Consider the following 57,671-nt stretch of genomic DNA (forward strand, 5'->3'; position numbering starts at 1 on the left):
TCAGAGCCGAGGGCATGCGCCTGCTTCGGGCCCGCTTGTCTCGCGGTTGCGCCGCCGCTGGGTCCATCACAGGCGGACAGGGCCGCCGCGGCGGCGAGGGCGAGCGCGGGAAGGGTCTGCTTCCTCATCGTTGTCCTCCCTCGCGGTCAGGCCCGGGAACGGATACAAGTCGGCGATGTGGTGAGCATTGTAGGTGTGGATCCAGGACCCGCTGGGGTTGCCGGTCGGTGCGCAGGAGTCGTCCATGGGCGGGGAGCAAAGCGGTGTACCGGTCGCGTCCCCCATCCGGGCCGCCTGCCACGAAACTCAGGTGCGGCGTCGCGTGGACACCTTTAGGCTGTGCCGGCGGAGCCGGTCTTGTATCAAGCTTGGCGAATAGGGGATGCGTGAGGTATGACGAGTCAATTGTTCGCGATCTGCTTCAATGCGATCCGTCCCTCGGACCTGGCGCGGTTCTGGTCGGGGGTACTGGGCTGGGAGATGGCCGACGGCCCTGACGACGACGTCGCGATCCTGCCGCCCAACCCTGCCGGCTTCCGCGTCCGTTTCCTGCCGAGCCTGGAACCGAAGATCGGCCAGAACAGGGCGCACTTCGACCTGACGAGCACCTCCCCGGACGATCAGCAGCAGACGGTGGCCAGAGCGCTGAGACTCGGCGGGAAGCACATCGACGTGGGCCAACTCCCGGAAGAGGGACACGTGGTGCTCGCCGATCCGGAGGGCAACGAGTTCTGCGTCATCGAGGCGGGCAACAAGTTCCTCGCCGACACCGGCGTCATCGGTGCGCTGGCCTGCGACGGCACCCAGGAGGTCGGCTACTTCTGGAGCGAGGCGCTGCGGTGGCCACTGGTCTGGGACCAGGACCAGGAGACCGCGATCCAGTCGCCGAGCGGCGGTACGAAGATCACGTGGGGTGGTCCTCCGGTGGCGCCGAAGACGGGCACGAACAGGTTGTGCTTCGAGCTGGTGACGCCCGCCGACGCCGACTGGGAGGCGGAGGTCGATCGCCTGCTCTCGCTCGGGGCGACGCGTACCGGCGAGGGCGATGGCGGCCAGGTCCTGATGTTCGACCCGGACGGCAACGAATTCTCCGTACGCAGCCCCCGGTAGCGCAGCTCTGCCCGTCCGGTCCGTGTTTCCGGCATGTCAGTTGCCAGCCTGCGGTCGTACGGACCGTGCTGCGCCAACGCGGCACCGCGGGAGTCGGCACTCGTCGAGCCGGATGCCGGCGATGATCAGGTGATGCAGGCGTGGAGTTCCTCGTTCCTCTGCGATTGACCGGGTAGTACGGGAGCCCTCGCCCAGCTTGAGCCGGATGCCGCACATCGAAAAGTGTTCATCGCCCACCCCTTATGCTCTCCGAAAGTTCAGAACGCTGGATCGCTTGCGCGCAAGGCACAACCCCGCAATCGCCCTACGATCGGTCACATATTGGGGGCCTTACTCTGATGCGACTCTTGACCGGAACGGGGAGCAAATGATTTTAAGAGCATGTAGCCGGGTGTTGATGGGGATTGGGCTTGTGGTCCTTGTTCCCAGCATCCTCATGCAGTTGGGGGTGCAGGACAAGTGGATGCGTGCGAGGGTGGTCGAGCCGTCGGAAGCGAATGCATCGTTCCTGACACCGCTGGTGATCTCATGGATTGGTATCGCCCTGGGGATCGCGTGGATACTGGCGGCCATAACCTGTTACCTCATACCGAGATCCATGGCCTATCTGCAGCGACCAAAGGGCCGCTCAGGCGGTTCGGGTGCGGTCGTTTAACCTTCTCGCCACCTGATCACCCCCGAGCCGAAGTGCCCCCACCGGAGGCGCGGGCTCAACGCTCACCAGCGCTGGAGTCGAGCCTGCGCTTCAGTCCTCGCTCCAGTTGTCGAGAACGATGACGGATGCCTCCTCCAACACATCCAGCCACTCGCTTTCGATGCCCATGCCAGTGGACGCCTCGATGAAGGCGAACGCCGCGCTGCGCTTGCCTCGATAGTCCTCGGGATCGAGGCTGTCGAGCATGCCGCGGAACTCGGCCAGGATGCCTGGATCGCCCTCCTGGACGGCGTGCTCGGCGAAGATGAAGTCGCGCATCCGTGCCCTGATCCTGCCGTTGGCCGCGTAGAGAATCGTGTATCCCCCGTTGAAGTGCCAGGTCGTCATCCACACGCGTGACTCTTTGCTGAGTTCAGTGAGAATGTGATCGGGCGGGGCGAAGCCATGGGAGAACTCGAGGAAACCCCAGGCTCCTTCACCCTGGTAGACGAAGAGCACGGGCATGTCCTCCTCCCCGGCCTCCTCTGTGGGGTACTCCATGATGCGTTTCTCGGGATCACGGCCCCCGTTCAGCCGCCGCAGGAGATCGTCCACTGTGATCTCTTCATCGCGGGGTTGCACTACGGTCCAGCAGAGGGCCTCCTCAAAGTACTGCTGTTGGCTGAAAAGATTGCGGTAGTGATCGATCACGTGATGATTGTCGCGGAAGCTGACAGGAGCGAAGCAGCCCTCGTCTCCTCCAGAAACGCAGAAGAGGCCCGAATAGCCTCTGAGCTGCACTTACTGCTGATGGAAGATACAAGGTTCGACGTTATCCCTCGGCCCTGCAATGTCGGTCCATCCCGCGTGCATCCCGGAGCATGCTCCGGCGTCACGCGTTCTTCGTCCGCTCTTGTAGGCGTCTGAGATGCCGGAAATACTGGCCAACTCGCGATCGGACTGCCCGGTCGATCAGTCGGACCTGTGGATCTGACGCATGCTCGTAGAGCTCGATCTCGAATGGATCGCCGTCGCGGCTCGGCTTCGACGATCACCCCACCACCGTGTACGAGCGGTCGAGCGAGGAATCGGTGGAGCAGGTCGCAGTCATGCTCGCGCGGACGGTCAGCCCGGAGCGACCGCACGACCTCGCGGTCTCCCGCCCGTCGGACGCGCTGGCCGCCCGCGCGGCCGCTGCGGGCACCTTCACCACCCTGCTGCTGTCGGCGCTCGGCGGAGTGGCTGGGCTGGCGCTCGGCGGGCTGGTGACCGCCGGGTACGCGCTGTGGCAGGGCTGGCCGCCCACGGTGCCCGCGTGGGTGCCGGCCGGCGCCTTCGCCGCCACGCTGGCCGTCGGCGCGATCGCCGGGATCTACCCGGCTATCAGGGCCTCCCACCTGCCTCCCACAGTGGCCCTGGCCTCCAGCTGACCCCGGGGCGAGCTTCCAGGGCGGCGGCGGGAGGCCGCCACCCGGGCTGGAACAGCGTCCTACTTGGTCAGGGATTCGGCGACGAGTCGCCAGATGTCCGCGGCCAGGTCCATGTTGCCGCTCTGCTGGGCCTGCTCGGCGAGCTTGCGCAGCCCGGCGAGCGCCGTGTCCTGCTCGCCCTCCAGGAGCAGGACGCGGTTGCGCAGGACGTCGAGCCGCATCCGCTCCTGGTAGGGGAGCAGGTCGTCGAAGCCGGTCAGCCGGTCGAGGACCGTGCGGGCCTCGACGAGGTCGCCGGCGAGGACGGCGATCCGGGCGCGCACGGCCAGCAGTTGCTGCTCGATGGCGGGGGCGCCCGCGAACGGCATCGCGGCCTGGACTTCGGTGACACGCCGCCGGGCGGACTCCGTTCTGGGCGGATCGGCCCTGAGGTCGAGCCGGGCCGCGCCGAGGCGCAGGCGCATCCAGAGCGTCAGGTCGTCACGGCCGTCGAAGCCGTCGATGGCCTGGTCCATCAGCTGCGCGCCGGTGTCGAGGTCGCCCTGGCGGACCCGGATGTTGGCCACGGTCCACACGGCTTGCGCCCGCAGCGCTCCCGAGACCTGGTCCGCCAGCGTGAGCAGCTCGTCGGCATGCCGCGCGGCGTCGGGCAGCCGCCCGGCCTCGGCCAGCGCCGACACCAGGGCCAGCAGCGTGGAGGCCCGGACGCGGGCGGGCAGCGCTTCGCGTTCGGCCAGCTCGTAGGCGTGTGTTGCGGCGTCGACGGCGCCGGCGATCTCTCCGGTGCTGCGCATGCAGCGCGACAGTGCGGCCAGCACTCTGGACTGCAGCTCGGGCAGCCCGATCTGCGCGCTGAGCGCGGCCAGCTCGTCGAGGCAGGTGCGCTGCTCGGCGTACTCCTGACGCCACTGACGCCATTCGGCGACCTGCCAGAGGGCCTGCCAGCGCAGCAGGGGGTCCTCCCCGCGGGAGGTTTTCAGGGCGTCGCTGAGGGTCTGGCCGCCTTCGTCCTGGCTCAGGCCGGTGGCCAGGGTCAGGCTCTCGGCCAGGGAGGTGGCGGTGGACTGGGTGAGGGCGGCGGGGCTGACGCCGAGCTGGGTGGCCAGGTGCGTGATGGCCCGTTCGGTGGGCTGACGCGCCCCCGACTCCAGCCGGGACAGGTATCCGGTGGACATGCCCTCGCCCGCGAGGGCTGCGAGCGTCAGGCCGCGTTCCGTCCTCAGTTGCCTCAGTCGGCGGCCGAAGAGTGGTTGTTCGAGCATGTCCGAACTCCCGGGTAGCGGTTGACGTCGTCCGACGTCCGGAGGGTAGCTCACTTGCCTCACTCTAGACAAGTTCTTGCCTCAGTCCGATGTCAGTGCGGTGCAGCTTTGGCAATTCGCCTTGGCAACTACTTGCCAAACCTGTGGCAACAGTCGTAGCGTTCCTGTCGTCGCCAACGGACCTCGTCACCGACAAGCCAGAAGAAACCCGAAGGAGCACCGCCATGTCCCTCGCCCTCACCGACCAGGACCAGCTCACCCTGCGCACCGCCGCCTGGGGCGCCGTCTCGCTGATGTCCGCCGCCGGTGCCGCCGGCTCGGCCCACAAGGCCGCCGCCGAGGGCTCCGTCGCCCTGACCTCCGCGACCGGCCTGGTCGGGCACGTGCTGGCCAAGGCGCCCAAGGGCGTGAAGTACGGCAGGACCGTGGCCGAACTCGCCGACCAGGTGCTGCCTGCCCTGAACGCCTCCATGAGCCTGCTCGCGAAGTCGGCACCGGCCGAGGCCGACAACTTCCGCCGCACCGTCCTGGTCGCCGTCGAAGCGGCCGCCCACGGGACGCCCAGCCCCACCATGACCGAGATGGCCCGCAAGATCAGCGCAGCCCTCGACACCGCTCCGGTCACGTCCGAGGTGAGCGCGGCGAGCACCGTGGCCGGGCAGGATCGCCCGGAACTGCAGGAGGCCATGCAGGCGTACGTCGATTCCGGGGTGGCCACCGGAATGCAACTGCGGGTGAACGACGAGCGCGGCGAGTGGGTCGGCACCGCCGGGGTGCGCGAGCTGGGCTCGCCGGAGAAGCCGCCGGCGGACGGACGGTTCCGGGTCGGCAGCTCCACCAAGACGTTCGTCGCGACCGTGGTGCTGCAGCTCGTGGCCGAGGGCAGGATCGGGCTGGACAGCCCGGTGGACGGCTACCTGCCCGAGTTCGCGCTGGACGGGCGGATCACCGTACGGATGCTGCTGCAGCACACCAGCGGGATCTTCAACCACACCGGCGAGTACTACGAGGACGGGACGTTCGCGCCGGGAATCCCGTGGTCGGGCAAGGAATGGGTGGACGGCCGGTTCGACACCCACCAGCCCGAGGAGCTGGTCCGGCTGGCGCTGTCCAAGCCGGCGCGCTTCGAGCCGGGCACGGACTGGAGCTACTCCAACACCAACTACGTGCTGGCCAGGCTACTGATCGAGCGGGTCACGGGCCGCTCGTTCGCCGAGGAACTGCAGCGGCTGATCCTGGACCCGCTGGGACTGACGGGCACCGAGGCGCCGGGCACCTCGACGGAGATCACCGGACCGCACGCCCACAGCTACTACCGGTACGAGGACGGCGGCCAGGAGCACACGGTGGACGTCACCAGCCAGAATCCCTCGTGGATCTCCGCCGGCGGCGACCTGATCTCGACCACCCAGGACCTGCACACGTTCTTCTCCGCGCTGAACGGCGGCCGGCTGCTGCCCGCCGAACTGCTGACCGAGATGCGCAAGCCGGACCCGAAGATCGGCTACGGCCTGGGGATCTTCGAGCAGGACCTGGGCGAGAACGGCGGCACGGTCCACCACCACAACGGCGGCATGGCCGGCTCCGCGGCGCTGATGTACAGCACGCCCGACGGCCGCAAGACGATGACGGCCTCCATGACCTACGTGGACGACGCCGCCCTGTCCAAGGCGGCAGCCTTCCAGCAGGCGACACAGCGGCTCATCGACGAGGTGTTCGGCGACGGCCGCACCACGAGCTGAGAACACCGACCAAGACCCCGGAGACGAGGACATCATGAACACGACGATCAGCCGGCGCACGGCCGTCGCGGCGCTCGCAACGGCGGTGCTGGCGGGGGCCGCCACCCCCGCCATGGCCGCCTCCACCGCGCAGGATCGCCCGGAGCTGCGCAAGGCGATGAACGCCTTCGTCGACGCCGGTTTCACCGGGATCCAGCTACGCGTGCGCGATCAGCAGGGCGACTGGGCCGCGGGCGCCGGGGTGCGCAAGCTGGGATCGGCCGCCAAGCCCCCGGCCGACGGGAGCTTCTGGGCGGGCAGCATCACCAAGACCTTCACCGCGACCATGGTGCTGCAACTGGTGGCCGAGGGCAGGATCGAGCTGGACAGCCCCGCCGCCGACTACCTGCCCGGCTACGGGCTGGACGAGCGCATCACCGTACGGATGCTGCTGCGGCACACCAGCGGGATCTTCAACTACACCGGCGAGTACAACCCCGACGGGACGATGGACGAGCCGGGCATCCCCGCCAACGGAGACGAATGGGTGCCCAACCGGTTCAACAGCTACGAGCCCGAGGACCTGGCACGTCTGGCGCTGTCCAAGAAGCCGCGCTTCGAACCAGGGACGCAGTGGAGCTACTCCAACACCAACTACACGGTGGCGCTGCTGCTGATCGAGAACGTCACCGGCCACTCCTACGCCACCGAGCTGAAGCGGCGCATCACCGGCCCGCTCGGACTGCGGGGCACCCTCGCGGCGGGCAACCGCACGACGGCACTGCCCGGCCCGCACGCCCACGGCTACTACCAGTACAAGGACCGCGTGATCGACCTCTCCCACCAGAACCTGTCCCTGCTGACCGGCGCCGGTGACCTGATCTCCACCACCCAGGACCTGGCCACGTTCTTCTCCGCACTGAACGGCGGCAAGCTCCTGCCCGCCCCACTGCTGGCCGAGATGCGCACGGCGATCCCCACGTCCATCCCCAAGCAGGACTACGGCCTCGGCATCTGGGCGCAGGACCTGGGCCCCGGCTGCGGCACCGTCTACCAGCACAACGGCAGCCCGCCGCACGGCTACGGAGCCCTGATGTACAGCTCGCCCGACGGCAGCAAGACCCTGACCGCCTCGGTGACCTGGCTGGACTCGGCCACCAGAGGTTCGGCGAAGGACTTCCTGACGCTCGTGGACGCCCTCGTCAAGCAGGAGTTCTGCGACACACCGACCGGCCAGGCACGGCCGGACAGGCCCGGTTCTGCCTTCTGAGGAGCCAGTGGCGATCACCGTAGACATCCGCACACGACGCAAGAGGCCCATCACCGCGTTCCCACTGGTGACGGGCCTCTTCCCGCTGGTGTGGCACAGGGCGGCCGAACACGGCGGCCGGCCTTGTACACGTGCTCTACGCTGCGTCCACTCCTGGAGAGCTCGCGGCCTTCGACAAGAGCAGAGCACAGAGCAGGGCCGTGAGCGTGAAGCCGGTCACCGCAGGGACCGCGATGAAGAGGTACAGCGAGAGATGCCCATCAGGCACCCAGGAGTCATAGTCCGGCTGGATGAAGACGACCGCCAGCATGGCGAAGGGTGCCAGCAGCCCAACGGCCGGCCAGGCAGGCAGGCGAGCAAGCAGCGCGGCCACCATGCTGAGCGGGAAGGGCGCCAGCGCGAATGCCACTGCCAGCTTGGCCTCGGAATCCGAATCGGGAGCCGGCCAGTGGAGGAGGAGCAGCAGTAAGAACCCTACCGCCGACCCCGCCAAGGCAGACTTCAACAAGAGACGCACAGAGTGATTGTCACGGATCGGGACGAACAGGTCGATGTCCAGGAGCCGGATTCGTGTGCAGGTTCGTTCAATCCAGCCCGCCGAAAAGGCGTGATCCTGATGAGATCTGCCGCTGCGAAGATCCCTGGCTCATGAGGCGACGAATGGCCCTGGTGGTTCTCCTGGTGACCGCATCCACGGTGACTGCAGGGCCGGTCGTGCGGGCCGATGCCGTGTCGGATCCGGCCGACGCCATTCAGCGCCAGCTCGTACCGGGCCATGGAGTGAAGATCGTCCAGCGTACCCGGTCGAACTGGTTCGGCAGTTGGTCCACCCACAAGCCGGTGCGCGGCGTCGTGGGGTTCGGCAAGGGCAAGATCGTGGCCACAGACCTGACGAACTACAACGTGGGACGCCACGGGACCCGCAACATCTGCATCGGAAAGCGCGGCTACCAGCTGTACGCCGAGCCCGACCGGCCGCTGCCGCCGGGCAAGAATTGGGTCACGTACGAGTGGCCGTGCCGGCTCGTTCTGAAGTCCGGCCACCATGTCAGCCTCAGCGACCCGGCCACCCTCAGAGCAGTGTTGGCCACCACCGCGCGCAAGCGGCCCGCCGGAGTCTACGACGGTGTGCGCACCACCCTCCACGAGGGCACCATCACCTTCGCGCAACTCCACAAGGTGAACCCGGCCATGCGCATCGGCTTCCGCAGCAAGCCCACCGGCGAGTACGCCTCCTGGAAGGTGTCCTGGCGGTTGTGGATCGGCCGTGACCAACTCGTCCGCAGAGCGTGGAGCGCGTGGCACGACCCGAACGACAGCCGCGACAAGTCCGCCACAGAGAACCCGTACTACGCCTTCGAAGAGGATCTCCGGTTGTCGAACTGGGGGATGAAGGCGGACATACAGCCCCCGCCCGCGGATGAGACGGTTTCGTCGGAGGAGTCGGACGACTGACCCGAAGGTCACGCCGGCCGCTTGGCCGCTTCCGACGTCGGCGCTGTGAACACCCCAGAACGAGAGCCACTGAAGATAAAAGCCGAGGCCGGTGACCTGGGCTTTGTATGAGTGGACCCCAGGAGATTCGCACTTCATCCTGCATTGCGAAGCCGCACACCGATCTCGCTCGCCCAGCGAAGACGCGCGTCAACGGTACTGATCGCGTTCCCCGTCGCTCCCCGCTGTCCCCCCTCGCCCCCGCCCCATCGGGCACGCGACGGGGTACAGGTGTCAAACTCACCACGTGATCACCGATGCGCTCGTCTTCCTCCAGTCTTGGTACGCCTCCTGCTGCAATGACGCCTGGGAACACAGTTACGGAGTGACTATCGACACCTTGGACAATCCGGGATGGCACGTGAAGATCGACCTCGTCGACACACCTCTTACGGGGGCTTTGCTAGACCTCTCAAAGGTGGAACGCACCGCGGATGACTGGGTACATGTCTGGAGCGACGGGATCCGCTTCGAAGGAGCATGTGGGCCCCTGAACCTCGGTGAGCTGTTGGAAGCATTTCGCGACTTCGTCGACAATGCCGTCTCCGTCACTGACTGACGCTCTCACCAGGCGGCCTCAGGCTGGCTGGCCCGGGGGAGCCCGACGGCAGCTTCCGGCAGAGCCCACGGCTTCACACCAGGCTGACGTTCCTGCTTGCACCAGGCCCCTGACTCTGGGGACGGCTCCCAGATATTCCCGCTACGCGGCGCCTCCGGCCTCCTTCTGGTCAGCGCCGCCCACTTCGCTCTCCGATGACCGGCTAACAGATTTGTGCCACGCCCGGTGCCGCGTCCGACCGGCAAATGCACACAGCAGCCCAAGCATTTGAAGGCTGACGTAGACGAACAGGAATCTGTAAGCATTCGGCCACACGCGCCCGTCGTTGACAGCGAACACGAAGAAGAAGCCAGCAGCACCCCAGCCCAAGCTGATCAGAATAAGCGCCCGACCGGCTCTGTACCAGCCAGATCGGCGATACGCGTCCACACCGCGAACTGTCCCACGAACACATCACCCAAACAAGACCGCCCCCGGCGGGCACTTCTCGCTCTGAAGCCTGTACGGAGTGTGAATCTCCGGGCTGGCCGAAGGCTTCGGATCCATGGGACGCCCCCGCGTAGGTACAGGCCGGTCAGATAACTGTCGGGTGTCTTGTCGAACCGGAAAGCCAGCCCACGCCACTGTTTGATCCGTTTGATGCAGCGTTGGGCCGTGTTGAGCACCTTGCAAAGATGGGATCACGGGTGACCGGCCGGCCGCCGGCAGATCCGCGCTTCTTGCGGTTGGCCGCCTGGCCCCGCAAGCAGGACGAGTGGAAGATCAAAAAGTGAGCTGTGGCCACCCGCTGACGGGACTTTTCGTTCGGATACTCGTCGTGCTCCGTCACCGTCCGAGGTTGACCAGCCTTGGGTTAGGTTGGTCGGGATGAGGACGTATGAGGATCTTCCTGCGGAGCTGGTGACCGAGCGGCTGCAGTTGCGACGATGGGTGCCGTCGGATGCAGAGCAGTTCCGCGGGTTGTGGTTCGAGCGGGACCCGCGAGTGCCGGCGGGCCGGCGGATCGACGCCGAGGGACGGCCGACGATCGAGGACGTCCGCGGCTGGCTCGTTGACAATCCGCTGACGGCGGCTCCTGGGCTCGGGTTGCTAGCCATAGAGCTGCGCGACACCAGTGAGTTCATCGGGTATTGCGGACTGACCGTCGGCCAGGGATCGTTCGACGAACCTGAGATCGCGTACGAGCTGGCACAACGAGCTCACGGCCATGGTTATGCGACAGAAGCCGCCCGTGCGGTCTTGGAAGCCGCGATTCGAACCGGGCGTCGCCGCCTCTGGGCCACTGTGCGGGAGTGGAACACACCCTCGTTCCGCGTGCTTGAGAAACTCGGCTTCCACCGAAGCGACCGCATCGACGAGGACATCGAACACGGTAACTCGATCTGGATGACGCGCGTACTCGACCCGCGATAGAGACGCGAGCATCAGCCACCAGATCACGCAGCTCGCGCAGGTGGCCGCCACCGAAGGCCTCGACGGGACGCAAGGGCTGGGAGTTGCCGGACGGCCATTCGGTGCGGACGCGCATCATCTCGACCAGCCATGCACGATCGGCGACCGCCTTCACCGCCACGACAGGGTCGGCTATGTCCTGCCTACCGGCCTCCAACGTTTCCGGGCTCGTCCGCGCGAGCAGTTGGTGCCGGTCGATGACCTCGAACCGGAAAACTCTTCGGGTTCCGTGGCGGCGTAGTGGCCTTGGGGGGGGTGAACGCGGCTGTGCTGGCCTCATGGCCGTGTTGGCCTCATCGCCCCAGGGTGAGGGTTGGGGGCAATGAGGCCGCCTGAGGGCCGTGCGACGTTCGGGGCCGGGATGCGGGCGTCCAGGCGGTCCTGTTCGGCGCTGAGCCGGGCCGTGCCGAACCGGCCAGGTCCCGGGCCCTCTGTACCAGCTCGGCGCGGCAGGCGGCGTTGGCCGCGTTGGCCCCGTCGTTGGCCTCCAGCCACGCCTGGCGGCGGCGGCCGTCGTCGTCAACCACCAGGGCGGGCTGCGCGGTGATGCCTGCGCAGCTCCTGGCCGATGCGCCAGCGCAGCAGCCCGCACAACTTCCAGGCGGAGCCGACCTGGGCCGTCAGCAGCTCGCGCACCTCCGATTCGGGCAGGTAGCGCAGCAGTAAGCATGACCAGATGGGCGATGCGGCCGAGGTCCCGCTGAACGGTCAGCTCGTGCTCGCAGTAGCGCGTGTCTCTCAGTTCCAGCTCGTCGATCAGGTTGCCGTCCAGGGTCAGGGGTGCGCAGCCACGGCATCCGGAGCACCTCTGCGGGGAACGCCTGGAGTTTGCGCCCGGTCAGGTCGAGGTGCTCTGCCCGGTCGGCCAGAGCCCGGGACACGTGATCACTCTCCGACTCGGCCGCCGTCCAAGGCTTCGGGCCACAGGACCGGCAGCCCGGCCCGCAGTCGGTCCAGGAACTCGTCGACGCTCAGGCAGCGGTCCTCCGCGTCGACGACCTCGGGCACGAACGCCTCGACGACGCTGTCCCCGACGGCGAAGTCGGCGTCGTCATCGTCGTCGTAATTGTTCACCCAGCGCCCGCCGGGGGCGTACACGTCCATGGCGTGGTCGTAGTCGATCACCCAAGGGGTATCGACGATCCCGGTCCGCAAAGAGCCGTGCTTGTACCAGCCGTAGACCAGGTGGGTGAAGGCGCCGTCGTGGATGTAGATCTCCGCTTCGCCGCCCTCCAGCCTCCCCGCCTAGGCGTGACCGCCGACGTACAGGCCGGGCCGGTCCTCATAGAGCGCGATCGGGCCGTTGACCGTATCGCCGGAGCGTCTCCATGGACCGGCCAGAACCCCGCCGTCCGAGCAGGAATGCGAGCCACCGCAACGTGTCGTCGGTCGCGCAGCCGGTAATGCAGCTCGCCGTCGCAGAGCACGTACTGGATTGAGGCGAACAGATCGATACCAACCAGTCACGAGTTCCAGCCAGGCGGAGGCTAAGCGTCACGGTTCCGGCCCAAGTTTGGCCGCGTATTGGCCGTAAGAGGCCGTAGGACGTCGGAGCCCACCGTAGACGGCCGGACACAAAGCGAGAGGCCCGTCACCGCGTTTCCGCTGGTGACGGGCCTCTCGCCGCTGGTGTGGCAGGTGCAAGGTTCGAACTTGCGTAGGCTGAGCCGACGGTTTTACAGCGGGTCGACGTTCCTGGACGCATCAGGCGACTGACCTCGGGGGACGGCTCTCGCTTGTCCGCATTCGAGGAAGATCATCCCGCGCATATCCCGCGAGGCGAAGCTAGGCGCGATCACTCGCCACGCCACCAACCCCGACGCCGCCACGCGTAATTTCAAGATCCAGTAGACACCTTGAGCATCTTCACCTGCTCGTCTTACCGTCGTGACCATGCGACAGATCGACGACCCGGACATGCTCGAGGTCATGACCAGCCGGTTTCGGATAAAGCTTTTCAGCCTCCTCTTCCGGATCGGCCCGGTCACCGTGAGTGAGCTCGCCAGACAAATGGACGCCGATCCCGGCCAGGTCAGCTATCACCTACGGCAGATGCAGAAACATGACCTGATCGAGGACGTGCCGGAGCTCGCCCGCGACAGCCGGGAACGGTGGGTGCGGACAGCCATGGGCGGGTGGGCAGTGGCGGGCCTGGAAACCCCGGAAGAGCGAGCTGCGGTGCAGGCATGGACTTCACAGTGGGTGATCGACCAGTTCGAGCGGCTGCGCGACTGGGAACGCACTCACATGACGTTTCCCGAGGACTGGCAGAACGCGGCCTTCGGAGGCAGCCACCACCTACGGCTTACCAGCGACGAGCTCGCACAGCTCCGCGACCAGCTCTATGCCGTATTGGAGCCGTGGCGCGAGCTGACCAAATCACGCGTCGAATCGAGCGAGGCTACGCCGGACAGCCGCCCGGTCTTCCTCTTCTACCACGCATTCCCCGAGGACCCCTGAGGAGCCTTCCATTCATCACCTGTATGAAGAACTTGTCCGTGCCGACCTGGCTGAGCAGCGAGCCGAGGCCGCATGGCTAGGCATGATCCCGCAGCGCCCGCGCCAGCCTGTTCTTCCCCGCCTACGCGGCAAGGTCGCGATCACGCTCCGCCGCCTCGCCGACCACCTCGAACCTGCCTGACATCCCGCAACTAAAGGCTCCGTTCCAGGCGGTACAAGGCAGGGGTGGTCAACCGCGCTCCCCGGTGAGCCAGGGTGAGGAACGAACCCTGGATCGTCGATCGCCCCCAAGCACGTACGGCGTCCAGCCATGCAGTGGCGATCGTAGGGCTGCATCTGTGCGGCGGCGCGGCAACCCCCGGTCGGTGCGTTCGGTCGGTACGGCGAGGCCGGCGTGCGGTGCCCGGCCCGGTGTCCCGCCGCCGTCCGGGACCGGCCCCCAGGCCGCACGCCCGGGCGGCGGGCGGGCGGAGGGCCGGGGGTACGGCGGCGCGCCGCGCCGCCGCTTGATACCTACAAGAGCTATTCGGCAATGCCCCGGTTGAGCCCACTGCCTCCAGGTGAAGTGAGAAAAATAGACAGGCGTCCAGCCAGTGACCGTCCGCCTTTCAGGCAGAGCAACCACCCTGCTCGGACGATCGAGACCGTGGTCGGGTGCGTGTGGACGGTGGCGCTGATGCGTCGGCGTGTGGGGACGTTGCTGTCAGTGCTGCTGTCACCTCAGCCAGGGTCACCCGGTGCCGGAGCCCGACGTAGGAGCGCCTCGGCACCGATCGCCCCAGCTACGGCCGGCGAGTGGCGAAGTGAGCGATCGTCACGGCCTCAAACGGCGACGGCTGGTCAGTCGTTCGTTCTCCGCATGGGAAAGATCAGTATGGGTCTTCTGGCCAACTCAGGTAAGCCAAGCCACAGGCTGATGTATGTTCAGATGATTCACCCAGTTGACGTTCGAACTCGACCCATGAGGCACAGATGGCCGAAACTCAAGAGCTGTCACCCCCGGATGACTGGAGCCTAGCAGAACAACGCCTGTGGACGGCATTTCGCCAGGGCGCGATGCTAGATCTAGAAGGTCCGAATCCTTTGACTAGCCCCTCTGGTAGCGAGTATTGGGGGCCAGAGAGAACCGTACGTGCAGATGTAGTTTCCCACTTGCTTGTGCACGGGCCTGTTCAATTCCCCGGTAAACCCGCCAGGTTGAGATTGAAGGGTGCTCGCATATCTGGCCTGCTTGACGTCGGATGCGCGGAACTGGCGGCTTTCCACTTCGACGAGTGCGTCTTTGACCAACGACCCTTCCTAAACGACGCTGAGGCTAAGTTCGTCGGCTTCACTGACTGTACGCTGCAAGGACTGGATGCGCAACGGCTCAGATGCACGGGCCCCGTATGGATGGTCGGCAGTCGCATTCTTGGCCCCGTTCGAATGCAAGACAGCAATATAAGCGGAGACCTTCTACTCACTGCGTCGAAAATTGAAGTGGCGCAGGCAGAGGTAGCCATCGAAATCCAGGGCGCACATATTGCCAACGACCTTGATATCCGAGATGTCCACATCACTGGCGGACTAAGCATGAGCACGGCCCAGATCGATGGCAACTTCTTGCTCAACGACGCCAGGCTCGTGAGGCCGGACTCCATAGCCCTTTATGCACCCGACCTCGTCATTGGTGGTTCAATCTTCGGCCGCTCAGGCGTACAAGTAAGCGGCAGCGTTCTTCTGGAAAACTCTACGGTCGGCGGAACCGTGGAGCTGAATCGGATAGAGATATCGCGGCCGTTGCAAATTGCGCTCGATCTCGACCATTGCCGATTTTCGATGGGCTTTCGCTGCGAAGATGCTCGCATCCGTGGCACGATACGCCTTCATCACATGGTGGCAGGCTGCCAGGTCACGCTGGCACGTACTAAAGTTGACGAGATAGAAAAAGACATGGACGCCGTCCATGCTAACCACCTAGAAGTCGATGGAGCAGCTCACTTCAGTGACGTCCATCTGGCTGGTCCTCTCACCCTGCACGGCGCGAAGATAACCTGCGATCTCCACATCTCAGGCGCCAAGGTGTCCTCCGTCAAAACGGCACCAGCTTTCCAGGCCAACGGAGCACAGATTGGCAACGATTTGCTTGCAAGAAACTGTATCATCGATGGCGAAGCCTTCATGAGCGCAATACAGATTGACGGCAACGCCATTTTTGCTGGTGCCAGCATAACCAATGGATCAGCTGATGCCCTCGACCTAAGTCGCGCTATCGTAAAAGGTTCCCTGATAGCAACTGGCTCCTTCAGCGCCATCGGTTCTGTGAAGCTGACCAATGCCTTCGTCGGAGTCAACCTCATGCTCACGGAAGCGGCGCTCAAGAATCCGCGCGGTATAGCCTTGGCTGCGTCTGGTGTGCGTGTTACCGGCGACATGATCGCCGACCGTTGCACCATGGATGGCTTAGTCGATCTGGCTAGTAGCCTACTCGACGGAGACCTCCGCTTTGTCGACGCTACGTTGTTGGGTCTCAGCGCTGACGAGTCATCTCTTGGTGCTGCAGTCGATGCGAAAGGGGAATGGCGTGGTCTGGCTATGCGATGTACGGGAGCACGGATAGCTGGCAACGTGGACTTACGCGGAGCCAAACTGAAGCGAGAGCTGATGCTAAACAGTGCGACGATCGGACGCTCTGTGCACCTCGCGAGCATCCATCTAGCTACCGAAGGGCCGTATGCGCTGCGCGCTGATGGACTCACGGCCGATACACTCGTACTGAAACCCGCCTCTCAGCCGATTCATGCTATTTCTTTAGCATCGGCAAACATCCAGGAACTTGTGGATGATGTCACCTCTTGGCCGCAGAAGGCACACATCAACATATCCGGACTTCAATACAGTCGTCTTGATTCTGACGTTTCCATATCCGAACGCCTGGCGTGGCTTAAGCGCGCTACACCGACCTACGCGGCGCAGCCTTATGAGAAGCTCGCCGCCTGCCTTGATCTTGCTGGCCAGCAAGGCGATGCCCGCGCCGTACGCCTGGCGTCGGTCCGGCGAGCGCACCGTTCGAAGAATCTAATGATCCATATGTGGGGTAATCTTCAGGACGCAGTCATCGGGTACGGTTATGCGCCGATTCGGGCGCTAGTCATCTTCGCAGTGCTGCTAGTGGGTGCAGGCCTCTGGTTTTCCCTCGGAGTAACCCCTTGTCCCTCTACAGGGTGGGGTTTGTGTCCCGTCAAGGCCGACGAGCATCCGACCTGGGATCCATGGCTGTACGCGCTCGACCTATTGATACCACTCGTTGACCTCGGACACGAAAAGTCATGGGACCCACTCGGCCTATCAAAGCTGGTCGCCATGATTCTCATAATGAGCGGATGGGTGCTGACCACTACGGTAATCGCTGCCGCCAGTCGAACCCTCCGACGCACGTAGTCCGTGGGGATTATCAGCGCGAACACTGCCGCAAGATTCTCTGAGTGCGTCCGGGCAGGCTGGCCTGTGGCCGCTTTGGGCGCGTGGGCGGTGCTGGCCGCGACCAGCCGGAGAGCTGCAGCGCGGCCAGCAACCGCCCGACGCGGCAGGCCGCCGCAGGCGCGCTGCCCTTGACGGTGTAGAGAACTTGTTTCATCCAGCGAACTCTCAGGCAGGCACCCAGCACAGCACGTGGTCTCGGACGGCCGGAAGCCATGTACCACGGATGCGTTAGACGGTAGCTTCACGGTGTGGCTGATGACGCTGAGCTGACGCGCTGGGTGGTGCATGGCGAGCGGTTGATCTATGACAACCGGTGGATCCGGCTCGGGATGGCCGATGTGGAGATCCCGGGCGGGGAGCGGTTCGAGCATCATGTGGTGCATCTGGATCGGGCTGCCATCGCCGTCGTCGTGGATGAGCAGGATCGGGTGTTGCTGATGTGGCGGCACCGGTTCGTGTTCGATCGGTGGGGGTGGGAGCTTCCCGGTGGGCTGGTCGAGGCCGGCGAAGATCCGATGGCGACGGCCGTGCGGGAGGTGGAGGAGGAGACCGGGTATCGGCCGAAGCGGGTTGAGCATCTGGTGAGCTACCAGCCGATGGCCGGCATGGTGGACTCCGAGCACATTCTGTTCCTGGTGCATGGCGCCGAGCTGGTCGGCAAGCCTGAGGGTGAGGTGGAGGCCGATCGGATCGAATGGGTGCCGATGGCCGAGATCCCCAACATGATCGCCCGCGGGGACATCTGGACGTCCGGGACGCTGATCGGGTTGCTTCAGGCTCAGCAGCGACTCAACGGCCGAGAGCACGGTTGACCGCTCGCGAGAGTTCTTCGATGCGGCGGCGTTGACGGCGGCAGCCGGTCATGGTCGCCAACTGCTTGGCGCGCTGGATGTGGGGCTGTGCTGCCTCAGGTTCGCCGGCTGCGAGCAGGGCGTGGCCGAGGTCGCAGCGGACGCCTGCTTCGGCGCGGTTGTAGGTGCCGTCCATCCCGGCGAGTGATGAGCGCAGGTCTTCGACGGTGCTGGGGTCGCCGAAGCGGAGCAGGCAGCTTCCGCGCCAGCGGGCGAAGTGGTGGACGTTGATCGACAGGTAGGGCATGTCCGGGTCGCCGTCGCCTTCTGGCAACACTGCGGCGGCGTGGTCGAGCGCGCGGCGGCAGGCGTCTTCGTCGCCGAGGATCGCCGCGGCTTCGGCTTCGGCCGCTGCGAGCCATGTTCTGAGGCGGGCCGGGACGCGGTCGCGGTGCGTGGCGTGGATGTGCTGGAGGAGTTCGGCGGCTTCGGCGGGGCGGCCCAGGTCCATGAGGACGTATGCCTGTTCGCCGGAGACGTAGGCCAGGACGGCGGCGTCCTCGGCTTCGCGGGCGGCGGCCTTGGCTCGTTCGTAGTGGTTCCAGGCGTCGTTGAGCGCCACGGTGTTGATGGCCTGCCAACCGGCCAACGACGCTGTTTCGGCAAGTAGGTGGGCGAGCTGCGTGCGGATGCGTGGACGGACGGCGTGGCGGTGGGCTCGTTCGATCTGGGCCATCTGGGCGTGCATCTTGTCGGCGATGGCGATGCTGCCGAGTCGGCGGTCCTGGAGGCGGAGGTTGTTGGTGTCCGTGCGCAGGATCATGACCATGGTGTCGTCGACGGCTGCCGCGGCTTCCAGGCGGGCGGTGAGTTCGTCGGTCTGCTCCTGGTGCTCGTCGTCGAGGTCGCCTGTCGGGGACGCGGTGTCGAGCGGAGCCAGGCCAAGGAGCATGCGGGCGTGGTCGGGTAGGCCGAGTCCGGTGGCGATGCGTTCGAAGACGGCCAGTTCTTCGATGGGGCCGGCCGTTCCGTTGAAGATCTTGTTGACGCGGGGCTGGGCGATTTCGGTCGCTGATGCGATGCGAACCTGACTGATTCCGCCGTATTTGGCGACCAGGCGGAACAGTCCCGCGATGTCGCGGTTTTTCAGGCTTTCTCGCATATCGTCGCGTTCCCATACCGATGGCGGGAGCTTGATCGGTTGGAAACCACTCGCGCGCATGCGACCCTCCGGAACTCGTACTCCGAGATTGTGCATTGCTGTGCGGCGGACTCTATATGCCTCGGCCGTATATCGCCGTGGGATATGTATAAACGGTTGGTCCATTCATGCTCTGCCGCATGACAACTCCAGTCAGGTGCGAAGAATGCGAGGGGCGGGGATGGAAGATCGTCACCCGTCGTGGGCATGTGGCGGCATCGAGGTTGGGTGCGGCCTCGTCGGCCACCACTGAGTGCCTTCACTGCGAAGGGGCCGAGCACGGTCCTGGCGCCGGCGAGGCGTTCGAGTGGGAGGTCCGGGTCCGGTCCGGCCTCGGTGAGGAACTGGGGACGTGCGGTTCGAGCTCGTTCCAGGCGACCGCCATGGATGAGCTGCGCAAGGCCATGCGGGGCATGTCGGTGGATGCCAGCGCGGTGCTGGGGCGGATTGTCCACAGCGTCTACGGGCTCGCGGCCGTGCCGGATGAGGCCACCCGGCGCGAGATCTTCCGGGCCTACCTCGACGCGGCGGGCTCGGTGCGGTTCGAGCGGGTGGCCGAATGACGCCCCCCGTCGTGATCTCGATCGATCCGCGTCGTTCCGCCGAACTGCTCCGGGAAGCGCTGGAGCAGAACGGCATCAGCGCCGATGTTCATGACGGGTACGGGCTCGCCCTGGTGTCGGTATGGGTCGGGCTGGTGGTGTGGTGCGACGGTCGTCACTACTGGTGGCGAACCGGCTGGAATGTCGCCCGTCGTCGCGTCATCTATGCCTGGCATCCGGCGATTGATCCGGTGCGGGCCGCTCGTCGCATCTCTATGCATTATTCGGACCTGCGCAGGACGCAGCCATATTCGGCGTTGATCGCCGATCTTGTTGACGGGGTCGAGTAATGACCGGCCGGCGGGTGTCGTGCGGGGTCGGGACGGAACGCCGTAATTGCTCGCTCGTGCAGCACGCGGTTGTGCGCGGCGCTCTCAAGGCGTTGTGTGGCGAGACGATTCAGCTCGTGGTGATCGGTGATTGGCAGGTGCCGTTCATGCCGAGCGTCGCGAGCGCTTGCGAGGAGTGTGTACGCCTCCTGGCGGGGCGTTCTGAGTCCTAATCATGGCCTGACAAGTCTTGGCTCAGCCGGTACTGTACTTATGCGGACAAGCGCAAGAGTGAACGGACGGCCAACATGAGCATGGACTTCGCCCCGCCGAAATATGCGCAGGTCATGCAGGCGATCCAGGAGCGCATCGAGTCGGGCGAGTACGCACCCGGTGACATGCTGCCGTCCGAGACGCAGCTTGTTCGTGAGCTGGGCGTTGGGCGCACCACGGTGGTGCGAGCACTTCAGACGCTCGCCATGCAGGGGTGGATCGAGCGCGAGCACGGGCGCGGGTCCTTTGTGAAGGGCCGGCCAGAACGCGAGGCCGAGACCGTACGTCCTGGTCTTGGCGCTGCGGAGCAGGGAGAGAGCGCAGACAGTCTCGTTGAGGTGGCGCGGGTTCCGGCTCCCCGGCATGTCGCGAAGTTGCTCGGGGTCGCCGAGCGTACGCCGGTGATCGTCCGTAAGCGGGTGGCTCGTCAGGCGGATCTCGTCTCAGCGGTGGAGACAGTGTGGGTGCCGCTGGAGATCGCGGTGGGGACCGACCTGGACAAGGCCGAGCCATTGCGGGGCGGCATCCGCAAGCACCTCCAGGCGGTCAAGCATGTGCGGTTCGATCGCATCACCGAGCGGCTGGCCGCGCGTAAGCCCACGAAGGACGAGGCCGAACTACTGGGCTCCCCCAATCCGGTGCTCGGCGTGACAGCGACGGTACACGACCCTGCGGGGAACGTCCTGTTGGCCATGAGTCTGGCGCTGCCTGGCAGCCTGCATGAGCTTGAGGATGTCTACAAGGTGAGGTAATTCTTACCGCGCCACTCCGGCTCAACCACTTGTGCGGACGAGTGGCCACAGCCTACTCTCAACTCATGCGGACAAGTGGATGAGCGAACGACGGGCTCTCCACCGCTATCGAGAGGAACCACATGGCAATCCAGGGACCCATTCCCGTCACCTACACCATGGTCTTCCCGCACGGCTGCTACATCGTCGGCGAGGTCGAGCCCGTCAAGGACTTCGACGCCTCGTCCAACGGCCGGTTCGTGCAGGCCCGCGACAAGCAGACCCAAGAGCTGGTCTGGCAGGTCGCGGTCATGGACGGTGACCCGACCCTCAAGCCCGCTCAGAAGACGGTCGCGGTCAAGATCCTCGCGCCGGTCCAGCCGGTACCACCGCAGCCAATGCCGGGGCTGCCGTTCACGCCGGTCGAGTTCAACGGCATCGCCATCACGCCGTACGTCAACGCCGCCGGACGCCTCGCGTACTCGATCAAGGTTCGCGAGATGTACGCGCCTCGCCAGACTGCCCAGCCCGCTCAGAACAAGGCTTCGGCCGGAAAGGACGCCGCCTGATGACCCGACGCCGTACCCCGCGCAACAGCGTGATCCGGCTGACCACCGGGCATGCCGCCCGCACCCTCAACCACCCGTTCGCCCGCCGTGAGCCCGTCCTGGCGCTCGACTTCGGCGCCACCTCCGTCCTGGTCACCACCAGCGGCCCAGTCACGGTGGAGGACCTGCAGTTCGCCCGCCAGCTCGCCCACGAGGCCTACCGCTTCGCCCGCTCCGTCGAGCGCAGCTTCTACGGCCTGGCCGACGGCAAGGGGGTCGCGGCATGAGTCGACGCCCGTACACCTACGTCACCCTGTCCCTGGAGCCGGAGTCCACGCCGCACATCGGCGTCTCCTTCCACACGCCCACGCTCAAGGTCCGCGCTGGTCTCCTGCTCAGTAGTCCGCGCCCGTACCTGGAACTCCACTCTCACGAGGCGAACGTCCACATCTCCACCACCGGAGCCGGCCCGGTCACCGACGCCGATCTGAACACCGCCCGCGAGATCTTCACCGCCGCCGCTCGCTACCTGGCCGACTGCGAGCAGTTGCACGCCGAACAGGCCGACAAGGACGCCACCGACACGGCGACCTGACATGAGGCGGGGCCGCTGGAAGCGGCAACTTCCGGCGGCCCCTCGGTTCTCCCCTGACTCCACATCACGAGAGGTTCCAAGCTTATGTTCAAGCGGCTGCCTGGCGACGAGGCGCGCAACCTCGTCTCCACCACGCCCGACACGGCCGTCGTCTTCCGACCGGCCGTGGTCAAGACACCCGCAATCCTGACCATCATCATCCTCATCGGTCGCACGGTCGCCAGACTCGTCCGTACGATCTGGCGTCACCCCATCGCGACCGCCATCCTCGTCGCCCTCGGCGCTCTCTGGTACGTCTACGGCTGGCCCGTGGCGGCGTCCCTGTCCGGGACAGTCGTCATGGCCTTGGCCTCCTGGGCGTTCCTCGACCGACCGTCCTTCGCCCGTCTCGTCGGCTACCGGCTGCTGGCCTGGTGGCGGCTCGTCTGGATCTACCGGCGACATTGGCAACCCGTCATGATCGTCTCCGGCCTCGGCCGTCACCTCCGGGGCCGTGACTACCTGCCCCGGCTGGGCAAGGTCACCTGTACCTCGTGGGCCGACGTGATCACCGTACGCATGCTCAAGGGCCAGGCGGTCAAGGACTGGGTGGATCGCACCGACCACCTGGCCCAGGGCTTCGGCGCGACGTCGTGCCGTGTAGCGCTGTCTCATGCTGGGCGCCTGTCGCTGACCTTCCCGCGCAGCGATCCACTCGCCTCTCCCCTGCCGGCGCTCGCCATACCGGACGAGCCGACCGTGGGGCCGGTCGAGATCGGCAAAGGCGAGGATGGGCGGCCGTGGCGGCTCAAGGTGCACGGCACCCATGTCCTCGTCGCGGGCGCGACCGGGGCCGGCAAAGGGTCGATCATCTGGTCCGTCATCCGCTCCCTACTCCCCGCCGCCGACGCGGGCCTGGTCGACTTGTGGGCTCTGGACCCCAAACTCATGGAGCTGTCCTACGGCCGCGCCTTGTTCGGCTCCCGGTACGCGGCCACGCCGGAGGACTGTGCCGATCTGCTGGACCACGCCGTGTGCGTCATGCAGAAGCGGGCGGCTCGGTTCGCGGGGCTCCAGCGCTCCCACACCCCCACCGTGGTTGATCCGTTCGTCCTGGTCGTCGTCGATGAGGTGGCGTTCCTGACCGCCTACCAGTCCGACCGGCAACTACGGCAACGCATCTCCGCAGCGCTGGCCACCCTGACCACCCAAGGCCGCGCAGTCGGTGTCGGCGTCCTGGCCGCTCTTCAGGATCCGCGCAAAGAGGTCATGAACATCCGCAACCTGTTCCCTGACAAGATCGCCCTCCGGCTGGACGAGTCCGAGCAGGTGGACATGGTCCTCGGCGACGGCGCACGTGACCGGGGCGCGCTCGCCGATCACATCTCGCCGGTTCCGGAGCTGGGCGCGGGCGTTGGCTACGTCCGGCTGGAAGCCAGCCCCGAACCTGTCCGGGTCCGCGCCGCCTACGTCTCCGATCACGACATCCGCGCCATGGTCGACGCCTACGCCCAGCGTGGGGAGGCAGCGTGAAGGTCTGCTTCCACGGCACCGCCGACGAAATCGGCCGGGTCGCCGGTCGCCCCCTCCTGGTCCTGCTGACCGCCCGTGATCTGCCCCGTATGCGGGTCTTCGAGCTCTACCAGCCTCATGTCCACGCCTCCCCCTCCCACGAGCACTACCGGCTCTGCGCCGTGATGACCGAGACCGCCGACGAAGGGAGGACCGCGTGACCCATCCGCACGACCGCGCACTACCTCGGGCCGTCCGCCAGGCCATGCCGATGGCCCGGGACGTGCTCGTGGAGGTCGCCATACTCCATGGGGTCTGCATCCGGCCCGTCCCGCTGCGGCGGCTCGACATCGTCACCGGCAAGTCCGAGATCATCGACGTCCCGTGCGGGGCCGTCCTCGCCAGCAAGTGCCCGCCGTGCGCCAAGCGCAACCGGCAGCTCCGCATGGCCCAATGCCGCGAAGGCTGGCACCTCGACAGCGAACCCACGATCACACCCGACGAGTCGAACGAGGAACAGCGCTGGCTGATCGAGTTCCGCGCCGACTACCAAGCCCAGCGCGACGCCGCCGAAAAGGCCGGCGACGACACCGCCGAAATCGACGCGATCATCACCGGCCTGGACGAGGAGATCAACGCCGCAGGCATGCGCGGCAACATCCTGGGCCGTAAGACCGCCAAACGCTCCCGCTCCACGAGGCGGCGTCAGGACGCGCCCGACCTGCCCAAGCGCAAGATGACCAGCACAACCCTTGGACGCACCTTCACCAGCACCGACGGCAAGACCTATCGGCCATCACTATTCGTCACGCTCACCCTGCCCAGTTACGGCAAGGTCCGTGACGGCGTCCCGATCGACCCCGACACCTACGACTACCGGCGCGCCGCTCGTGACGCGCTGCACTTCCCCAAGCTCGTGGATCGCTTCGTGCAGAACCTACGCCGGGTCGCGGGCTATGACGTGCAGTACTTCGCGGCTGTAGAGCCTCAGAAGCGGCTCGCGCCGCACCTGCACATGGCCATCCGCGGAACGCTCCCACGAACCGAGATCAAGCAAATAGCTGCGGCCACCTATCACCAGGTGTGGTGGCCCTCAACCGACGATGTGCGCTTCGACGGCGACCACCTGCCCATCTGGCAGGACGGGAACGGCTACCTCGACCCGAGCACTGGCGAGCTTCTGCCCACCTGGGACGAGGCCCTTGACGCCTTGGATAAGGACGCCGAACCCCTCCACGTTCTGCGCTTCGGCGATCAGGTGGACGTGCAAGGTGTTCTCGCCGGTACCCCGGACGCCGACCAGTGCATCCGGTACCTGTCCAAGTACCTCACCAAGTCCATCGGCGACAGCCTCGGCGGCGGCCAAGCCCAGTGCGAGCACGCCGCGCGCATGGTGGATGCCCTGCGCTACGAACCCTGCTCGCCGTCCTGCCCGAACTGGCTGCGCTATGGCGTCCAGCCCAAGAACGCCAAGGCGGGGATGGCTCCGGGCCGGTGCCGCTCCAAGGCGCACAAGTCTGAACACCTCGGCTACGCCGGCCGCCGCGTCCTGGTCTCCCGCAAGTGGTCCAACAAGACCCTCGCCGAACACAAGCAGGACCGCCGCACCTGGGTCCTCGAAGCCCTCGGCCAGGCCGCCGAACCGACAGACCCACATCGCTACGTCTGGCGCCCTGTCCCGGCCGGAGACGCCAACGTGCCACCGCTGGCCGTCCGTCTCCTGCGAACCGTGGCCGAACGCCAACGATGGCGAGCCCACCTCCGAGAGCTGGAAGCCAGAGCAGTCGGATCAGATCTTTCGGCAACTGAGGAGACAGGGAGGGCGGCATGAGCAGGCGAAATGAACTCCTCACCGTGGCCCAGGTCCTCGACGAACTCGGCGGAGTCTCCCGCCGCACGTTCTACCGCTGGCGCGAGATTGGCAAGGCACCGAAGGGCATCCGCCTGCCCAACGGCGAACTCCGCATCTACCGCAGCGATCTCGACGCCTGGCTCGAATCCCTCCGGAGTGCAGCATGACGACCTCGTACGACGTGAAGTTCTGGGAGATCCGGCGGAACAAGTCCAGCAAGTCACCCTCCTATGAGGTGCGCTGGAAGGTCGGCGGCCGGGAGAAGTCCAAGACCTACAAGACCAAGGCCCTCGGCGAGAGCTTCCTGACCGACCTGCGGCAGGCTGCAAGACGCGGTGACGCATTCGACCTGGAGACCGGTCTTCCCGAGTCGATGATCAAAGCCAAGGACGCGCGGACCGTCCTCGACTTCGTGAAGGCATATGTCGAGGCCCGTTGGCCACACGCGGCTGCCAAGAGCCGTGACAGCATGTCCGACGCCCTGGCGACGGCTCTCCCGGCACTGACCACAGACAAGGCAGGGCGGCCGGACGCTGCCCTCCTCCGCACTGCCCTGCGTCAGTACGTTCTCCTGCCCGAAGACAAGCGGCCCACGATGCCCGCCGACATAGCGCGGGCCGTCCGCTGGCTGGAAGCGGCCTCTCTCACCATGGAAGACCTCAACGAGACCAAGGCCGTCCGCCTGGCCCTGGACGCCCTCACGCTACGCCTGGACGGCAAGAAGGCCGGCGCCAACACGATCAAGCGGAAGCGCGCCATCCTGCACCACGTCTTTGAGTACGCGGTGGAGTTGGAGGAGCTGCCGTCCAACCCGCTGCATCGCATCAAGTGGAAGCTCCCGAAGACCACCGAAACAGTGGATCCGCGGGTTGTGGTCAATCCTGGCCAGGCCCGCGAACTGCTCGTAGCGCTCACCTACGTCGGCAAGCGCCAGCGTGGCGGGAAGGGCCGGGGACAGCGGTTGATGGCCATGTTCGCCTGCATGTACTTCGCCGCCCTCCGGCCTGGCGAGGCCGTCAGCCTCCGCGAGCAGGACTGCCACCTCCCACCGCATGGCTGGGGACGGCTCACTCTCGACGGCTCGCGCCCCGAGGTGAACCGCCGATGGACCGATACCGGTGACGCTCACGAACTACGTGGTCTCAAGCATCGAGGCCAGGATGACGTCCGCCGCATCCCGATCCCTCCGGAACTGGTCAAGATCCTTCGGCAACACATCACAGAGTTCGGCGTCGCCCCTGACGGGCGGCTGTTCCGCAGTGAGCGCGGCGGCGTGGTCGCCTCGACGGCCTACACCGAGGTCTGGCAGGAAGCCCGCACCCTCGCGCTCACGCCCGCCCAGGTCGCCTCACCACTCGCCCGCCGACCGTACGACCTCCGGCATGCGGCCGTCTCCCTCTGGCTCAACGGCGGCGTACCGGCCCCAGAAGTGGCAGCCCGTGCCGGCCACGGGGTGGATGTCCTGCTGCGTGTCTACGCCAAGTGCATCGACGGCCAGGAGGACATCGTCAATCAGAGGATCGCGGACGTACTCACCGAATGAGATCACGAGAGCACTCCGAAGGGCTCCGGCTTCCCCCGGGGCCTTTCGGCGTTGGAGGGCGGCAGCATTCCGCACACACTCCGGAACATGGGCGCCCACCTGGGGAAACGTCCCCAGATCCATCCCGCGTATATCCCGTGACCAGCGACAAACGGCCGCTCAGGGCTGCATCTGGCTGCATACCCCTGAAACGCAGAAGAGGCCCCGAAGGGCCTCTGTCCTGCAGCTACTGCTGGTGGCAGGTGCAAGGTTCGAACTTGCGTAGGCTGAGCCGACGGTTTTACAGTCCCGTCGCAAGCACGAGCGGAGCTGGGCATGGACTCATATGGAGCTCAATTTAGCCGCGTATTGGCCGTGATCAGGCTTCAGACCGGGTTCTACCTCCATGGGTTCGGCCCGCTCAAACTCCAGCCCCCACCTCGGACGGCAGTGGGCCGAGCGCGGCGGCAAGCAAAAGGTCCACGACCGCGAACCCTGGCTCTGCCGACGGGCGATCTACACCCGCCGCACGGGGTCCGGCACCCGTTTTCCGCCTACGACCTGGCCGCAGACAAGCTCTACGGCCACATCAACTCGAAGAACCACATCACGTTCCTCGAGTTCTGCCGCTACCTGCGCAGCCTCTGCCCGCCCGAAACCCGCATCGCGATCGTGCCCGACAACTTTTCCCCGCGCCTGACCACGCAGAAGGACACCCGGATCGGAGGCTAGGCCGCAGCCAAGAACATCGAGTGCGCCTACACCCCGACCAACAGCTTATGGTTGAACTTCGTCGAGGTCCGGTTCACCGGTCTCCGCTACTACGCAATGGATAGCAGCGACCACGCTGCCCCAAGTAACAGGGCAACTTGTTCCGCCGCCACTTTGGCGGAGCAAGCACGCAACCGACGAAGAGCTATGCGAAGTAGCCAATAGAGCGAACGTTACCTGAGGTGCCACTAGGTAGGTCACACCTCCAGTTGCGGCAACCCACCCCCCACTGCAGTGGCTTCGATCCCCCAATCAAATACCGCATGAAGTGCCACCGATGGGCGATCCCACGATTGCCCTTCACTAATTTCTTCAGCCAGCTCTCGGGCCACCTTCTCTATAATTCTTATAAGGGTGGGAAGATCAGCTTGGTCATGCGAGAGCAGCATCTCCGAATTGACGAAAAGCAGCACAAGTGTCCGCACGGAAAGCCATTCATAGACATCCGCCAGACATTCGTCAAACGCTGGCCAATTGTGTCCAAAGTAGTCTGGAAAGGAAAGTCCGTCTGCTACAACCTCGAAAAAATCCTCGAGCGTGGTCATAATTCCAGCATCGAAGCAGACGATGGCCACTTCCGACGAAACCTCTCGAGCAGTCCAACATGCGTCCGGGCGACCAACAAGATCTATTTTATAGACCCATGGCGACTCGGCGCGCGAGAGGCGTTCGACTAGACTTGCGAGGCTCATGGATGAATCCTATCTGAAGCGAGTGAAATTTTGATAATGGTCGGTAGTGTAGTACGCACTACCGTCGCTCCCCGTCACAACTCGTTCGGCACCTCGGTTGACTCCTCTCGTGTACGGATTCACATCCCATTCGCGATAGGTAACCGCATTGCCGTTTGCATCGGTTCTAGGGAGCACCATTCCCCCATTACGCCCATCATTAGCAAAGGTTCTTCCCCCCCTGTAGCCAGGGGGAGGTGTTCCGTGCTGCTGAACGTGATCGGCAGTGTCCTGCGCTTTCCGCGCAACCGGACCAGAGGGGACATTGCATGGTCCGGCATTGTGAACGAGGAGCGCTCGGGAGCCTGCCATGATGTAATACGTATGTATGTCGCGAACGGTGAGGTTGTACATATACCGCACAGCCGGGAAGGTTCTTATTCCAAGGACCAGGACACGTTCAGCTCGAGGAGTCTGAAGGGTATCTCCTGGATGAAGGTCGCCGGCGTCCTTCCATGCTCTGCTGGCGGCTTCCCAGAAAGGGTGGTGCCGTGTGGTGTGGATGGTTGAGATGGAACCATTCGCCAGTTGGACGGTCAGATCGGTCAGGTGCTTGTCGAGGGTCCGATGTACAGCCGTAACCGTTTTGGCCTCAGTGCGCCCGGCCTCAGGATTCGTAGCAATTACATTGTCGCCGACCTCAACATCCTCGATATTTTTGCGATTTCCGTCCGCCATGAGGATCTGAGTTCCAGCTGCAAAGCTGTTCAGGCATGGAGCTCGGGAGGACCTGCCGCCGACCTTTGGGCCGATTCCTGGCCTAACGGCCTCTACTTCCGGCGCGATAAAGAAGGGCAATATCTGCGATCCCCAGTAGCCCGTCTTGTATTCCGGAGAGTTTGGATCCGTCCCGAAGAGGGCTTCTGCTGGAAGTGACGGGGCATCTTCGAATCCTGGGATGACGTGACAGACGATGCAGGTCATGTCCCATATGCCTTGGCCGATCCCGCTGGCTGAATCGACAACTCCGCGCCAGAAGTCATCGGAGGGTTCGAGCGGCGGGTCCCAAGTTGCAGGTAGATCCATGTCATCGGGTAGGCCGATCGGGGTGATGCCGGGAGGGCCGCCACAGGATCCGCTGCAAGCAGGTACGCCAGGGAGAGTGACGTCGGGTCCGCCGAACGTGACCGGGCCGTTGAAGTAGCTGGGGGTGCCGCCCCAGCTGACGTTGCACGCGCCGTGGGCACACTTGTTGTCGATGACATCCTGAGACGGTGGCGGCGGCGTGCGGGGCTTTTTGGGCTTTCCCGAATCCGTTTGAGGTTCCGGGTCCTTATCCTTCTTTTTCTTCTTGGCCTTCCCCTTTCCTGGTGTGCCGCCGGTCGGGTGACCGGTGTTGTTCCGGTTTCCGCCAGGGGGAGGTTGGCGGGACTCGGACCTTCCCTGGCTCTCTACGGTCGACTCGGTACCCTCGCCATTATTCTTGCCCTTGCCCTTGCCCTTGTCTTTGTTGTCGCCGCAGGCTCCTGTTCCCCCTCCTGGGTAGAAACTCTTTTTTGGAAGGGCGGTCTGCTGGTAGTACCAGTCATAGCCGCAGCCGTTGCCCCAACTGCCGCCGCCTGGGTCAGGCACGTGGCCGGTGGGGTCACGATTAAGCAGCGGGCTGGCGTTGGCGTAGGTGTAGCGGTTAACCTGCACCGACGGGTTCGGCTCCAGGCTCCAGTCGTCGCGGGAGACGAACGCTGCGGTGCCCGGCTGATACCAGCGTGCGTGCATGTTGACGGTGCCGGTGTCGGGATCGGTGTATCCGCTCTGGTAGCCCAGGCCCGATTTGGTACCAGTCTGGGCTGTGACCTCGCCGAAGGGGTTGTAGGCGGTGCTGCCGGTCAGCGCGGTGCCGGAGAAGCTGCCGACCAGGTCCTGGTGCAGGTCGGTCAGCGCTGCGGCGGCCGGGTTGCCGCCTTCCTTGACACTGACGAGGTCGCCGAACGGGTCGCGGCCGTAGGAGGCGCGCGGGGCGCCGTTCTGGTCGGTGATGGCGATGATGTCGTTGCTGAGGCCGGCGTAGACAAACCGCTGCTGGCCGGCGTTGTTCTGGCGGGTGGCCATGCGATCGAAGGCGTCATAGGTGTAGGTGGCGTCGCCGTCGTTGATGAGCCGGTCGAAGGCGTCGAAGGTGAGGTTGCGGGTGTTGCCGTTCTTGATTTGCGAGGCCATGGTGCCGCGCGGGCTGTAGGTGTAGGTGCTGCCGTCACCTTCGGTCAAGCGGTTGCGTTCGTCGTAGGTGTAGGTCTTGGTGCCTGCCCTGACGCGGTTGCCGGAGGCGTCCCAGGCGTAGCTGGTGGTGGTGCCATCCGGGCCAGTCCAGGAGGTCAGACGGCCTGCCTGGTCGTAGCCGTAGGTATTGGAGCCGGCGCCGGCCAGACCTTCGGTGGTCTTGGAGGTAAGATTGTCGTCCTTATCCCAGCCATAGGCGATCTTGGAAAGCTGGCCTCCGCTGCTGTTCTTCAACGTGTGGGTGAGCGGACGGTCCAGCGCGTCGTAGGTGTACGACTGGGTGTTGACGGGGTTGGCCGAGGTGATGGTGGTCAGCCGGTCGGCCTTGTCGTAGTCGTAGGTGTTGGTCCGGCCACTGACCGGGTCGGTGACGGTTCTGAGCCGGTTGTTGTTGTCCCACGTGTAGGTGGTGGTGCCGGTCACGTCCACGCGCTGGGTGGGATTGCCAAGCGCGTCGTAAGCGAAGGCGGTGCTCTGCCCGGAGGGGGCCGTGACCTTGGTCAGCAGGCCACGGTCGTTGTACTCCAAGCTCTGGTCCGACACCGTCGTGGCGCGGTCGGCCAGGTCGTAGCCGTAGGTCTTGTCCTGCGCGACGATCCCAGCCCCGGACCCGCTGATCTTGGTGACGCGGCTGAGGTTGTCGTACTGCCGGTCCAGCCGGACCCCGCCCGGTTTGATCAGCGCGGTCTCGTTGCCGGCGGCGTCGTAGAGGTGGGTCCAGGTACGGTCCGCCAGGTTCGGGTGGGCGGTGGTGGCCGGTTCGGTCAGGGTCTCGATGAGGCCGAGGGTGTTGTAGCTGCTCCAGGTGGCGTTACCGCGGCCGTCCGTGGTGCGGGTGCGGGCGCCGGTGGCGTCGTAGCCGAAACTGGTGGTGATCGACTCGCCGCTAGAGACCGGCTCGACGAGTTCTGTGAGCAGGCTGGTGGCGTCGAAGACCCTCCGGGTGACGTGTCCCTCGCCGGAGGTGTACTGGGTGAGGTTGCCGGCCACGTCGTACCCATAACCGACCGCGCGGACCGTGACGCCGTTCTTGTCCAGCCTCTTCAAGCCGGTCAGACGCCCGGCCAGGTCGTACTCGCTGGCTAGTGAATTGCCCTCGGCGTCGGTCACCTTGGCCGGGCGGCCGGCCAGGTCGTACTCGTAGAGTGTGGCGTTAGTGGCCGGATCGGTCTGGGTGGTGACCTCTCCGGCCGCGTTGACCGTGTAGCTGGTGACCTTGTTGCCGGGCAGCGTCACCTTGGTCAGGTCGCCGGCGTCGTTGTATTGCAGGTCCGTGGTGTAGGACGCGGTGGCCGGCTTGCGCTCGAAGGCGGTGCGGGCGATCTGCCTGCCGAGATCGTCGTAGGTGAACTGCTGCCGGGCGCCGGTCGGGTCGACCGTGGCCCGTAGCTCGCCCAGCAGGTCGTACTCCGACAGCCAGGTCCCCGCTGTCTGCCCTTGGGCCGCTGGTGGGTCGGTGAGGCGCACCAGGTTGTCCAGCGCGTCGTACTCGGCGGTGGTGATCGCGCCGCGCGGGTCGGTGGTCTTGACCAGGCGTCCGGCGGCGTCGTAGCTGTAGGCCGTCTTCGGGATGAGCGCCGTGCCGCCGGGCGGGGTGTACGCGATGCCTGTGACCGACGTCAGGCGGTCGGCCCGGTCGAACGCGGAGGTGGTCAGTCGTCCCTCACCGTCGAGGACATGTGTCTGGTTTCCCATCGTGTCGTAGCCCCGCCGGGTGGTGGGCCGGGTTGCCTGTGTGGCGTTGTTCTTCTCGACCTGCACGGTGGGGGCCTTGGTCTCCACCAGCTGTCCTGCGGTGTCGTACCGGTAAGTGGTGGTGTAGGCGTCCGAGTCGGCGCCGGGCACGTTGCCGCGCGGGTCTACCGCGCGCACCACCAGCCCGCGATCATCGACTGTCCAGGAGCTGATCAGATCCTGCGCGTCGTTCTCGACCTTCTGACCAGTGAGGTTGTTCTTCTTGTCGTAGGTGTAGTCAATCCTCTCCGACCGGGTGGTGCCCGTCGCCGAGTACTGCTCCGCGGTAACGTTGCCGGCGGCATCGTAGGTGTAGACGGTCTTGCGGGCCAGCTTGGCCGGATCGAACGTCTGTGAGGTCAGCAGACCGGCCGCGTCGTAGACGTAGTTCGTGGTGGTGATGAAGCTGGGGGTGGAGGTGGTGACGCGCCCTGCGGTCTCCTTCTTGGTGAGATTTCCCGCTGGGTCGTAGGTGTTGGCCTCCAAGATGACGTCATCAGTGGTGGTCGAACCGTTCAATTTGACGTCATCACCGACCACCTGGAACAGCAGGTTGTCGGCGTAGTAGGTGTAGGAAGTCTTGCGGCCCATCGCGTCGGCCTTGGCGGCCAAGCGTCCTCCGGGATCGTAGGAGAACGACTCCAGCGTGATCTCCTCGGCCGGCTTCGGGTTGACCGGGCTGCCGGTGTAGTTCTTCAGCGTCCGCTTCTCCAGCTCACCACGCTTGGTGAAGGTGTAGCCGAACACGGAGCCGAGCGGATCCGTCAAGGTCGTCGGCAGGCCGAGCTTGTCCCAATTGGTGCGGAGCACACCGCCTTCTGGGTCGGTGACGGTCTCCTGACGACCGTACGCGTCGTAGGTGTAGGTGGTGGCCCGTGCAGAATCTCCGCCCGTCAGATCCATGACGGTGGCGGTGAGCGGATGACCGTCCGGATCGTAGGAGTAGCTGGTCTGCGCTGTGTGCGTCACCCCGGTGATCTCATTTTTGACACCCGGCGTGGTCCGAGTCGCCAACCGGCCCGCAGCGTCGTATCCAAAGGTGATCTTCACACCGGCCGGCACTGCGTCGGAGAGTTGAGTCTTCGCAGTAAGGCGTCCCAGCGCGTCCTGCTCGAACGCCGTGACCAGCCCTTCCGGATCGCTCTGCTCGGCCAAGTCACCCTTGGCGGTGTACTTGAACGTCACCGCGTTGCCCCTGGCATCGGTGCTTGTCTTGACCAAACCAGGCGGGGAGGTGCCGCCCCCTACAGCGGGTTCGGTGCCGTCGGTGTAGGCGGTCGTGGTGGACCGTCCCAGCGGGAAGTCCAAGCTGATGGGCGTGGTTTGCTTGGTCGGTTCGCCAAAGGTGTTGTATTCGAGCGTGGTGGCGTAGGTGTTGTCGTTGCTGCGTGCAGAGCGGCCATCGCGGTAGGCCGTCACCTTGTCGTTGCGTGGGTCAAGCGGGTCGTCGGGGTTGAGGTAGTAGGACCAGAATTCGATCGCGCACTGGCCTGGTGCCCGACAGTACTGACGGCCTAGCGTGTTGCCTCGCTTGTCCTGATAGATCTCGCTGGCAAGGTCGTTACGGTCGGTCACCTTAGCTAGGAAGCCTGCCTGGTTGTACTCATACCGGGTGCTGTAGCCGAGTTGGTCGCTGCGGCTGCGGATGCGGTAGCCGCGCCAGGCGTCAAACTGCGAGATTAGTGGGTTGTTGTTCGGATCGGTGACCGTGACCTGGGCCTCGCCGGACTGCTGCTCGACGCCAAGGCCGCCGATCTTCCAGGTGCCGCCGTTGGAGTCGGTGTGGGTGGCGATCCGGTCGCTCTTGTCGTCGTAGGTGTTGACCGCCTGCACCCGACCGGACGGCAGCGTGATCTTCGTCAACCGGTTCGGGGTGGCGTTCCGCGCCTGATAGTGGGCCTTGACCTGCCGCAGACCCAACGGGGCTCCGTAAAGGGCGACCTCGTCGATCACGCCCTGGAAGGCGAACGCCGTCGTCCCGGCCGGCACAGCCGGGGAGATCGCCGCGTCGGCGATACCGCTGCCGACGGTGGCGTACTGCCGCCACCCGGCCGGCCGCGTGCTTGTCAGGGTGCCGGTCTGCTGTCCGTCCAGGAACAGTGTCTGCTGCTGATCCTCCACCGACAGCACGACGTGGTGCCATTGTCCGTCGTTGACCGCCTGCCCAGAGGTGATGGGTGTAGCGGTCTCGGTCAGTGAGCCTCGTAGCTTGCCGTCGGTGCCGACGTACAGCATCGGGCCTTCGGCCGCTCCGCCGCTCTGCTGGGCGCCAGCCGCCAGCAGCACCCCCGATCCACTGGTCTTGAACCAGGTCTCCACCGCCATCTGGTTGCCCACGTGGGCGATGGCGTGCGCAGGCAGGCTCAGCCTCGCCCCTGTGCCGAAGGAGGCGGCTGTGTCCGTGGTGCCGGCCAGGGCGCCCTGCTGGCCGAGCGTCACCGACTGGTAGGTCGCATCGCCGGCGCCGGTCCCCAGGTCTTTGGCGGTGCTGCCTGAGGCTTCATCCAGCCGCCAATAGCCGAACGCATCCTCATCCAAGACGCCGCTTCGATACAGCGACCCGGTTCCGTAGTCGTAGGTGGTGCAGTTCGGGACGGCCACCGGCGCGCACGCCTGGGTGAGCCGGTCCCCGTCGTAGGCGTAGGTCCATGTCAGCGCCGTGCCGTTGACCGGGTCGCTGGAGACGGAGGTGACGTGGGAGCCGTTCCAGGTGAAGGTCAGCGACCGGCCGCCCACCGTGCTCACCTTGGCCAGCTTGCCGTCACTGCCGTAGATGAGTTCCTGGGTGCGGTTGCGGTTGTCGCGGATCTTCGCCAGCCGACCGTCAGTGCCGAACAGGTAATTCGTGCCGGCCTTGTCCATAAGCCGCCAGCCATCCCGCTGGACCAGGGTGGAGAACATGCCAGGCGGCGGCTGGAAGCCGCCTCCGCCATCTGAACGGAAGCGCACCCGCCGCCCGTCCGGATAGGTCAGGACCGCCGAAACCGCCGTGCCGTGCGTCTCGGAGCTGATCCGCATGTCCCACCGCGTGGACCAGCCCGCCCCGAACAAGGCATCGGTGCGAGGATCCAGGCTGTTGTAGGTGCGCACCACCGACAGCGGCGGCCCCACCGTCGCCACCTCCAGGTCCGTGGCCGTGGTGGTGAAGTTGCCGTTCTGCTGATTGAACCCGTCCGGCCCGGCCAGCGTCGAACTCAGCACAGACTGGCGCACCCCGGTAGTGAAGGTCAGCACCGACGATGTCGTGGTCGAGGAGTCAGAGGAGTCCTTGACCGTGACCCGCCACCAGTACTGCTTGCCCCACACCAGCGTGCCCGCCGGCACTGTCCACTTGTTGGCGTTGCCCCCCACAAACCCCGAACTCACGCAGGCGGGGCCAGACATCGACTCCACATCGCACAGCTCGAAGGAGTACGACACCGGGTAGGCGCCGTTACTGCTCTGCCCCCACGCGCGCAGCGACGGCGTCAGCGAATCAACCAGATAACCCTGCTTGGGATACACATCCGCGAGAGTGGGCACAGCCAGCACCGACCGCTCGGCCGCCTCCGCCCGCAGTGTCCCGGCCGGCAGCCCCTCTGTCGCATCTGCCGGCGCCGAATCGAACGCGCGGTCCTCCAGCGGCACAGCCTTCTTGGGCGGCTCCAGTTCGGCATGCCAGCCGTCCGGCGGCTCCGCCTCCGCTGACGCACGTGTGGCTCGCTGCAATGACGGCAACCTGTGGGTCGACCCGGCTAACTGCACTGGAACGGTCACTTCGGCGGCAGCATCCTGTGCTGTGGTGCCGATCGACGCAGCTAGAACAGGCTGCCCTCGAACGATTAGTAAGCCGGGCGCAAGACCGGCAAGCACAGAAATCGTTCCAACCTTACGACGCCATGACCGACTTCGGCGCATGCGCGCATCACGCTCCGAACCATACGAGGGGGCCGACAAATACCGCCACCGCTCTCCGCCACTGGGGAACGCCTTCGTTCTGTGCAGGCTCGGAGCTGATCAACGCCCAACGTAAATTGCGACACTTCGTTCGACAAGTTCAATCAGTGTCACAAAACGGAAAACAGCTCTATTGGGTACGTAACGTTCCGCTACAGGGACGATTGGAGCGAAGGCGGGTGATCTCGTAGGGGTGTCACACTGACGCCCTCACGCAGTCAGACTGTCGCGTGTTCATGCACTACGGAGCTGTAAGAGTCACGCGCGTAGTGGCTGGCAGATGGGCAAGGGCGTTGACATCAAACCGGACCGCCTCTGCTTCCTGGCGTGAACGTGAAGGCCTCTCGAACGCTCCTCTACTGCGTCATCACTCGCGCAGGTGCGCGCGTCTGTGGTCGACGTCAACCGCCTGGCCATGTCCGCGCAGGCGGATGCCAAGGATGCCAGCCAGGCCAGCCGCGCGGTCGACGCCCGCTTGCATGAGCGAGCGGGCCGCACTAGAGAGCAGTCGGGGCTACCCTTCGCAGTCAACGTGCCTGGACTCTTCGCCAGCTGTTTACCTGTAGGTGATTAGACAGATGGCCTCCAGCCGGAACTGGTGGAGGCAGCCCACGCCGGGCCACGCCTGCGAGATCTCTTCTCCTGAACAGGGATGGGAGGAACTGCACTTCACCCTCCCATGGACCCCGTAACGTCTGCTACGTGGGCATATGGTGGGCACGCCGGAGCACCCGCACAAGCCGTCGCCATGGTGGAACGCCTCTCCCGAGGATGCGCCTCCACCGTCGTCAGCAGTCGAGAAGAGTTGCGGCTCTCGAAGCGGCCTCCAACCAGCAGAAAATCCGACAGCGAACTGAAAGGTTGAGCTACCAGACCCCCTGTCTGCGCTGTCCACACGCAGGCACTCCAACGTCCCTAGGGTCGGTCTTCGGGACGGCCCTCCCCAGTCACACTTTGCAGGCACTGCGCGAGACGTGATCCTGCCCCAAGCATGGCCTCATCATGAGCACCAGCCCCCGCGGATCAACGGTCACAGGGATGCTCCTCAATGTCCGCTGCCTTCCTGGCCACGCCCGGATGACACAGGTGGTGTCCTGGCATCAGGAGGACCGCAAACGGAACGATGGTGCAGCAAGACAGTACTACTCCGCCTTTGAGATCCCGATGTCGGCCGGTCGGTTGTACCGCAGAATTCGCGAAAACCGAGGATGAAGGCACAACTCCAGGTCAGGCCCAGTTCGACGAAGTTGCTGATGCCTCATCGCTCGGCCCAGCAGAACGCCGCAGAATCCTGCAAAAGCATTCCACAGGTGACGCGGACGCCCATGGCTCGGACTCGACAGCCGCACATCCATGCCGACGCTTCACGAGATACCGAGCTGCACTCGAGCCAGAGGACGCCAGTTCCAGACCGTCTCGGGCCCATCCTGGTTCACGATGTGGATGTTGTTGATGGTGATGTGGCGCTCGGGAAGCTGCTTGCCGAGCGCTTCGATTATGGGAGCCGCTGGGCCATCAGCGCTGCTGTAGGCAACAGTGACGTGCGGTACCCAGGCTGCATGAGCAAGAGAGCCGTCACGGCCGGTGGCTGCCCGTGTGGCGAACTTGGCTGCTTCCAACAGGGGCCTAAGACGGTCCGCCGGCCGCGCCTCCAGGACCACCGCCTCCGGGTGGTAGAGCACACGCCCCAGCGAGACAGTGATGGGCGCGATCCGGGAGAGTTGAGTCGTGGCCTCCTCAGCCATCACGTTCACCTGATGATCGGTGATCTCGTGTGAGTAGCCGGCGACCAACGTGGTGAGGTGGATGAACTTCTGCGGCACCAGATCGAGGCCGGGCAGGCCGGCCAGGCGGTCGTGAGCCTCTTGGACGATGGCCTGCGCTTCGGGGTCCTCTCCCAGGAGGACATGCCAGTAGAGCTGGCCCTGGCCTGACGGCAGCATGAGCGCTCGTCGCTTCTCCCAGCGGTTCACCATCCGCGTTGGCAACGGGCTCACGCATCCTCCTCGACAGGGGCGGGCAGAGCCCGGGCGGAGTTGAACGTCTTGATCTGTTCGCGCAGCGTGGTCACCATATCCGAGCCGCGGAACCGAGGGGCGGCCAATCGAGCATCCATCCGGACCAGGTAGTTGGTGATCGTGGACAGGCGGTGTTCGGGCGGTAGGGACAGGGCCGGCGTCACCTGTTCGGCGGCGGCGTCCAGGTCCTCCATCATCACGTACGCGATTCCAGCGCCGAAGCGGACTTGTGCCCAGGTGCCGGCCACCCAGGGAGCGCCGTTGGCCCATGCGTCGTCGGCCGCCGCTGCCGCCTGCAGTGCTGCGGCATGGTCGCTGGCCTGGAGCGCCACCGACAGGGCGTACAGTGCCCGCCTTGGTGCTGGGCACGACCAAGGTGTCACGCCGGAGTCGCTGGCCACGGAGCCGGCTGCCTCGTCCGCTCGGTGAAGTGCTTCTCGGGCTCGGTCGAAGTCGCCGAGCAGGCTTGCGGCGTTCGCTTCCTGGCTGGCGAGGAGTACCCGCAAGGGCGTGGGCGGGCTGCATTCGTAGCCGCGTCTGGCCGCGTTGGCAGAGACGGCGTACCGGCATCGCCACCGCTCGGTCTTGGCCTGGGCGCTCAATGCCGCCGCCTCGCTCGCGCCGGCCTCTTGGGAGGACAGGAGGGCGGCTCTACCGTGGACGATGGCCGCTTCGTCGTCGTACAGGTCGCCCAGCAGGATGCAGGCGTGGGCGAGGAGTTCGGCGTCGATCCGGTACAGCTCACGTGTCTGGTTAAGCCGCTGCTTGCCACCCCGCAGGAGCGCCAGCACTCGCCGGTGCAGGCGGAGCACATCGGCGAGCAGTGGCGCGGGGGCGGTCTGGGTGTGGCGCTGCGTCAGGTGGTAGCGGGTCTCGTCAATCATGGCGATGGTGCTGTTGCCGACGTTGGTCTGCTCGATCCAGGCTGTGTGCTCGATCAGGTCGCCGCTCGTCGGCAGTGTGCCCACCAGCTCGCCGTCACGGTCGAAGAGGACGGCCTCATCCATGCTGAATACGCGGCAGTACAGCAAGGGGTAGGGGTCCTTCGGGCGGCTGTTGCCCGCCTCGTGGTCTTTGATTCTGCGGACCACCGACTCGAACTCGGGCAAGGCGATCTCCTCGCCCGCTGCCTGGAACAGGTGTCTGGCCAGTTGCTTCTGTGACCAGCCGCGCTGACGTCGCTCATCACGAATGCGTTCGGCCCACCGGGGAGTTCTGGGCTGATCCAGCATGCCGTCGCACCTCACCACCGAGTTGGGGGACACGGTCGCCGCCCCCAGTGTCCCCCAATCACATCTGTCTACGCGTCGTTACTCAGCGTTGTGATGGATTCGTGTACTGGGACACGAATCACCTAGACGCCGACACCAAAGCCGGGCTGGACGAGCTGCTGAGGGCCACTGCCCAAAGCGTTCGCCAAGCCTCCGCATTGGCGGCGCTCATACAGGACTTGCGGGACCGCCAGCTCTCCGTACTGCGCGGCACCTATCCGGCCTGGGACATCGCCCTGGAGCTCGACTCCACGGAGAGGCTGTGGTGGACCGCCGTACCGAACCGGTCTCTGACCGTCGAGTTGGTGGCGGAGGGGGTCATGCGCATCATCCGGTGCGAGGACGCAATCGCGCTCGCGGCGGCCTTGGCCTGGCAATCGACACTGATCGGCAACGTCGAGAACGCTGCAGGACCTCCGCACATCCATCCGGCTCGTCAACTGCAGGGGCGGCCGGCATGACGTCGACGCTTGAGCAGGCATGTGAGCTTGATCTGCGAGGTGCGTTCAGGCGCTTCTACGTCTGGTGCGACAACGCGGGTCTATGGCATGCGAGGCCGCTGCCCAAGCTGACGGCCGACGAAGTCGCTTACGGCGTCCAGCGGGAGCTGGTCGCTGACTCACCTCTGCAGCTCGCCTACAAGTGCACCTGGCAGCGGAGCCGTCGCAAGGTCTACCGGTACGTGAGGCAGTACGGCGCAGGGGGACCGGAGCATGACCCAGCCGCCTGACGAACCCGTACCTGCGTGGGAGCCGTACCTGCGCCCTCCGAGGGATCGCATCCGGATCACGGAGACCTCATGTTGCGGTGCCCTTGAGTGGGCATGCCAGGGCGGACAGTTCCTGATCCTCCGGCGCACCTCTACAGGCCAGTACGAGGAGACGGCCAGAGAGTTGTACCGGCAGGCGCGGTCCGTCTGGGAGGCGCTGCTCATCCTTCACGAGGACGAGCACAAGCGGAAGGCTCGGGCTCGGATGGCTGCGCGTCCCAAGCAGCGTGGCCGGGCGCTTCCGGGGAAGACCACGTGAACCGCCACCAGAGCAACTCCCTTGGAACAAGAGGGCTGATCCAATCTGCGGTGTTCCGCGGCAAAGTGCGAGCCGCCGTGGCCGCGATGGCCAGCGAGGGGGCATTGGCTTGAACTCTGGGATAGAGGGTTCTGCGGTTTGCGCGGCAGGCCCAACAAGATCGACGCCTACCCACCAACATGAACAAGGTGGTTCCGTACGGCGCCCCCTCCCCGCGCGTAGGGAAAGACCAAGAGGGACATGGTCCGCGAAGCTTCGCCAGTGGCCATGTCCCCCGCCCTACCCTAGAGACACTGTGCCTCGGTGAGGGAGCGCGATGAGCAAGGCGAAGGACGCCCGTATCTACGTCCGAATTGCAGAGGACATCCGCAATCGCATCCTCCAAGGTGATCTGCCGGCCGGTGCCATGCTGCCCTCCGAATCCACCCTCGCCAGCACGTACGGCGTGGCAAGAGGAACCGTCCGTCAGGCCGTCGCCGAGCTGGAACGCTCGGGGCTGGTGGCCAGCGAGGCCGGCCGCGGCCGGCGCGTGAAGAGCGAGGATTCCACAGCTTCGCGGGCAGCAACAACACAGTACGAGTCGATCGCCGAGACGCTCCGAGGACGCATCGAGAACGGCGAGCTGGTGCCTGGCCAGCAATTGCCCGGAGAGGCCGCAACAGCGGAGGAGTTCGGGGTGTCGAAGGGCACGGCCCGCCAGGCGCTGCAACTCCTGGCCGGCGAACGGCTCATCACAGCCGTCCACGGCAAGGGCTGGTTCGTCGGCGGCCCCGAGCACGCGCGAACCCGAGCCGACGCGGTCGCCGCCGAGTTCCGGCAGGACATCTCCGCAGGCAAGCTCGCTGTGGGGTCCGTCCTGCCCGGAGAGAACGCACTTGCCCAAGAGCGCGGCGTCGGTCGCATCACCATCAGGCGCGCCTTCGCGCTGCTGGAAGCGGAAGGAGTCATCGAGAAAAGGCCCGGCATGGGCCGCGTCGTCAAATCACGAGCCGAAGGTGACACGTGACCGTATCCCAGACGCCCTCGATCCCCTTCACCACCACCGAAGCACTGGCGACCCTGCACGAGACCTGCGAGAGCACAGGACTGGCCAGCCAGGACGCCCGCCTGATCCGCCTCGGCGAGAACGCTCTGTTCGCACTCCCCGCCGAGCAGGTGGTCGTGAGGATCGCGCGCAGCGTCGAGGTGCTGGACGACGTACACAAGGAAGTAGCCGTCTCGGCCTGGCTAAACGACTCCGGGATACCGGCGGCGAGAACGACGGCGCACAACCAACCGCTCATCGTCAGAGGCCACCCGGTAACGCTCTGGCACCTCATCCCCGACAGCGGCTCGTCCGCGACCCTCGACGACCTGGCCGGCGTCCTGCGCGAACTCCACGGCCTGGCCGTCCCCGCCGACCTGGAGTTGCCGGCGATGGACATCCTCAGCCGCGTCTCCGAACGCATCAACGCGGCGTCCGTCCTCACCGACGAGGATCGAGACTTCCTGCTGACGCGCCGACGCGAGCTGCAAAGCGCGTACGACGAGCTGGCCTTCCCTCTCACGCCGTGCGCAGTTCATGGGGACGCGCACAACGAGAATCTCATCAGGACCGTCGACGGAAGGGTCCTGCTCATCGACTTCGAGCGCTTCGCATTCGGCCCCCCGGAGACGGACCTCGCAGTCACCGCCATCGAGCACACGGTCGGCTGGGGAACGCGCATCGACTATGACCGGTTCGCGGAGCGGTACGGATTCGATGTTCTGGCCTGGGAAGGCTACCCGGTGCTCAGAGACATCAATGAGCTGAAAATGACGACGTGGCTCATGCAGAACGTCGACGAAGACGCGGCCATAGCCCGGGAGTTCCGCAATCGCATGAACTCGCTGCGGAAGCCCGACGCACCTCGCCGCTGGCGTGCTTTCTAAGGTCGATGTCCTGGGCCGGGAGATGACCGCCCTGCAGGAGCACAGTACGGGTGCCACCTGCTCGAAAGTTAAGGTCGGTGTCTGCGGCTCACGTGCCGTATCCGACATGTTGTGACGGCTGTCAGTCGCAGGGACGGAATGCCCCTCTCCAACAGCCACAGCTCTCGTCGCTCAAGATCACCGATAGGGTGCGCCAGAAGCAAAAGGAGCCTCTGACGTGTCACCTTCCGCCCCGTTAGCCTGGATGGCGGCCCTCGCCGCTGCGGCCTACCCCACCTGGGATACCTGGAAGACCAGGTTCGACTGGTCCTCCCTGTTCACGGCCGCCGACGTGCCCGAGCAGTACCTCGCGCAAATGCACTTCGAGGGCTTCACCGAGGGCGTTCTGAGCTGCGTACGTCCGTACGACGCGGTAGACCACTCGCCGTTCCTACCGCTGCGCGACGACCTCGCCACCCTCACCGAACTCGCGACGACCTGGGCCGTGCCCCTGCTGGCCGTGCTGGTCGCCCTGATGCGGCGGCATTCGGCGACGGCGGGACCGCGTGCTGCCTGGGTGCTGGCGCTGATCGCGCTCGCTCGGCCGCTCTCGGCCGACTACCAGGGGGACGGCATCTGCTCGGGCTCACTGCCCATGTTCACCCCGGACTGGTTCGAGGCTCTGTTCGGCGGCTGGGGACTCTGGGAGTTGTGCCTGCTGGCGGCTGCCCTGCTGGTGCTGCTCGCATCGAACTCCCCCGCGCTGCCGATCTCTGGGCGGCGCGCGTTGACGACCGTCATGGACGCCCTGGTGGTGTACGGGCTGGTGGGCCTCGCCCCTCTCCTCACCGGGGACGAATCCCTGCGCGCCGGCCTGCTGTACCAACTCCAGTTCGACGGCCTCCGCGATGCCCCTGCTCGGCTGCTGGTGCTCGTGCTGCCGCTCGGTTACCTCCTGTGGAGATACGGCGGGCCACGTCGCCACGGGTACGACAGCTAATGCGGTGACCATGAACGTTCACCGGGTGGACAACGCACCGGCTTGACCGCGCTCACGTTGATCCACGCGGTTGCCGATCTCGTTGTTGTAGGGTCTGACGTCGGCAAATATCGTGGGGAGGGCAAGGCCGTGGAGCGCGAAACACTGGTCGGTTACCTGGACTCGCAGCGCAAGCACGTCCTGGGCATCCTGGACGGCCTTGACGAGGAGCAACTACGCCAGGTGGTGCTGCCGTCCGGTTGGTCGCCCCGCGACCTGGTGCACCATTTGACCTGGTCCGAGGCGCTTTGGTTTCGCGGCGCGATGACCGCCGATCGCCAGGTCATCGACACGCTCGTGGTCGGCGAGTTCGGTTGGAAGGTCCCCGAGGAGTTCTCCGGTGCGGACGTGCTCGCGCGGTATCGGCGGACGATCGAGCAGTCGAACATGGTCATCGGGGCGACGGCGATCGATGCCGTGCTGGCCTGGTGGCCGACGAAGATGTTCGGTTCGGGGTCATGGCGGCTGGGGTCTTTGCGCGAAGTGCTGATGCACGTGATCGTCGACACTGCGACGCACGCCGGACAACTCGACGCGGTCCGGGAGCTGATCGACGGACGGCAGTGGCTGGTCAACGACGACTGACCGGCCGCAGGTCACTGAACCCGTTGAACGTTAGCGGTCACCGCACTAATCGCTCTCCGACGAATACTTCCGGGCGACGACGGCGTTGAACTCCGCCACCAAACCATCGTCCGCGTACGCGTTCAGGTCTGCTTGCAGGTCTCGGATGTACCGGAGATAGCGCTCCGACTTAAGCGGCCCGGCGAGGTCGATGGCCTCCAGCGCGACGGCCGCGGCCTGCGACGGGTCGCCCATGTGCACGTAGCTCGCCGCCTGGACCAGCCGGTCGAAGGCCAGGGTCCGCACGTACATCGGATCGCAGAGCCCGACCGCCTGGCCGACGAACTCCATCGCCCGGGACGGCTTGCGAAGGTCGCGGTAACAATGCGCGCCCTCGCTGGCCAGTTCGGCGGCGTCGAAGTACCCGACCCACGAGGGGTCATCGTCCACGTTGCGCTTGGCGAACCATTTCTCCGCCTCAAGCAGGGCTCGCGCACAGGCGGCCTCGTCGCCGTTCCCGGCGTGCGCGCGGGCCTCCATGGCGAAGAACAAGGCCATGGGCGTCGCGGTGGACGCGTTACGGCAGCCCTCCTGCGCCGCACGCGCGAGTTGAATGGCCTGGTCGTATCGGCCCAGATAATTGGCCTGATGGCTCATGTCGGCCAGGATCAGACCACCCAGCATGCGATCTCCGGACACCTGGGCGAGGCGCAGCCCTTGCAGGAAATAGCGTTGCGCGAGCCCGTGTCGGCCGAGATCGTACGCCGTCCACGCGACCAGCTCTGTGATTTCGGCCGCCGCCGCGTACAACGCCCGCCCTACCGACTCCTGGAATTTCCCGTCGAGCATGGGAACGACTTCTCGGTGGTAATACTGGACGAGCGCGGAGCGTGCATGTCCGCCCCCGAATTGGAAACCCATGCTCGCGAACAGCTCTGTGGTGGCGCGAATGGTCTGCACGTCCCACGGGCCGACAGACGGCCGCGCGTGCTCTCGTACCAGCACCGGCTCCGGCCGCGACAGCAGCCACGCGATGAGGGACTCGTTCCAGGCGTCCGGGACGACCACCGACTGAAGCGCCACCGGATCGTCTGCGAGGTCGCGCCGCGTCAGGCCCAGCAGTCGGCTTCCCACGTCGGAGATGCCGCCGCCATGAGCCAGCGTGCGTTCCAGCGTCTCCGGAGTCACGACGCTGGCGAACCCGATGTCGTCCAGCGTGAAGGTGACCCCGGCCTTCCTGGTGAGTGCTTCCGCGATGAAGCGCGCGGTGGCAGGCCGCGGCTTCACCCCGTCGAGCCAGCGTTTGACGTCCACATGCGTACAGCTCAGAGTTACGCCTTCTTCTTGCGCAATCTGTCGCACTCGTGAAGCAAGTCCAGAATTTGAACAATCGGCACGCCGCATCGCATCAGCAAGCCCCACATTGGGCATTCGAGACATCTTCACCTCCACATGTGCACGCCTCGGCAATCATGGCGCGAACACGGCCTTAAACGCCCGCTTTCCCGAGAAATACCGGCCCGCGTTTCTCCTGCTCAGGGCTTGAATCACCCCCAAAAAGCACCCCCTGTGCATTCAGTCCCGATCATGAGCACAGTGTTGGGGCGGCGCCCGGCGAGGAAGGCTTGAGTCAGCAAGAGCGGGCGAGCCAAGCACCGCGGGACTCCAACACAACCAGTCCCTCACACTTGACTCTCCGTAGCTGTACATGTTCTATGTCTCTTAGGACCTGCACGACAGGTCCTCGAACCGAGAGGTCTCGTCATGCTCATCCGTCCGCGCAAAGTGCTCCCGACCGTCCTGACGATCTGCGCCGCGCTCTACGCCCTGAAGGACCCAGAGGGCGCGGCGACCATCGTCAAGGCCGCCGCCCACCTGGTCATGAGCGCTTCGGAGTCCTTCGCCCGGTTCGTCCACACCGTCAACAAGTGATCGCAGAAAGAGACGCCGTGACTCAGAACCCGAACCGCCCTATCCATCCGGCCCGCATGTCACTCGCCGAGATCGAAGCCACCTGGCAGACCGACGGCGGGACACCGCTCCCCGAGTGCACGTACGACCCCGAGCTGCACACCGGCCCGCGGCTCACCATCGAGAGCACCGAGGAGCGCGCCGCCCGCGAGGCGGTCGCCCGCGAGGTCTGCGCCACCTGCCCCGCCCTGTCGCTGTGCGAGCAGTACGCGAGGCGCACCCGCCCGACCTCGGGCATCTGGGCCGGCCTGCCGGCCGCCGCCCTGACCACCTACAACACCGACCTGGCAGACATGGAGGTGGCCTGAATGGCCAGCCGCATCCGCACCCGCTTCTGGGACCCGTCCGGCGCCCGGTACGGAATTCCCACCTACCCACGGCACCTGGTCCCGGCGCACCTGCTCACGCTCCACCAGCTCGCCGCCCGGGGACTGCGTCCTGGCCCTCAAGGCGCACAGGCCCAGGCCCTGTGGCGCGGGCGGCGTCCCGGCCCACCTCGCGTTCGGGCCGTTTCCCTGTACGACGTGCGGTTCGCCCTGCCGAAGCGCACCCCGAGCCCGCGCCGACGTACCGGCATCTTCAAGACCAGCTGGACGTGCCCCGAGTGCCTGATCGACGTCGGCTACGTGCTGCCGCGCCACCTCGGCGTGTGCCTCGACTGCGCCGAGGAGGCAGCCGCGTGAGCCGCCGCACCCTCGACACCTCCGGGCGTCCCGGCGTCACCGTCCACGGCGAAAGGCTCCCGAGCTTCTACCAGCCGGAAGCCGGTCGCGACGGATGGCTGGAGGCCGACCGCAAGCGCGGCATGAGCCGCAGCGGACGCCCCACCCGCGAACGCCGCCCACGAACCACCGAAAGAAGGGACACACGATGACCGCCAATGAGGCCACGTCCCGGCCGTTGACCGAGGGCGAACGTACCGCCATCTCCACCACCGCAGCCGTCACCGGCGCCCTCGGGCTCCTGGGCTTCGTCAACAGCTTCGAGCGCGTCGCCACGGCGGCCGAGCCCTCGTTCGGATGGTTCGCCTGGACCGTTCCACTCGGCATCGACCTGGGGATCGCGGCGTTCTCGGCGCTCGACATCGTCCTTGCCCGCCTCGGCATGCGCCTGGGCTGGCTCCGATTCATCCCATGGGCCCTGACCGCCGCGACGGTCTACCTCAACGTGGCCGCCTACCTCACCGTGTCAGGACGGACGGACTGGTTCGCCGTCGTCGCCCACGCTCTGCTGCCGCTCCTGTGGGTCATCGCCATCGAGGTCGGCGCCCACGTCGTCCGCAAGCACGCCGAACTGGCCAGGCCGGACCACATGGACGGCATCCGCCGCTCACGCTGGCTGCTCGCCCCGCTGGCGACGGTCTCCCTCTGGCGCCGCATGGTGCTCTGGGAGATCCGCAGCTACCCGGAGGCTCTCGGCAGGGAACGTGAACGCATCCTGGCACGCACGGAGCTTCAGGACCGGTACGGCCTGCTGTGGCGGTGGAAGGCCACCCGCCGTGAGCGAGCCCTGTACCGCCTCGGCGAACTCACGCCCAGGCACATGCAACTGCCGGTCGCGACACTCCCGGAACTGGAGGCTCCCAGCACCGCTCTACCGCCGGCTGCTCCAAGGCGACACGGCCGTGGACCCAAGCGGCCCCAGAACACGACACCACCGAACGTAGGAGACCTCCTGCCACTAGGACGGCACATCGCCGCCGACCTGATCTCACAGGGCGAGCCCCTCACCCGTGACCGCCTCCGCGACGCCATCCGCAACCGCGGCCAAAGCATCTCGACCGACCGCGCCGGCGCGCTCCTGGCCCAGCTCAAAGCGGAAGGCCCCGCACCAAAAGGTGAGGCCGCCTGATGAGCCTGACCATCACGGACACCCGCATCAGCTCCGACCGGTGCCTGAACATCGCCGAACTAGGAGCAGGCGGTTGGACCGTCACCGGCTACCCCGGACGCCTCTTCGACCGCGACCAGGCCACCACCGCCATGCTCCTGGCCGAACTGCTCGCCCTGACCCTGCCGACCGAACTCGACATCGCCCAAGCGGACGGACCGCACTCGCCGACCGCTGACCACAGACCCACCGACCGCCCGGACGAATCGCGGTCCGACCGCACCTCGTCCCTGACCGTCACGTGGGGCGCGGCCTCATCCGCCAAGACAACGACCGCGCCCCAGGACCCCACCACCCATCAGGCAGCAGAGGTGCCTTCATCATGACTCACCGACCGGACGACCCCAACCACCACCCGAACGAGGACGACACTCCAGACCGGTCCAACGAACCGACCCCAGAGCGCCAGGACGGCAAGGGGGCGGACATCGTCGACCTCGACGCCGCCCGGTCCGGACGCCACTCCGACCGCCCTCAACCGGAGCCGAAGAAGCCCGCGCAGAACGACGCGGACGGACCGGTCCTTGACGGCGAGACCGTCCGAGTGGACCACGCCGGTCCGACCCGGACGGACTGGCGGGCGAGCCTGGAACGGAAGGCGACCACCCGACAGCCGATCATCCCGCTGTGGCTGCGCTCCCGCTCCGAGGCCGTCGAGACCATCCGCTGGACGAGCCTCCACTACCTGCATGTCGCCTGCTACCAGACCCTCCGCACCCCGCTCTACGCCGGACGGCTGACCGCCCGCGCGCCGCGCGGCTTCGTCCGCCTCGTGAACGGCATGGCGCGGTGGACGTTCGACCTGGAGGGCGAGCCCGCACGCGTGGCGGCCGTCCGCAAATCCGACTACGAGGGGTACCTGAAGCTGAGCAGGCAACGAGACTCACGTGTGCGGCTGCGCGTCTGGATCACCGGGGCGATCCTGATCGCGCTGCTGGTCCTGGCCATCGTCGCGGCCAACGAGCCGTCCGCCGCCCGCTGGGGAGCGCTCGCCGTGGCCATGGCCGTGCTGGGCCTCCTCGGCAAGCCCGCCGACCGGCCGCTGATCAACCGGGCCGTCATGGCGTCCGAGGTGGAGAAGCTGACCAGTGACATCGTGGTCCGCGCGCTGAGCGTGCTCGGGATTGCCGGCATCACGCAGGCCCTGTCCAAGAACCCCAAGGACGCCATCCGTTTCGTCGCCCCGATCACCCGCGACGGCCCCGGCTGGCGCGCCGACATCGACCTGCCGTACGGCGTGACCGTGGCCGACGTCCTGGACAGGCGGAAGCAACTGTCCGGCGCACTGCGCCGCCCGCTCGGCTGCATCTGGCCGGAGGGCGACCCGTCCGTCCACGAGGGACGGCTGATCCTGTGGGTGGGCGACAAGGACCTGTCCAAGACCATCGTGCGGTCTCCGCTCAAGCGGGCCGGCTCGCACGACGTGTTCAAGGGCATCCCGTTCGGCAACGACCCGCGCGGCCGCTTGGTCACCGTGCCGCTCATCCAGCACAACGTGCTGATCGGCTCCCAGCCCGGCCAGGGCAAGACCTCGTCCATCCGCGAGTTGGCCGCCGGGATCGTGCTCGATCCCACGGTCGAGGCGTGGTTCCACGAGCTCAAGGGCACCGGCGACCTGGACCCGTACGACAAGGTCTGCCACCGCTACGTCTCCGGCATAGAGGACGAGGCCATCGCCTACGCCGCCGACTCCCTGACCCTGCTGCGCAAGGAGGTCATGCGCCGCTCGGCCGCGCTCAAGGCCCTGCCCGCGGACCTGTGCCCGGACAAGCGCGTCACCCGGCAGATCGCCGACAAGCGCTCGCTGGGACTGCATCCGCTGGTCTGCATCATCGACGAGTGCCAGAACCTGTTCGCCCACCCCGAGTACGGCGACAGGGCAGGCGACGACGCCGAGTTCATCATCAAGCTCGGCCGCGCCCTGGGCGTCGTCCTGATCCTGGCCACCCAGCGCCCGGACCGCGACAGCCTGCCCACCGGCATCTCGGCGAACGTCTCCATCCGCTTCTGCCTGCGGGTCGCCGGCCAGCTTGAGAACGACATGATCCTCGGCACCTCGGCGTATAAGAACGGCATCCGCGCCACCGTCTTCGTCCCGGAGAAGGACGCCGGCACCGGCTACCTGGTCGGCGCGACTCCGATGCCCAAGGTCGTCAAGGCCGCCTACCTCAACACCCCGGAAACCCAGCTCATCGCCGACCGCGCCTACGCACTGCGCAAGACGGCAGGCACGCTCACCGGCTACGCCCTCGGCGAGACGCCCGAGCAAACGGCGCCGACCTTCGACCTGCTGGCCGACATCCTCTCTGTGGTCCCGCCGTCCGAGGCTAAGGTCTGGAACGAGGTCGTCGTGGACCGCCTGGCCGAGCTCCGGCCGGACATCTACGGCGCATGGGCGGCCCTGGAAGGCGGGGCGAAGACCGCCCAGCTCACCACCGCTCTCAAGCCGTACGGCGTCCGCACCATGCAGGTGTGGGGAGCCCCGGAGGGCGGCGGCAAGGGTGCCAACCGCATCGGCATCGCCCGCGAGGACCTCACCACGGCTATCACCCTGCGTGACAAGGGCAAGGCGTCGTAGCTCACCCGATCGCCTCTAGACCTAGAGGCGCATCCCTCTAGGTCTAGAGGCTCCCCTAGAGCCCGAAACCGTGTTCTATCTGGGCTCTAGCGCCTAGAGCCTGACCTGCGAAAACCCTGAATTCGGCCCCGGAGGCCCTCATGGCCAGCGTCATCGCCCTTCTAGCAGCCTGCCTACCGTTCGTCACTCTCAGCTACATCGTCGTGTGCCTGGCGTCGCCCTGGGGCCGCTGCACCCGATGCCGTCCCGGCGGCAAGAACCGCACCTGCCGCGCCTGCGAAGGCACCGGCAAGCGCCCCCGCCTCGGCTGGCAGCTCTACTTCTACGCCCGCCGCCTCCACCGCGACGGCACCCACTGATGCCACCCACCTGCTCCTCTCAGGAGACCCACATGCGCGACCTCACCCGCTACGCCCTGGCGGCTGCCGCCCGCGGCTGGCACGTCTTCCCACTCACCCCGTACGACAAGCGCCCGCTGCCTGGATTCACCGCCTGGGAGCAGCACGCAACCACCGACGCCGCCCTCATCCGCCACATGTGGGCCCGCGCCCCGTTCAACATCGGCATCGCCTGCGGCCCATCGAGCCTGGTGGTGCTCGACCTGGACGTACCAAAGCCCGACGAGCACCCGCCGCCCGACTGGGCGCGGCCCGGCATCAACGACGGTGCGGACGTCCTGGCCTCGCTCTGCGAGCAGGCCGGCCAACCGCTGCCACTGGAGACCTTCACAGTCCGCACCCGACGCGGCGGCACCCACCTCTACTTCACCACTCCGGCCGACACCGACCTGCGCAACACCGCCGGCAGACTCGGCTGGAAGATCGACACCCGGGCTCACGGCGGCTACGTCGTCGCCCCTGGCAGCCACGTCACTCAGCGGGACGGCAGCGGCTCCTACGACGTCCTGCACGACCCGACTCCGGCCACGCTTCCAGCCTGGCTGACCGAGCGTCTCAGCTCTCCCCCGCCGCCCACGTCCAGCACGTCCGCGGGGGCAGTGCTGGCCGCTTGCGGCGGGGACCGGGCAGCCGGGTACGCCCTGGCGGCACTGCGCGGCGAGGTCGAACGAGTCTTGGACGCCGTCCCCGGCACCCGCAACGACACCCTCAACCTCGCCGCATTCGCCCTGGGCCAGCTCATCACGGCCAGCCTGCTCCCGCGCAACCTCGCCGAAGCCTGCCTGCACAACGCAGCCGAGGCCATCGGGCTCGACTTCCGCGAGGCGTTCAACACCATCCGCTCCGGGCTCGACAGCGGCCTACGCCGACCAAGGAGGGCAGCCGCTTGACCACCAACGGACGCCCCACCGCCGAGACCATCCTGAGCAACCTCGGCGCCGCAAAGCAGCTCACCGAACTGCACAACGCACCCGCGCCGTGGGAGTCGCCCGCGCCACTCGGCCAGCGCGGCGAACTCCCGCCCTTCCCAGTCCACGCCCTTCCCGACTGGGTCGCCGACCACGTCAGCGCCGTAGCAGAGGAGACACAGACACCACTCGACCTGGCAGGCTGCGTCGCCCTGGCCGCACTGTCCACCGCAGCCGGCGGACGGGCAGTGGTCAACGTCCGCGGCTCATGGGTCGAGCCGGTGAACCTGTTCGTCCTGGTCGCCATGCCACCCGGGTCACGCAAGTCCGCCGTGTTCCGCGCCATGACGAGCCCGCTCATCCACGCTGAACGTGCCCTGCTCAGCCGCATCGGTCCGCAGATCACCGAGGCCGAAGTCGCCCGCCGACTGGCCGAGGACCTCGCCGAGAAGGCCGCCCGCGCGGCCAGCTCGGCACGCGGCGAGTCCGCTGCCGAGGCAATCGCCGAGGCCCAGAGCGCCGCCCTGGCCGTGGAAGAGATCAAGGTTCCGGTCAAACCACGACTGATGGCCGACGACGTCACGCCCGAATCCGCCTCCACCATCCTCGTGGAGCAGGGAGGCCGCCTCGCCGTTCTCAGTGCTGAGGGCGGCATCTTCGCCACCCTGGCCGGCCGCTACTCCGGCACACCCAACCTGGACCTGTTCCTCAAAGGCCACGCCGGAGACCCACTCATCATCGACCGCCGAGGCCGCAGCGAACGCGTCGACCAAGCCGTCCTTACCATGGGCCTGGCCGTCCAGCCCGAGATCGTTTCCGACATCGCCACCATGCCCGGCTTCCGCGGCAAGGGCCTGCTCGGCCGCATCCTCTACAGCCTCCCGAAAAGCAACGTCGGCTACCGCAACGTCGACGCACCCACCGTCCCGGACCACATCGCCACCCGCTACGACGCCAACCTGCAACGCCTGACCATCGACATGCACGACTGGCACGATCCCGCCCAGCTCGTCCTGTCACCCGACGCCGCCGAGATCTTCACCGAACACCGCCGAAGCACCGAACGCCGCCTGCGCCCAGACTCCGGCGACCTCGGCCACATCACCGACTGGGCAGGCAAGTTCGACGGCGCCGTCATGCGCATCGCCGGCCTCATCCACCTGGCCGGCCGCGTCGAAGACGGCTGGCGCCACCCGATCACCGCCGACACCGTCAACGCCGCCATCACCATCGGCCAGTACTTCATCGCCCACGCCCTGGCCACCTTCGACGCCATGGGCGCCGACCCCGACCTCGAAGCCGCCCGCATCGTGCACGCCTGGCTGCAGCGCACCGGCACGCAGCGCTTCACCGTCCGGGAAGCCTTCACCGCTCTACCGCGTAACCGCTTCCGCAAGGTGGCCGAGCTGGAACCCGCCCTCGACCTGCTCGAACAACTCGGCTGGATCCGCCGCGAGCCCGAACCACCCCGCACCGGCCCGGGCCGCCGCCCATCACCGGCCTACGCCGTCCACGCAAGCCTCCACCACTAAGCAGCTTGAGAAGGAACCGCCCTTGAAGACAACAACCCGCACCGACGAAAAGCTCACCGTCGCCGAGGTCTGCGCCGAACTCAAGATCGCCCGCTCCACCTTCTACGACTGGCGCGCCAAGAAACAGGGCCCCCGCTGCATCACCCTCGCCAACCGCGAACTACGCATCCGCCGCTCCGAACTCGACCGCTGGCTCAAGGAGCGAGAGGACGTCGCCTGATGTCGAAGACCACCTACAGCGTCCGCTTCTGGGCGATCAAGACGTACAAGGGCACCAGGGTCACCACTCACACCGTCCGCTGGATCGTGGACGGTCGCGAGTGGAAGGAGCCCTTCCGCACCCTTGCCCACGCCGAGAGCTTCCGCGCCCAGCTCATGACCGCCGCCCGGCAAGGCGAGGCCTTCAGCGTCGCCACAGGACGCCCCATCTCCTGGCAGCGCGAGGAGACCGCCCTCACGTGGTTCACCTTCACGCTCTCCTACGTCGAAGCCAAGTGGCGCTACGCCGCACCGAACCACCGCCGCGGCATCGCGGAGGCCCTCACCGACGCCTCAGAGGCCCTCCTGACCAAGCAGAACGGCGCACCAGACACCGACACACAACGCGCCGCCCTCCGCTGGGCCTACAGCGAGCGCCTACGGGGCCCCGCCGAGCCGCCGGCCGAGCTGGCAGCGACACTGCGCTGGCTCGAAGCCAACACAGTGCCCATGACAGCTTTCGAGGAACCGGGCAAGGGCGCCCTCCTCACACGCGGCATGCTCGACCGGATCAGCCAGACCAGGGACGGCAAGATCGCTGCCGCCAACACGGCGAACCGCAAGCGCATGAGCCTGAACAACGCCATGGAGTACGCCGTAGAGATCGGCGCCCTGTCCTCCAACCCACTCAAGGCAGTGAAGTGGACGAAGCCCCGCACGCTTACTGGCGTTGACCCACGAGTCGTAATCAACGTCGAACAGGCCCGACGTTTCCTGGCCGCCGTCCAGCGCCAAGGCGCCCGAGGCCAGCGCATGAAGGCGTTCTTCGGCTGCATGTACTTCGCCGCCCTCCGGCCGGAAGAGGTAGTCGACCTACGCCAGGAGCACCTCATCAGCCTCCCCGAGAAGGGCTGGGGCGAGATGCGCCTCACCCACGCCGAACCTCGCGCCGGCAGCCGATGGACCAACAGCGGCAAGGTACGCGAGCGCCGCGCACTCAAGCACCGAGCAGACGGCGAGACCCGCGCCGTACCCATCCACCCAGAACTCGGCGCGATGCTCCGTGAGCACATCCGCGAGTTCGGCACCGGCCCCGACAACCGCATTTTCATCGGCCCTCGAGGCGGCCTCATGACGGATCGTGCCTACCTGAAAGTCTTCCACGAGGCACGCACTAACGCGTTCGCCCCGGCAGAGGCCATGTCGCCTCTCATGCTTGTCCCCTACGACCTACGCCACGCATGCGTCTCCACCTGGCTCAACGCAGGCGTTCCCGCGCCTCAAGTTGCTGAATGGGCTGGCCACAGCGTCAACGTCTTGCTACGCGTCTACGCCAAGTGCATCCACGGCCAGCAGGGCGAAGCAATGCGACGCATATGGGACGCCACCAAGTGACCGCGTGTTGCGCCGACAAGTTGTGTTCATACGTTCTGGACAGGGCCACACACATCGTTGGAGACTTGATCTATGCCCGCAGCAACCGTGGCAGCGAACAGTACACGGCCATTTCATCAGACAAGATCACTCGGTTTCTTGATTCCCAATCCTCGATCAACCAAAACAAGTACACCACTTTTCCCGGCGTCTACTCAGACGTCGCGCAGCCCATAAGCAACCGAATCCTGGAACCAGGGTCCCGGGAAATTGGCGTGGCCGCACTCAATGATTTGAACTTGGCACTAGCACGTCAGCGACGCTGTGCAACGATTCGATTAGTCGACGCACCGCTACACGGTCGGCATCCCGTTTCGGCATCGCGGTCAAAACAATGAGGAGGAATCATGCATTGGTGCGAGTCTGGCCCAGATGAGCCAGCACGCGTCTCTACGGATCCACGATGAAGTATGAGCGCCTCAGAACTGACGACGATTTCGCCCAAGCTCGCTTCGTCATGCAGGCCGCCCTCAGTCAGAGCGCACAAGCACCCGCGATACGCCACCCCAACGGATTCACGAAAATTCCATTGTCGGCGAGCGCTGACAAAAGGAGGTTATTTCTTCACGTATGGGAGAATCCTGCATCGGATTCGCAGATACACGATCACCGCTGGGGATTTACTTCGATTGTTCTAGCAGGCCACCTTGTTAACACCACATATAATCTCGAACCCTGCGTGAGCGGCATGAGCGATATGCGCGGCGCTCACATAGCAACTTACAGTTCAGACGGCGCCACCTTCGCGCTTGAGCCCGCCGGCGGCTCCGCTGTAGTGCCGGTCGTGCGGGCTCGTGTGACCTTGAGCCGCGGCGAGCAATACTCACAGGAACCGACGGAACTGCACAGAGTAGCCGCAGCGGCCGGAACGGTGACCTTCGTGGCACGGGATAGGCATGTCAAGCCCGTCGCCCGGGTGCTGATTGCGAGGGACGGCGGCCCATCCCGAGAGGACTTCACGCGTGTTGCACCCGCAGAGCGTGACGCTTTGATCCGATCCGTGCTACAGCAGATCACGTGAATGCGCGATTGCCGGTGGCCATACGAGCTGCGGCCGGGATGGTGAAGAAGCTGGGCCGGCGCGACATGCCGGCTCTAGCACGCTGCGATGTCGTGCTAGTAGTGCCCGCCTTTATCCCTTCGGAGCCAAAGGAACCGTTTGAGGCGGGGCCTCTAGCCTTACGCTGGCGGATCGGACGTCGCGACGAACTCGCCGCGACGGCGGAAAGTCGTCGATCATATACCTCCGATGGACTGTTGCCACTTCTCTGGGCGAACACTGTGCGCTGGCATCATGAAGTCAGCGACTTGGCCATGCCGAAGACCGGCTTCGTGCTTTCCGGAGTGGAGGTCGTTCGACTCACGCCAGACGCGCTCAGAGCAGCAGGCAGAGTCGACAGCCAAAAAGCGAACGGTGTCGCGTTGCTGCACGGCACCTTGCCCGTTCAGAATGGCGAGAGGGTTCCAAGGGCGCTCCACAGAACCTGTAACATCGATCCGAGTCATGGACGAGCGCAGCGAGAATGGATTAGTCGTCAACTGCCCGAAGGGACTACCGTCTCTGCCTCGACGCGTGAAGCTCTCGCATGCACCCTGATCACTGCGGCTAATCGGCTGCCACGACTTTTTCCTCGACAGGAATACGCCGATTGGCAACTTGAGGAACAGTGGCTCTGGAGTCTCTACTACTCCGCCCGATATCTGCCGGACGCCGAGAATATCGACGACCTCCGCGCCTTGCGCATTCGCATGTCGTCGAAAGTTCGTGGCATCGTTTCTCATAGAGGTCTATCACTGGTCGGTACTACCCGGGACCCGGGCCGTGACACACCCACCAACTTCTACGACGGGACTACCTACCACTTGCGCACCCTCTACGCTGATGCCGTCGCGCTCGCATGCTTGCAGCGGATCTTTCTTGAGGCGATCGGTGGTGCGGTAGCTAGGACCGGGCGTCATGAACCCAAGCGCGACGAGGTCGCCCGCCTGGAACGGGACCTTCTCAGCTTTCGCCGTACTTATTGGTCTGCCCATTTTGGCCGACGAGAAGCCATTGACGTGATTTTGGCTGCCTGCCAGGATCAATTCGGGCTGCAAGCGGAAATGGATCGGCTGACACGGGATCTCGGAGAGTTCTCCCGCCAAGTCCAGGCCGCAGCGAGCGAGACTACCAATGCGATCCTAGGATTGCTTACAGCCGTGGGCCTTCCCATCACGGTTGGGATTGCTATGTGGCAAGGGCTGGCCGACAACGACTACCCGTCACTGTGGAAAACGGTTGCACTGTCGGGGGTTGTCTCGCTGGGACTCGTCCTGGTATTCCCCGGGCTCAAGAGACTGCTTTCAAGCATCTTCTCGTGGAGACGGCGATGAGAACGTTCGAGAGTCCACCGCGGCAGGCACCCGGCTTCCCTCCTGGATGTGCAGACGCTGGTGATGTGCTAGCGGGGGTAGAGGGCTCAGCAGTAACAGTAGTCGTGGTCACTACTGCCCTGCGATATATGATCGAGGCACAGGGCGATCACATCCGCGGTCTGGAACTCGTGCGCTCCGAACTGGCCCAATTCGCCACCACTCTTCCGTCGGCCTGGCGAGCCGGGTTTTACGGAAAGGACCTGATCGCCGTCCACCCTGGGGCCAAGCCCAGCATGGCCATGGCCATAGGCGAAACCCTGCCTGCCGACTCACGCACCCGGATGGGATGGTCTTGGACCACCGTCGCGCTCTCCGGGTCTCCGAGTCGCCGGATCTCCACCTTGCTGGCCGCCTGCTATCGCGCTGGTGTTGCCGCGCGGTTGCGGCGCAACTATTCAGGCTTGCAAGCTAGTGAGGCT

53 protein-coding genes (2 of these 53 cut by a window edge) are annotated in these 57,671 nt (G+C 65.8%); 42 read left to right on the forward strand and 11 right to left on the reverse strand.

The annotated features are described in order from the left end of the window. On the reverse strand, window positions 1-128 hold the start of the coding sequence (locus AB0J46_RS05700; protein WP_364326886.1) for a hypothetical protein. Its footprint begins 526 nt before the window's first position; only the first 128 of its 654 coding nucleotides appear in the window; its start codon is at window positions 126-128; its stop codon lies off the left edge, out of view. Between the two features lie 265 nt (window positions 129-393). On the opposite strand from AB0J46_RS05700, the gene AB0J46_RS05705 reads away from it, so the two are divergent. Continuing rightward, on the forward strand, window positions 394-1,110 hold the full coding sequence (locus AB0J46_RS05705) for a VOC family protein (protein ID WP_364326889.1): 717 nt from the start codon (window positions 394-396) through the stop codon (window positions 1,108-1,110). A gap of 745 nt (window positions 1,111-1,855) precedes the next feature. On the opposite strand, the gene AB0J46_RS05710 is transcribed toward AB0J46_RS05705, so the two are convergent. Then, entirely contained in the window at window positions 1,856-2,455 is a 600-nt protein-coding gene (locus AB0J46_RS05710; RefSeq protein ID WP_364326892.1) for a hypothetical protein, read from the reverse strand. A 380-nt stretch (window positions 2,456-2,835) separates the two neighbouring features. Here AB0J46_RS05710 and AB0J46_RS05715 point away from each other — a divergent pair, with 380 nt between their 5' ends. Next, complete coding sequence (locus AB0J46_RS05715) at window positions 2,836-3,174, forward strand: hypothetical protein (RefSeq protein WP_364326895.1); 339 nt, start codon at window positions 2,836-2,838, stop codon at window positions 3,172-3,174. A gap of 59 nt (window positions 3,175-3,233) precedes the next feature. Here the strand turns inward: AB0J46_RS05715 and AB0J46_RS05720 are convergent, their stop codons facing one another. Further along, window positions 3,234-4,436 carry a helix-turn-helix transcriptional regulator gene (locus tag AB0J46_RS05720; RefSeq protein WP_364326898.1) on the reverse strand — a complete coding sequence of 401 codons (1,203 nt, stop codon included), beginning with the start codon at window positions 4,434-4,436 and terminating at the stop codon, window positions 3,234-3,236. A 224-nt stretch (window positions 4,437-4,660) separates the two neighbouring features. On the opposite strand from AB0J46_RS05720, the gene AB0J46_RS05725 reads away from it, so the two are divergent. Both AB0J46_RS05725 and AB0J46_RS05730 read left to right on the forward strand, forming a co-directional pair. Then, entirely contained in the window at window positions 4,661-6,178 is a 1,518-nt protein-coding gene (locus AB0J46_RS05725) for a serine hydrolase domain-containing protein (RefSeq protein WP_364326901.1), read from the forward strand. 34 nt (window positions 6,179-6,212) lie between these two features. After that, window positions 6,213-7,427 (forward strand): serine hydrolase domain-containing protein, encoded by a 1,215-nt coding sequence (locus tag AB0J46_RS05730; RefSeq protein ID WP_364326904.1) that lies wholly within the window; start codon window positions 6,213-6,215, stop codon window positions 7,425-7,427. Window positions 7,428-7,563: 136 nt separating this feature from the next. Here the strand turns inward: AB0J46_RS05730 and AB0J46_RS05735 are convergent, their stop codons facing one another. Further along, entirely contained in the window at window positions 7,564-7,944 is a 381-nt protein-coding gene (locus AB0J46_RS05735; RefSeq protein WP_364326907.1) for a hypothetical protein, read from the reverse strand. A 143-nt stretch (window positions 7,945-8,087) separates the two neighbouring features. Between AB0J46_RS05735 and AB0J46_RS05740 the strand changes: the two genes are divergently transcribed. The 3 genes from AB0J46_RS05740 to AB0J46_RS05750 all read left to right on the forward strand — a co-directional run bounded on the left by AB0J46_RS05740 (window position 8,088) and on the right by AB0J46_RS05750 (window position 10,893). After that, complete coding sequence (locus tag AB0J46_RS05740; protein WP_364326910.1) at window positions 8,088-8,882, forward strand: hypothetical protein; 795 nt, start codon at window positions 8,088-8,090, stop codon at window positions 8,880-8,882. Window positions 8,883-9,168: 286 nt separating this feature from the next. Continuing rightward, window positions 9,169-9,480 (forward strand): immunity 53 family protein, encoded by a 312-nt coding sequence (locus AB0J46_RS05745; protein WP_364326913.1) that lies wholly within the window; start codon window positions 9,169-9,171, stop codon window positions 9,478-9,480. Window positions 9,481-10,347: 867 nt separating this feature from the next. Next, complete coding sequence (locus AB0J46_RS05750; protein WP_364326916.1) at window positions 10,348-10,893, forward strand: GNAT family N-acetyltransferase; 546 nt, start codon at window positions 10,348-10,350, stop codon at window positions 10,891-10,893. A gap of 924 nt (window positions 10,894-11,817) precedes the next feature. Here the strand turns inward: AB0J46_RS05750 and AB0J46_RS05755 are convergent. After that, window positions 11,818-12,057 (reverse strand): hypothetical protein, encoded by a 240-nt coding sequence (locus AB0J46_RS05755; RefSeq protein WP_364326919.1) that lies wholly within the window; start codon window positions 12,055-12,057, stop codon window positions 11,818-11,820. A 768-nt stretch (window positions 12,058-12,825) separates the two neighbouring features. On the opposite strand from AB0J46_RS05755, the gene AB0J46_RS05760 reads away from it, so the two are divergent. The 3 genes from AB0J46_RS05760 to AB0J46_RS05770 all read left to right on the forward strand — a co-directional run bounded on the left by AB0J46_RS05760 (window position 12,826) and on the right by AB0J46_RS05770 (window position 17,666). Next, window positions 12,826-13,392 carry a helix-turn-helix domain-containing protein gene (locus tag AB0J46_RS05760; protein ID WP_364326922.1) on the forward strand — a complete coding sequence of 189 codons (567 nt, stop codon included), beginning with the start codon at window positions 12,826-12,828 and terminating at the stop codon, window positions 13,390-13,392. A gap of 1,197 nt (window positions 13,393-14,589) precedes the next feature. Beyond that, window positions 14,590-16,812, forward strand: coding sequence for a hypothetical protein (locus AB0J46_RS05765; protein ID WP_364326925.1), 2,223 nt, complete (start codon window positions 14,590-14,592; stop codon window positions 16,810-16,812). Between the two features lie 290 nt (window positions 16,813-17,102). After that, window positions 17,103-17,666 (forward strand): NUDIX hydrolase, encoded by a 564-nt coding sequence (locus tag AB0J46_RS05770; RefSeq protein ID WP_364326928.1) that lies wholly within the window; start codon window positions 17,103-17,105, stop codon window positions 17,664-17,666. Here the strand turns inward: AB0J46_RS05770 and AB0J46_RS05775 are convergent. Next, window positions 17,644-18,867: an XRE family transcriptional regulator gene (locus tag AB0J46_RS05775; protein ID WP_364326931.1), complete on the reverse strand. Its 1,224-nt coding sequence runs from the start codon at window positions 18,865-18,867 to the stop codon at window positions 17,644-17,646. The genes AB0J46_RS05770 and AB0J46_RS05775 overlap by 23 nt on opposite strands. Before the next feature lie 362 nt (window positions 18,868-19,229). On the opposite strand from AB0J46_RS05775, the gene AB0J46_RS05780 reads away from it, so the two are divergent. The 12 genes from AB0J46_RS05780 (at window position 19,230) to AB0J46_RS05835 (ending at window position 27,461) form a co-directional block, all read left to right on the forward strand. After that, window positions 19,230-19,409 carry a hypothetical protein gene (locus tag AB0J46_RS05780; RefSeq protein WP_364326934.1) on the forward strand — a complete coding sequence of 60 codons (180 nt, stop codon included), beginning with the start codon at window positions 19,230-19,232 and terminating at the stop codon, window positions 19,407-19,409. Window positions 19,410-19,420: 11 nt separating this feature from the next. Next, a complete protein-coding gene (locus tag AB0J46_RS05785; protein ID WP_364326937.1) occupies window positions 19,421-19,738 on the forward strand; it encodes a hypothetical protein in 318 nt (105 codons plus the stop codon). A 287-nt stretch (window positions 19,739-20,025) separates the two neighbouring features. Continuing rightward, window positions 20,026-20,742 (forward strand): GntR family transcriptional regulator, encoded by a 717-nt coding sequence (locus AB0J46_RS05790; protein ID WP_364326940.1) that lies wholly within the window; start codon window positions 20,026-20,028, stop codon window positions 20,740-20,742. A 122-nt stretch (window positions 20,743-20,864) separates the two neighbouring features. Beyond that, entirely contained in the window at window positions 20,865-21,290 is a 426-nt protein-coding gene (locus tag AB0J46_RS05795; protein ID WP_364326943.1) for a plasmid replication, integration and excision activator, read from the forward strand. Further along, window positions 21,290-21,556: a hypothetical protein gene (locus AB0J46_RS05800; protein ID WP_364326946.1), complete on the forward strand. Its 267-nt coding sequence runs from the start codon at window positions 21,290-21,292 to the stop codon at window positions 21,554-21,556. Before AB0J46_RS05795 ends, AB0J46_RS05800 begins: the two co-directional genes overlap by 1 nt. Continuing rightward, window positions 21,553-21,864, forward strand: a complete 312-nt coding sequence (locus AB0J46_RS05805; RefSeq protein ID WP_364326949.1) for a hypothetical protein — start codon at window positions 21,553-21,555, stop codon at window positions 21,862-21,864. The genes AB0J46_RS05800 and AB0J46_RS05805 overlap by 4 nt, the downstream gene beginning before the upstream one ends. A gap of 84 nt (window positions 21,865-21,948) precedes the next feature. Beyond that, entirely contained in the window at window positions 21,949-23,376 is a 1,428-nt protein-coding gene (locus AB0J46_RS05810; protein WP_364326952.1) for an FtsK/SpoIIIE domain-containing protein, read from the forward strand. Further along, window positions 23,373-23,576: a hypothetical protein gene (locus tag AB0J46_RS05815; RefSeq protein WP_364326955.1), complete on the forward strand. Its 204-nt coding sequence runs from the start codon at window positions 23,373-23,375 to the stop codon at window positions 23,574-23,576. Before AB0J46_RS05810 ends, AB0J46_RS05815 begins: the two co-directional genes overlap by 4 nt. After that, the gene (locus AB0J46_RS05820; protein ID WP_364326958.1) at window positions 23,573-25,186 is read left to right on the forward strand and encodes a replication initiator; all 1,614 of its coding nucleotides are present in this window, start codon (window positions 23,573-23,575) and stop codon (window positions 25,184-25,186) included. Before AB0J46_RS05815 ends, AB0J46_RS05820 begins: the two co-directional genes overlap by 4 nt. Then, a complete protein-coding gene (locus tag AB0J46_RS05825; protein WP_364326961.1) occupies window positions 25,183-25,374 on the forward strand; it encodes a helix-turn-helix domain-containing protein in 192 nt (63 codons plus the stop codon). Before AB0J46_RS05820 ends, AB0J46_RS05825 begins: the two co-directional genes overlap by 4 nt. After that, entirely contained in the window at window positions 25,371-26,750 is a 1,380-nt protein-coding gene (locus tag AB0J46_RS05830) for a site-specific integrase (RefSeq protein ID WP_364326964.1), read from the forward strand. Before AB0J46_RS05825 ends, AB0J46_RS05830 begins: the two co-directional genes overlap by 4 nt. A 354-nt stretch (window positions 26,751-27,104) precedes the next feature. Beyond that, window positions 27,105-27,461: a hypothetical protein gene (locus tag AB0J46_RS05835; protein WP_364326967.1), complete on the forward strand. Its 357-nt coding sequence runs from the start codon at window positions 27,105-27,107 to the stop codon at window positions 27,459-27,461. Window positions 27,462-27,697: 236 nt separating this feature from the next. Here AB0J46_RS05835 and AB0J46_RS05840 read toward each other — a convergent pair whose 3' ends face one another. From AB0J46_RS05840 to AB0J46_RS05855, 4 genes are all read right to left on the reverse strand, one after another. After that, window positions 27,698-28,192, reverse strand: a complete 495-nt coding sequence (locus AB0J46_RS05840) for a barstar family protein (protein ID WP_364326970.1) — start codon at window positions 28,190-28,192, stop codon at window positions 27,698-27,700. Window positions 28,193-28,201: 9 nt separating this feature from the next. After that, window positions 28,202-35,809 (reverse strand): polymorphic toxin-type HINT domain-containing protein, encoded by a 7,608-nt coding sequence (locus AB0J46_RS05845; RefSeq protein ID WP_364326973.1) that lies wholly within the window; start codon window positions 35,807-35,809, stop codon window positions 28,202-28,204. Between the two features lie 1,673 nt (window positions 35,810-37,482). After that, a complete protein-coding gene (locus AB0J46_RS05850) occupies window positions 37,483-38,115 on the reverse strand; it encodes a 2'-5' RNA ligase family protein (protein WP_364326976.1) in 633 nt (210 codons plus the stop codon). Next, on the reverse strand, window positions 38,112-39,368 hold the full coding sequence (locus AB0J46_RS05855) for a hypothetical protein (RefSeq protein ID WP_364326979.1): 1,257 nt from the start codon (window positions 39,366-39,368) through the stop codon (window positions 38,112-38,114). The genes AB0J46_RS05850 and AB0J46_RS05855 overlap by 4 nt, the downstream gene beginning before the upstream one ends. Window positions 39,369-39,469: 101 nt before the next feature. Between AB0J46_RS05855 and AB0J46_RS05860 the strand changes: the two genes are divergently transcribed. From AB0J46_RS05860 to AB0J46_RS05880, 5 genes are all read left to right on the forward strand, one after another. Beyond that, window positions 39,470-39,868: a hypothetical protein gene (locus tag AB0J46_RS05860; RefSeq protein WP_364326982.1), complete on the forward strand. Its 399-nt coding sequence runs from the start codon at window positions 39,470-39,472 to the stop codon at window positions 39,866-39,868. A gap of 883 nt (window positions 39,869-40,751) precedes the next feature. Beyond that, window positions 40,752-41,441: a GntR family transcriptional regulator gene (locus AB0J46_RS05865; RefSeq protein WP_364326985.1), complete on the forward strand. Its 690-nt coding sequence runs from the start codon at window positions 40,752-40,754 to the stop codon at window positions 41,439-41,441. Then, a complete protein-coding gene (locus AB0J46_RS05870; RefSeq protein WP_364326988.1) occupies window positions 41,438-42,346 on the forward strand; it encodes an aminoglycoside phosphotransferase family protein in 909 nt (302 codons plus the stop codon). The genes AB0J46_RS05865 and AB0J46_RS05870 overlap by 4 nt, the downstream gene beginning before the upstream one ends. A gap of 217 nt (window positions 42,347-42,563) precedes the next feature. Continuing rightward, a complete protein-coding gene (locus tag AB0J46_RS05875) occupies window positions 42,564-43,325 on the forward strand; it encodes a hypothetical protein (RefSeq protein WP_364326991.1) in 762 nt (253 codons plus the stop codon). Between the two features lie 42 nt (window positions 43,326-43,367). Further along, the gene (locus AB0J46_RS05880) at window positions 43,368-43,949 is read left to right on the forward strand and encodes a DinB family protein (RefSeq protein ID WP_364326994.1); all 582 of its coding nucleotides are present in this window, start codon (window positions 43,368-43,370) and stop codon (window positions 43,947-43,949) included. A gap of 45 nt (window positions 43,950-43,994) precedes the next feature. On the opposite strand, the gene AB0J46_RS05885 is transcribed toward AB0J46_RS05880, so the two are convergent. Next, on the reverse strand, window positions 43,995-45,242 hold the full coding sequence (locus AB0J46_RS05885) for a hypothetical protein (protein ID WP_364326997.1): 1,248 nt from the start codon (window positions 45,240-45,242) through the stop codon (window positions 43,995-43,997). Between the two features lie 450 nt (window positions 45,243-45,692). On the opposite strand from AB0J46_RS05885, the gene AB0J46_RS05890 reads away from it, so the two are divergent. From AB0J46_RS05890 to AB0J46_RS05960, 15 genes are all read left to right on the forward strand, one after another. Next, a complete protein-coding gene (locus AB0J46_RS05890) occupies window positions 45,693-45,860 on the forward strand; it encodes a hypothetical protein (protein WP_357966596.1) in 168 nt (55 codons plus the stop codon). Window positions 45,861-45,916: 56 nt separating this feature from the next. After that, window positions 45,917-46,207 (forward strand): WhiB family transcriptional regulator, encoded by a 291-nt coding sequence (locus AB0J46_RS05895; protein WP_364327001.1) that lies wholly within the window; start codon window positions 45,917-45,919, stop codon window positions 46,205-46,207. Beyond that, window positions 46,208-46,582, forward strand: a complete 375-nt coding sequence (locus AB0J46_RS05900; RefSeq protein ID WP_364327004.1) for an RRQRL motif-containing zinc-binding protein — start codon at window positions 46,208-46,210, stop codon at window positions 46,580-46,582. It begins immediately after the preceding gene. Beyond that, entirely contained in the window at window positions 46,579-46,773 is a 195-nt protein-coding gene (locus tag AB0J46_RS05905) for a hypothetical protein (RefSeq protein WP_364327007.1), read from the forward strand. Before AB0J46_RS05900 ends, AB0J46_RS05905 begins: the two co-directional genes overlap by 4 nt. Further along, a complete protein-coding gene (locus tag AB0J46_RS05910; RefSeq protein ID WP_364327010.1) occupies window positions 46,770-47,750 on the forward strand; it encodes a DUF2637 domain-containing protein in 981 nt (326 codons plus the stop codon). Before AB0J46_RS05905 ends, AB0J46_RS05910 begins: the two co-directional genes overlap by 4 nt. Beyond that, complete coding sequence (locus AB0J46_RS05915; protein ID WP_364327013.1) at window positions 47,750-48,115, forward strand: hypothetical protein; 366 nt, start codon at window positions 47,750-47,752, stop codon at window positions 48,113-48,115. The genes AB0J46_RS05910 and AB0J46_RS05915 overlap by 1 nt, the downstream gene beginning before the upstream one ends. Continuing rightward, window positions 48,112-50,367 carry a cell division protein FtsK gene (locus AB0J46_RS05920; protein ID WP_364327016.1) on the forward strand — a complete coding sequence of 752 codons (2,256 nt, stop codon included), beginning with the start codon at window positions 48,112-48,114 and terminating at the stop codon, window positions 50,365-50,367. Before AB0J46_RS05915 ends, AB0J46_RS05920 begins: the two co-directional genes overlap by 4 nt. Before the next feature lie 140 nt (window positions 50,368-50,507). Continuing rightward, on the forward strand, window positions 50,508-50,726 hold the full coding sequence (locus AB0J46_RS05925; RefSeq protein WP_364327019.1) for a hypothetical protein: 219 nt from the start codon (window positions 50,508-50,510) through the stop codon (window positions 50,724-50,726). Window positions 50,727-50,758: 32 nt separating this feature from the next. Next, window positions 50,759-51,655: a bifunctional DNA primase/polymerase gene (locus AB0J46_RS05930; RefSeq protein ID WP_364327022.1), complete on the forward strand. Its 897-nt coding sequence runs from the start codon at window positions 50,759-50,761 to the stop codon at window positions 51,653-51,655. After that, window positions 51,652-53,205, forward strand: a complete 1,554-nt coding sequence (locus tag AB0J46_RS05935; RefSeq protein WP_364327025.1) for a YfjI family protein — start codon at window positions 51,652-51,654, stop codon at window positions 53,203-53,205. The genes AB0J46_RS05930 and AB0J46_RS05935 overlap by 4 nt, the downstream gene beginning before the upstream one ends. A 22-nt stretch (window positions 53,206-53,227) precedes the next feature. Beyond that, window positions 53,228-53,425, forward strand: a complete 198-nt coding sequence (locus tag AB0J46_RS05940) for a helix-turn-helix domain-containing protein (protein WP_364327028.1) — start codon at window positions 53,228-53,230, stop codon at window positions 53,423-53,425. After that, entirely contained in the window at window positions 53,425-54,798 is a 1,374-nt protein-coding gene (locus tag AB0J46_RS05945; protein WP_364327031.1) for a tyrosine-type recombinase/integrase, read from the forward strand. The genes AB0J46_RS05940 and AB0J46_RS05945 overlap by 1 nt, the downstream gene beginning before the upstream one ends. 442 nt (window positions 54,799-55,240) lie before the next feature. Continuing rightward, window positions 55,241-55,858, forward strand: coding sequence for a hypothetical protein (locus tag AB0J46_RS05950; RefSeq protein ID WP_364327034.1), 618 nt, complete (start codon window positions 55,241-55,243; stop codon window positions 55,856-55,858). A gap of 38 nt (window positions 55,859-55,896) precedes the next feature. Further along, complete coding sequence (locus AB0J46_RS05955; RefSeq protein ID WP_364327037.1) at window positions 55,897-57,210, forward strand: hypothetical protein; 1,314 nt, start codon at window positions 55,897-55,899, stop codon at window positions 57,208-57,210. A gap of 128 nt (window positions 57,211-57,338) precedes the next feature. Beyond that, window positions 57,339-57,671, forward strand: partial view of a hypothetical protein gene (locus AB0J46_RS05960; protein WP_364328039.1) — the beginning only. It continues 897 nt past the right edge of the window; the window shows 333 of its 1,230 coding nt (coding positions 1-333); it begins with the start codon at window positions 57,339-57,341; the stop codon falls past the right edge of the window.

The organism is Nonomuraea sp. NPDC049758 (genome assembly GCF_040674635.1).
Classification (GTDB): Bacteria; Actinomycetota; Actinomycetes; order Streptosporangiales; family Streptosporangiaceae; genus Nonomuraea.

Coding starts and splice junctions, on each gene's coding strand:
- AB0J46_RS05740 (WP_364326910.1), top strand. CDS start 8,088: ATGGCCCTGGTGGTTCTCCTGGTGACCGCATCCACGGTGACTGCAGGG.
- AB0J46_RS05855 (WP_364326979.1), bottom strand. CDS start 39,368: ATGCTGGATCAGCCCAGAACTCCCCGGTGGGCCGAACGCATTCGTGAT.
- AB0J46_RS05825 (WP_364326961.1), top strand. CDS start 25,183: ATGAGCAGGCGAAATGAACTCCTCACCGTGGCCCAGGTCCTCGACGAA.
- AB0J46_RS05915 (WP_364327013.1), top strand. CDS start 47,750: ATGAGCCTGACCATCACGGACACCCGCATCAGCTCCGACCGGTGCCTG.
- AB0J46_RS05800 (WP_364326946.1), top strand. CDS start 21,290: ATGACCCGACGCCGTACCCCGCGCAACAGCGTGATCCGGCTGACCACC.
- AB0J46_RS05840 (WP_364326970.1), bottom strand. CDS start 28,192: ATGAGCCTCGCAAGTCTAGTCGAACGCCTCTCGCGCGCCGAGTCGCCA.
- AB0J46_RS05730 (WP_364326904.1), top strand. CDS start 6,213: ATGAACACGACGATCAGCCGGCGCACGGCCGTCGCGGCGCTCGCAACG.
- AB0J46_RS05705 (WP_364326889.1), top strand. CDS start 394: ATGACGAGTCAATTGTTCGCGATCTGCTTCAATGCGATCCGTCCCTCG.
- AB0J46_RS05805 (WP_364326949.1), top strand. CDS start 21,553: ATGAGTCGACGCCCGTACACCTACGTCACCCTGTCCCTGGAGCCGGAG.
- AB0J46_RS05895 (WP_364327001.1), top strand. CDS start 45,917: ATGTCACTCGCCGAGATCGAAGCCACCTGGCAGACCGACGGCGGGACA.
- AB0J46_RS05945 (WP_364327031.1), top strand. CDS start 53,425: ATGTCGAAGACCACCTACAGCGTCCGCTTCTGGGCGATCAAGACGTAC.
- AB0J46_RS05760 (WP_364326922.1), top strand. CDS start 12,826: ATGCGACAGATCGACGACCCGGACATGCTCGAGGTCATGACCAGCCGG.
- AB0J46_RS05750 (WP_364326916.1), top strand. CDS start 10,348: ATGAGGACGTATGAGGATCTTCCTGCGGAGCTGGTGACCGAGCGGCTG.
- AB0J46_RS05930 (WP_364327022.1), top strand. CDS start 50,759: ATGCGCGACCTCACCCGCTACGCCCTGGCGGCTGCCGCCCGCGGCTGG.
- AB0J46_RS05865 (WP_364326985.1), top strand. CDS start 40,752: ATGAGCAAGGCGAAGGACGCCCGTATCTACGTCCGAATTGCAGAGGAC.
- AB0J46_RS05925 (WP_364327019.1), top strand. CDS start 50,508: ATGGCCAGCGTCATCGCCCTTCTAGCAGCCTGCCTACCGTTCGTCACT.
- AB0J46_RS05830 (WP_364326964.1), top strand. CDS start 25,371: ATGACGACCTCGTACGACGTGAAGTTCTGGGAGATCCGGCGGAACAAG.
- AB0J46_RS05720 (WP_364326898.1), bottom strand. CDS start 4,436: ATGCTCGAACAACCACTCTTCGGCCGCCGACTGAGGCAACTGAGGACG.
- AB0J46_RS05790 (WP_364326940.1), top strand. CDS start 20,026: ATGAGCATGGACTTCGCCCCGCCGAAATATGCGCAGGTCATGCAGGCG.
- AB0J46_RS05810 (WP_364326952.1), top strand. CDS start 21,949: ATGTTCAAGCGGCTGCCTGGCGACGAGGCGCGCAACCTCGTCTCCACC.
- AB0J46_RS05955 (WP_364327037.1), top strand. CDS start 55,897: ATGGTGAAGAAGCTGGGCCGGCGCGACATGCCGGCTCTAGCACGCTGC.
- AB0J46_RS05775 (WP_364326931.1), bottom strand. CDS start 18,867: ATGCGCGCGAGTGGTTTCCAACCGATCAAGCTCCCGCCATCGGTATGG.
- AB0J46_RS05725 (WP_364326901.1), top strand. CDS start 4,661: ATGTCCCTCGCCCTCACCGACCAGGACCAGCTCACCCTGCGCACCGCC.
- AB0J46_RS05900 (WP_364327004.1), top strand. CDS start 46,208: ATGGCCAGCCGCATCCGCACCCGCTTCTGGGACCCGTCCGGCGCCCGG.
- AB0J46_RS05910 (WP_364327010.1), top strand. CDS start 46,770: ATGACCGCCAATGAGGCCACGTCCCGGCCGTTGACCGAGGGCGAACGT.
- AB0J46_RS05890 (WP_357966596.1), top strand. CDS start 45,693: ATGCTCATCCGTCCGCGCAAAGTGCTCCCGACCGTCCTGACGATCTGC.
- AB0J46_RS05795 (WP_364326943.1), top strand. CDS start 20,865: ATGGCAATCCAGGGACCCATTCCCGTCACCTACACCATGGTCTTCCCG.
- AB0J46_RS05780 (WP_364326934.1), top strand. CDS start 19,230: ATGGATGAGCTGCGCAAGGCCATGCGGGGCATGTCGGTGGATGCCAGC.
- AB0J46_RS05920 (WP_364327016.1), top strand. CDS start 48,112: ATGACTCACCGACCGGACGACCCCAACCACCACCCGAACGAGGACGAC.
- AB0J46_RS05950 (WP_364327034.1), top strand. CDS start 55,241: ATGAAGTATGAGCGCCTCAGAACTGACGACGATTTCGCCCAAGCTCGC.